Consider the following 47,450-nt stretch of genomic DNA (forward strand, 5'->3'; position numbering starts at 1 on the left):
GGCCAGTAACGCCAGTGACAGGCGCGCGCGACCGTTTTGTTTGTACGACACAATATCGCGCCAAGCGCCAAGGCGCCCGCGCGCAAATCCCCCAGAAATAACTGGCCCGAAACAAACGAGCGAGCGCAGCTCGCGATGCGCCGCGCGGGCGGCGCTCGATCTCGCCCGCACCCTCAAACCCCCGCCATACACCTACACACCACAAGGTTATCCCTCATTACAGACCAAGGGGTAAAAACCACCCCCGCGAATGCAGTACAATCGCCCCCTTTTTCTTGGCAACGAGTCGAAGCCAATGATCGAACCCAAGCGCGTCCTGCGCGCCCTAGCCGAACACTGGGCCCTGATCGAGCCGCTGTGCGAGCGTTTCGACCAGGGCACCCTGAGCCTGGTCGAACTGCGCCAGCATGTGGCTCGCCAGCAGCTCGAAAGCACCCCGCAGGACATCACCCAGCTACTCGACGTTTGGATCCGCCTGGATATCCTGGTCCCGGTGGCCAAAAGCCCGAACCGTTTCGAGCTCAACGCGCAGATCCACGACTTCCTCGCCTACCTGCGCCGCGAACACCGGCTGGGCCTGTGCCTGGAGATCGAAGCCTACTTGCGCCACCTGGAGCGCCTGGCCGGGCACATCCAGGATGCCTTCGACAACCGCGACAGCGACGACCTGGCACGCCAGCTGCGCCTGCTCGACATGCGCGTGCGCGATGTGCTGAAAAAGCTCGACAACGACGAGCAGGCGCTGGTGGCCGTGGCCGAACGGGCCAAGACCAGCAACCGCCAGATTCCGCTGCGCCAGCGTTATGCCGAAGTACTGGCCACCTGGGACGAATACGTCGAGCCGATGATCCAGCTGGTCAACGCCGACGGCGCCTTCGAGCAAGGTGTACGCAAGGTCGAGACCGTGCTGCTGAAACTGCTGGGCGAACAAGCGCGCCTGGGCCACTTGGTCGACGACGACATGCTGCTGCGCACCCACGCGCGCATCCTGGAAATGCAGACCAACGCCCAGTTGACCCTGCGCCACGCCCGCGAACTGCTGCTGCCGCTGCGCGAAGAAGCCCGCCGGCACAACGCCGTGACCCGCGGCGCCGCGCTGGCCCTGTCGGTGATCCGACGCAAGGGCATCGATGCCGTGCCGCAAGCGGCCATGCCGATGTTCACCCGCCCGCAAAGCACCTTCCTTGGCAGTGCCAGCCAGGTCGAGGCCTACGTTTACGCACTGGCCCGCTTCGAGCCCAAACCGGCGCGTTTCCCCAAAGCCCACAAGACCCAGTCCGACGCCCTGCCCCGTGCTCCGCGCACGGTCAAGGAAATGACCGAACGCTGCGAACAGGCCCTGCCACTGCCCGACCTGATGGTCTGGCTGCTGGAGCAGGAGCCCGAAGGCGCCACCGATGAGCTGCTGTACTGGTTCTCGCGTCTTTCGCGGGAAAAGCGCTTCAAGCGCGAACGCCTCGACCGCCGCGAATACACAACTCAGGAACACCTGGTCAGCCTGCGTTCGTTCGCCCTGACCTCCAGCCGCGAAGACGCCCCCAGCGCGCCTACCGAACCCAACGCGAGCCCAGCCCATGCATCTTGATCTTTCCGAACTGTCCCAGCTCGCGCCGATCTTCCGCGAGCTGTTCAAAGGCTTCCACATCAGCCGGCGCGACCCTGAGCTGTACGCCCAGCTGTCGAACTTCCAGGACCAGTACCGCACCCTGTTCAAGGCCCTGGGCTTCGAGCTGGTATGCGACACCCGTGGTTTCTACTACTTCGTGCCGGACATGACCGCCGCGCAGGTCAACAAGACCGCGCAGCGCCTGTCGCTGTTCACCTTCATTCTGGTCGAGCACCTTGCTGACCAGGGCCGCGACCCGATGGCCGTGCTCGACGGAGGTAGCATCGGCCGCGACGAACTGCCCTCGCTGCTGGACAAGTACCGCGACCTGTTCCTGCAGGCCGAAGTGCAGACCGTGGACGAGCTGGAAGAAAAAATCCTGCGGCGCATGACCCAGCTCGGCTTCGCCCATGAGGAAGGCGGCATCTACCGCTTCCTGCCGCCCATGCACCGCTTCCTCGATGTGTGCCTTTCAGTGCAGCAGGACCGCGACCTGGCCGCCACCCTGCACAGCGACCTGCCGCTGCCGACCCCGGTACTGGTCGAGGAAGAAAGCGCCGAAGAACTCAACCGCACCGACGACCCGCTCGACCTCACGCCTTTCCAGGGCGAGGAAAGCGAAGAGGACGCCCTGGCCCGGGCCATCCGCGAAGAGCAACAGGAGATTGACGCATGAGCCAGGAACGCTACGGCATCCGCCGCTTCGCATTGCTCAACACCGCCGGCTACAGCCTTGGCCTGTTCCCGCTGGAGCACCCGCTGTCGGTATACGGCGCCAACAACCTGGGTAAATCGGCGTCGATCAACGCCCTGCAGTTCCCGATCCTGGCACGCATGTCGGACATGAGTTTCGGCAAATACAGCCTTGAGCAGTCGCGCCGCTTCTACTTCGCCAGCGACACTTCGTACATTCTCTGCGAACTGAGCCTGCCCCACGGCCCGCACGTGATCGGTGTGGTCGGGCGCGGTCCGGGCGGCGGTTTCGGCCACCAGTTCTTCGCCTACAAGGGCGAACTGGACCTGGCCCACTACCAGAAGAACGACACCTGCCTGCGTCAGAAAGAGCTGTTCACCAACCTTGAACGCCTGGGTATCAAGGCTTACGAACTGAAGCCGGACGAACTGCGCCGACTACTGGTGGGCGGCCACACCTCGGTGCCGCTGGACCTGACCATGATCCCGCTGCGCTCCACCAGCGAGCAAAGCCTGAAAACCTTCCGCGCGCTGTTCATCAATCTGCTGCACATGCGTGAAATCACCGCCGCCAAACTCAAGCAACTGTTCCTCGACGCCTTCGAGCACAGCCTGCGTTCGGGCAGCGTCGACTACATCGCTGCGTGCGAGGAAGCCTTCCGCGACGTACGCCGCATGGAGCAGGACTACAACGCCCTGGTCGCTGCCGGCCCGCTGGTCGAGGCCCTGGCCGGCGGTGTGGCCCAGCGGGACATCCTGCGTGGCAAGCTGCACCGCATTTCGCCTGTGCTCGACACCCTGCTGGGCACCTGGCAGGAATACGCCATGGCGCGCAAGGAAGAGCTGGTCATCCAGTCCGAGCACTACCGTGGTGAGCAGGACCGCCTGCAAAACGACCAGCGCGGCGGCACCCAGGAGCTGATGCGCCTGGAGCGTGAAATCAGCGGTATCCAGCGCTGGCTAGGCGAGCTGTCGGTGCTCAAGCACCGCTTTGCGCTGGTCGACGACGTCAAGGTGCTGGAACAGCAACTGCTGGCGGCCAAAGACGCCCACGACGAACTGGCCGGTGCTCTGGCCCAGTCACGACAGTTCAGTGCCGAAGACCTCGACGAGCGCGTACGCGACCTGGAAAAACGCCTGAAGCAGGTCAAGCAGCAGCTGGATCACGCTGACAACAACAGCTACGCCCGCCTGCGCGAAGAGTTCTCGCAACAGGACGTGGACCGCCTGATGCGCCTGTTCAACGGCGCATTGTTCAGCCTGCCGCTGGGCGACCGCGGCATCGAGCTGGACGATAGCGACCTGTGGGTGAAGTCGCTGGAAGCGGTGCTCGACGGCTTCAAGGGCGAGCGCTTCGAGGCCCCCGGCCTGGCCATCGATCTGACCCACATCGACCCGCCGGCCCTGCAGGCCCTGGCCGACCGCGCCGCCCTGCGCGACCAGAAAGAGCGCCTGGAAAAAGAGCTCAAGCAGCTAAAAACCCAGCAGGCCGTGGCCGCCGACCGCTCCGCCTCCAAAGCGCAGACCGAAACCCTGTACCAGGAAGTGCTGGACGCGCAGAAGGCGCTGGAAGACTTCCGCCGCAGCCAGACCCTCGCCGCCGAAGAGCCCGAGAAACTGGAACAGCTCTCGCAACTGGAAGCGGCCCAGGACGAACTCAAGCGCTCCAGCGACGCCTTCACCGAGCGCGTCCAGCAGCTGTCAGCCAAGTTGCAACTGGTCGGCCGCCAGCTCGGCGACCTCGAGTCCAAGCAGCGCACCCTGGAAGACGCCCTGCGCCGTCGCCAACTGCTGCCGGCCGACCTGCCCTATGGCACGCCATACATGGAAGCCATCGACGACTCGATGGACAACCTACTGCCGCTGCTCAATGACTACCAGGACAGCTGGCAAGGCCTGCAGCGGGTGGACAATCAGATCGAGGCCCTGTACGCCCAGGTGCGCCTGAAGGGCGTGGCCAAGTTCGACAGCGAAGACGACATGGAACGCCGCCTGCAACTGCTGGTGAACGCCTACGCGCACCGTACCGATGAAGCCCTGACCTTGGCCAAGGCACGCCGCGCCGCGGTCACCGACATCGCCCGAACCCTGCGCAACATCCGCAGCGACTACGACAGCCTCGAGCACCAGCTGGCCCTGTTCAACCGCGAGATCAACAAGCGCCAGGTGTCCAACCTGGAAAGCTTCCGCGTGGTACTGGCGCCGAACAAGGAAGCGCTCAAGCACATCGACCAGATTATCCACAGTGCCGGTCAGTACGAAGAAGGCGAAACCCTGTCGGTCTTCGACCTGACCCAGAGTGCCGATCAGGACAACAAGAACGAGGAGGCCAAGGAGTACCTGGCACGGCTGGTAGCGGCCAACCACAACCAGCTGGGCCTGAAGGACCTGTTCGAGCTGGCGTTCGAGATCACCAAGGTCAATGGCCAGCCGGTCATCCACGCCGACATCGACGGTGCGGCGTCCAACGGCACCACCATGACCATCAAGGCGCTGACCAACATGTACCTGTTGCTGCACCTGATGGACCGTGACCTGGCCGGGCGCATTCGCCTGCCATACTACCTGGACGAAGCGGCAGACATCGACGAACGCAACCAGGCGGCACTGCTGGAGACCAGCCAGCAACTGGGCTTCGTGCCGATTCTGGCGAGCGTGAAACCACAGGTATCGGCACACGTTGCGATCGACCTGGAAGGTGGCAGCGGGCCGAACGGCATCTACATCGACGAGGCGGACTGGAAGTTCATCAGCCGGCTGGATGAAGTGAAGGCGGTTGTGCGTGAGGATCAGGCCGAGGAACTGGCCTGAGATAGCTGGGGCCGCTTTGCGGCCCTATCCTGCATGCGCTGATCCCTGTGGGAGCGGGCTTGCCAGCGAACACGGGCGAAGCCCGTGCCATCCACGGCGGTGCCTTCTTCGCGGGTAAACCGCTTGTGTCGCGACAGGAGGCCGACGGCCTCCCGGCAACCTACCAGGCTATCAATGAGCCCAAGGCAGGATCGGAATGGCAGTCACCGCATTCTGCGGACTGCCTTCGATCATGCGGTCGCTGTACACCAGGTACACCAGCGTATTGCGCTTCTTGTCGAGAAAGCGCACCACCTGCATGGTCTTGAACACCAGCGAGGTACGTTCCTTGAACACTTCCTCGCCATCTTTGAGCTCACCCTTGAAGTTGATCGGCCCGACCTGACGACAGGCAATCGATGCCTCCGCCCGGTCCTCGGCCAGCCCCAAGCCCCCCTTCACCCCGCCAGTCTTGGCCCGCGACAGGTAGCACGTCACGCCCTCTACCTTAGGGTCGTCGAACGCCTCGACCACAATGCGGTCGTTCGGCCCGAGGAACTTGAACACGGTGGACACCCGGCCGACCTCTTCAGCGCCGGCCAGCATCGGCAGCACGAACGCTGCCACAGCGATTACCTTCTTCAGCGGGCTCATACCAGCACCAGGTTGTCGCGGTGTACAAGTTCCGGCTCGGCGCTGTAACCAAGGATCGACTCGATGGCGTCGGACGACTGACCAATGATCTTCTGCGCCTCCAGGGCGCTGTAGTTGGCCAGGCCGCGAGCCACTTCAAGGCCGTCCGGGCCGACGCACACCACCATCTCGCCACGACGGAAGCTGCCCTGCACAGTCTTCACGCCAACCGGCAGCAAACTCTTGTTGGCCTGACGCAGCGCTTGCACGGCACCGGCATCCAGCACCAGGGTGCCACGGGTTTGCAGGTGACCGGCCAGCCATTGCTTGCGCGCCGCGAGCATGCCGCGCTCGGGCGACAGCAAGGTGCCCAGGCGCTCGCCCGCCTTCAGGCGGTCCAGCACGCGCTCGATGCGACCACCGATGATGATGGTGTGGGCACCGGAACGGGCAGCCAGGCGCGCCGCACGCAGCTTGGTCTGCATGCCGCCACGGCCCAGGGCACCACCGGTACTACCGGCCACGGCATCCAGTGAGGGGTCGTCGGCACGGGCTTCGTAGATCAACTGCGCTTCGGGGTTGTTGCGCGGGTCGGCATCGAACATACCATCGCGGTCGGTGAGGATCACCAGCAGGTCGGCCTCGACCAGGTTGGCCACCAGCGCCGCCAGGGTGTCGTTGTCGCCAAAGCGGATCTCGTCGGTGACCACGGTGTCGTTTTCGTTGATCACCGGCACTACACCCAGATCAACCAAGGTGCGCAGGGTGCTGCGGGCATTCAGGTAACGCTTGCGGTCGGACAGGTCGTCATGGGTCAGCAGGATCTGCGCGGTGTGCTTCCCGTGCTCCCCGAAGCTCGACTCCCAGGCCTGCACCAGGCGCATCTGGCCGAGCGAGGCAGCCGCCTGCAGCTCGTTCATCGCACTCGGTCGCTTGGTCCAGCCCAGCTGGCTCATGCCGGCAGCCACGGCCCCGGAGGAGACCAGTACCAACTCCACGCCTGCCTCACGCAGCGCGACCATCTGCTCGACCCAAACGGCCATTGCACCGCGGTCGAGGCCCTTGCCATCGGCGGTCAGCAGAGCACTGCCAATCTTAACGACCCAGCGCTTGGCGCCCGTCACCTTGCTTCGCATCTTCTTCCAACCTATGTCGAATCTGTAGATACCGTGGATACAAAAACGCCGCTCCAGAGAGCGGCGTTTAGTGTACTGCAACCGATCAGTCGCGCACGTAAATGATTTCCGGACCGTCTTCGTCGTCCTCGAAATCATCGTCCCAACCGTCATCGTCGCCGATGTCGTGCACGCTCTTGACGCCGGTACGACGCAGGGTGCGGGCGTCGTCCAGGGCCTGCAGCTGGGCACGGGCTTCGTCTTCGATGCGCTGGTCGAGGTCGGCCAGCTCTTCGGCGTAGGCCGGGTCGTTGGCCAGGCGGTCGGCGCGGTCTTCGAGGTAGCGCATCAGGTCGTGGCTGAGCTTGTCGGTGCCCTGCTTGGAAATGGCCGAGATCACGTAAACCGGGCCTTCCCACTCCAGACGGTCGATCACTTCCTGCACACGCTCGTCACGCTCGTCGTCCATGACCATATCGGCTTTGTTCAGCACCAGCCAGCGCTCACGCTCGGCCAGCGACGGGCTGAAGCGGGTCAGCTCGTTGACGATGACTTCGGCGGCATCGGCCGGGCTGCTTTCGTCCAGTGGCGCGATGTCCACCAGGTGCAGCAGCACGCGCGTACGCGCCAGGTGCTTGAGGAAGCGGATACCCAGACCGGCACCTTCAGAAGCGCCTTCGATCAGGCCGGGGATGTCGGCGATGACGAAGCTCTTCCAGCGGTCGACGCTGACCACGCCCAGGTTTGGCACCAGGGTGGTGAACGGGTAGTCGGCGACTTTCGGCTTGGCGGCCGAGACCGAACGGATGAAGGTACTCTTGCCGGCGTTGGGCAAGCCCAGCAGGCCGACGTCGGCCAACACCTTCATTTCCATCTTCAGGTCACGCTGCTCACCCGGTTTGCCTGGGGTGGTCTGGCGCGGCGCACGGTTGGTGCTCGACTTGAAACGGGTGTTGCCCAGCCCGTGCCAGCCACCTTGCGCGACCATCAGCTTCTGGCCGGGGGTGACCAGGTCACCGATCACTTCCTGGGTGGAAGCATCGATCACGGTGGTGCCGACCGGCACGCGCAGGAACAGGTCTTCACCCTTCTTGCCGGTGCAGTCGGTGCTACCGCCGTTGGAGCCACGCTGGGCTTCATGGTGACGGGTGTAGCGGTAGTCGACCAGGGTGTTCAGGTTTTCGTCGGCAATCATGTACACCGAGCCACCGTCACCGCCGTCACCGCCGTTAGGGCCGCCGTTCTCGATGAACTTCTCGCGACGGAAGCTCATGCAACCGTTGCCACCGTCACCGGCCTTGACCCGAATGGATACTTCGTCAACAAACTTCATTAAAACCGCCTCTCGTCGGTAGACGAGCTGAATGACTCAAAAACATGAGGCTCTTGCAAAAATGAGCGCGGCGGCCCCGTACGACCGTAGAAACCAACGCCGGCAACCCAGACAAACAGCTTTGCAAGAGGCTCACCACAAACGAAAAAGCCCCGTCGCATGACGGGGCTTCTGGAGCGACGTCGCGATTAAGCGGCGACGATGCTCACGTAACGGCGCATGAACTCGCCTTTCTTCTCGAACTTGATCACGCCTTCGATCTTGGCGAACAAGGTGTGGTCCTTGCCCATGCCAACGCCGTAGCCAGCGTGGAATTCGGTACCGCGCTGACGGACGATGATGTTGCCTGGCTTGATAACCTGGCCGCCATACATCTTCACGCCAAGGCGTTTCGATTCTGAGTCGCGACCGTTACGAGTACTACCACCAGCCTTCTTGTGAGCCATGGTTCAATTCTCCAAATAAATTCAGGGGATCTAGGGGATTAAGCCTGGATGCCGGTGATTTTGATCTCGGTGAACCACTGGCGGTGGCCCATACGCTTCATGTGGTGCTTACGACGACGGAACTTGATGATGCGAACCTTGTCGTGGCGGCCTTGCGAAACGACTTCGGCCACTACTTTAGCGCCAGCAACAACTGGAGCACCGATGGTGACTTCTTCACCGTTGGCGACCAGCAGAACGCGATCGAAGGTCACGGATTCGCCAGTGGCGACTTCCAGTTTTTCGATCTTGAGGAATTCACCTTCAGCGACTTTGTACTGCTTGCCGCCGGTAACGATTACTGCGTAAGACATGGTATTTCTCCGATAATCCTGCTCACCCAGCGCTTTATATGATGAGTATTGGCTGGCATGGCTGCACAGGGCTGGAACGGCCCGGCGCAATTGCGTAAGGCAGGTGCTGCCCAGGAAGTTAGGGTGCGCGATTGTACGCAACCGCGGTTTTGCTTGCAAGTGCCGCCCCCGGCCAGCTGGCACCGCGCCTTGACACACCGGGACCCGCGACCTAGCATGCCGCGCAACCTCACTGGAGCAGCCGATGCAACCCCAAACCTTCTACCGCGCGGTGGCTGATGATTTCAGCGCCGTCGACGAGATCATCAAGAAGCAGCTGACCTCGCGCGTGCCGCTGGTATCGAAGATCGGCGACTATATCACGTCAGCCGGTGGCAAGCGCCTGCGTCCCCTGCTGGTACTGCTGTGTGGCAAGGCCCTGGGCCGCGAAGGCGACGACCTGCGCCTGCTGGCCGCCACCATCGAGTTCCTGCACACCGCCACCCTGCTGCACGACGATGTGGTCGACATGTCCGGCATGCGTCGCGGCCGCTCTACCGCCAATGCCCTGTGGGGCAACGCACCAAGCGTACTGGTGGGCGACTTCCTTTATTCGCGCTCGTTCGAAATGATGGTCGAACTGGGCTCGATGCCGGTCATGCAGATCCTGTCCAAGGCCACCCGCGTGATTGCCGAAGGTGAAGTGCTGCAACTGTCGCGTGTACGCGACGCCAGCACCACCGAGGAAGTCTACATGGAGGTCATTCGCGGCAAGACGGCGATGCTGTTCGAAGCGTCGACCCACAGCGCTGCGGCACTGGCCCAGGCCACCGACGAGCAGCGCGAAGCCCTGCGTACCTTCGGCGACCATCTGGGCGTGGCCTTCCAGCTGGTCGACGACCTGCTGGACTACAAGGGCGACTCGCAGACCTTGGGCAAGAACGTCGGTGACGACCTGGCCGAGGGCAAGCCTACCCTGCCGCTGATCTACACCATGCGCGAAGGCACTGCCGAGCAGGCTGCCCTGGTACGCCAGGCGATCCAGAAAGGTGGCCTGGAGGATCTGGAACAGATTCGCGTTGCGGTCGAGGAATCGGGTGCGCTGAAGTACACCGCCGAGCTGGCGCGCGATTACGTGAAGCGTGCCATCGCCTGCCTCGAAGTGCTGCCTGCCAGTGAATACCGGGATGCGCTGGTTGAACTGAGCGAGTTTGCGGTCGCGCGTACGCACTGACAGACCGAGTCGTCTTCATTCGCGGGCAAGCCCGCTCCTACACCATCTGTGGGGAGCAGGCTTGCCCGCGATGCTTTTGTCCGGACATAATCACTTCCGGGAAAATACCTTCTACAATGTGGGCTTTTAACCGCCCGTCTGTTTGTTTGAGGAACCGAAGTGAGCACTCTGCCACCCTGCCCAAAATGCAACTCCGAATACACCTATGAGGATGGCACTCAGCTGATCTGCCCTGAATGCGCCCACGAGTGGTCGGCCAGCGGCGATGCCGAGGCGACCAGCGACGAGGTGGTGAAAAAGGACTCGGTCGGCAACATCCTGCAGGACGGTGACACCGTCACCGTGATCAAGGACCTCAAGGTCAAAGGTTCGTCCCTGGTGGTCAAGGTCGGCACCAAGGTCAAGAACATCCGCCTGTGCGATGGCGACCACGACATCGACTGCAAGATCGACGGCATCGGCGCCATGAAACTGAAATCCGAGTTCGTCCGCAAAGTCTGATCACACAAAAATCTGGCAATCGGCGCTTGCCATTTAGGTAATAGGAATTATTCTCATTGGAACCGCTATCCAAGGAGAATCTCCATGACTTACCTGATCGACGCCTGGCTGGAACGCCCCCACCCCTACCTGCGCATTCTTCATCGGGAAACCGGCGAAGTGTGCGCGGTCCTTGAAGAAGAAGCCCTCGACGAACTGCGTGACCAGGGTGACCTGGACATGAGCGGGCTGAATTCGAGTGAACCGGGGGTACTCAAGGAACTGGTACGGAATCTGTTTCTGTTCTGCTATGCGCGGGCATTGCACCCTGGGGGGACAGACTGGAATTGAGGCCGGCAGGGCCGGCCTCTTCGCAGGTGAACCCCACCCCTACAGAAAAAGGTGGGCTTACTCGCGAATGGGCCGCAAAGCGGCCCCAACGACCTTACAGAACGTCGAGCAGTTCGACGTCGAACACCAGTACGCTGTGCGGTGGGATGCTGCCAACGCCTTGGGCGCCGTAAGCCAGCTCGCTTGGCACGTACAGGCGCCATTTGCTGCCAGCGTTCATCAGTTGCAGGGCTTCGGTCCAGCCAGCGATCACGCCGCCTACCGGGAACTCAGCCGGCTGGCCACGCTCGTAGGAGCTGTCGAACACGGTGCCGTCGATCAGGGTGCCGTGGTAGTGGGTACGCACGTTGTCTTCGCGGGTCGGCTTGGCGCCTTCACCAGCGGTCAGCACTTCGAACTGCAGGCCCGAAGCCAGTGTGGTGATGCCTTCACGCTTGGCGTTCTCGACCAGGAATTCCTTGCCAGCAGCAGCGGCGGCTTCGGCCTTGGCTGCAGCTTCGGCTTGCATCACCTCGCGGATGACCTTGAAGCTGGCCGACAGGTCGGCTTCGCTGACGCGGCTGTCGGCACCGTTGAAGGCATCGGTCAGGCCGGCCAGGATGGCTTCCAGGCTGACGCCCGGTGGCGGGTTGTCGCGCAGCTGGCCGCCCAGCTGACGGCCGATACCGTAGCTGACGCGAGTTTCATCGGTAGACAGGTTGAGTTCGGACATTGTCGTGCTCCACTGCAGGGCGCAGTGCAGCCGCGCCCTTGATAAAAAGGGCGAGCAGCCTAGCACACTGAGGCGTTGTGAGCAGCTACCAGGCCGAACGCTGGGAAATCGGCAACTTCAGGTCTTCTTCCGGGTGCGTACCCATACCGCACATTTCATCCTGCACCGACCAGTGCACCAGGTTCATCGAAACCATGGGGATGGTTTGCAGCAACTTGCGCGCATCTTCCACCGAGTGCACACGCAAGCGCTCACCGCGGGTATCGGACAGGGGGTGAGGATGGCCTTTGACCCGGGCCTCGAGCAGGTAGTCACCGCCTTCGATGGCGATCAGGTTCAGTTCGTCGACATGGCCAGCCCTGGCCTCGGTATTGAGCTGATGCAGGTTCATGAGAGCACCTCGCGATGGGAACCACGCATGAGAGCTCATTTTTTGTACAGGAAGGGAGAATGCGCAAGGCATGACTGACGCCACTCGTCAGTTGAGCCTAGATCTCTGTGGGAGCGGGCGTGCCCGCGAAGCAGGCCACGCGGTGGCTGCCACCGGCTTTGCCGGTGTTCGCGGGCATGCCCGCTACCACAGGAGTTGCAGTGAGGCCTGGCGGGACTCAGTGCTTGGTCAGCTTGTCCAGGTAGCCCATGCAAAACGCCGAGACCACGAAGGTCATGTGGATGATCACGTACCACATCAGGTAATCGGTGGAGATGTTCTGCGCATCCATGAACACCCGCAGCAGGTGAATGGACGAAATCGCCACGATCGACGCGGCAACCTTCATCTTCAGCGACGAGGAGTCCATCTTGCCCAACCAGTTGAGCTTTTCCTTGCTTTCATCGATGTCCAGTTGCGAAACGAAGTTCTCGTAGCCGGAAATCATCACCATCACCAGCAAGCCACCGACAAGCGACATGTCGATCAGTGAAAGGATCACCAGGATCAGGTCAGCTTCGCTCAACGCAAAGACATTGGGCAGGACGTGGACCACTTCCTGGAAAAATTTCAGCGCCAGGGCCAACAGGCCGAGGGACAAGCCGAAGTAGATCGGTGCGAGCAGCCAGCGCGAGGCATACATCGCGTTTTCGAGGATACGTTCCATGAAGTTCAGGACTCATCAGGTGACTAAAAAAGCGACGGCGAGTATAGCCAGCCACCTGTTACAGCAAAAGCCCGGGGGCTGCTCCGCAGCCCCGGCATTCTTCAGTTCTCAGGATGAAACTGGTAATCCCCCAGGTTGCGACACCGCTCACCATTGATCCGCCGCAACTGCGCCTGCAAATGCAGACACCAGATCTGCGGGTCTTCCGCCACCTGATAACCATGCAGGGTCAGGCTGTCGACAATGGCATTGAGCACCGACTCAGCCACCAGCGGCCCATGAAACGGCCCCTGTGCCTTGATCGCGGAGGGTTGTTCACCGGCCATGCCGGCGGCGAACAGCAGGGTCCACATGCCGTTATCCCCGGCCAGTGGACGAATGCTGCATTCGATACGAGTCACCAGGCCCAGGCACTGGCGTGTGAGGCTGAGGTTGCGCATGGCCGCGTCCCCTCCAATGAGCCTTGTTCAGCCCGAAACCCTCAGGCTGTTTCCATCCTGAACGCTGTACCGTCCTTAAGTTCCAGCATAGAAGAACAGTTCAGAAAGATGGAAAACTGGCGCTGAACGGTAGCACATCGCCGCCAGCGCCAGTTTGTTGACTCAGGCCGGTTTGGCTTGGGCAATCACGTCTTCAAGGCGTTCCTTTTCTGCCTTCTCGATGTCTTCCTCGCTGATCATCTCGGCAATTTCCCGCAGGCGCTCCACCACACGGGCATTGACGCTGCCCTCGGTGAACAGCCCCTTGTCGTCGAGTACCCCGGCCTCCTCGCCCACCAGCAGGCTCAGCGCCTCATCCGCCTGACTGACCGCGTAGACGTGGAACATGCCGTTCTCCACCGCCTGCAACACGCGCTCGTCAAGCATCAAGGTGGCAACGTTGGCACGCGGAATGATCACCCCCTGCTCGCCGGTCAGGCCACGCGCCTCGCAGAGGCGGAAGAAGCCCTCGATCTTCTCGTTGACCCCTCCCACCGCCTGTACTTCACCGAACTGGTTGATGGAACCTGTGATTGCGAAGCACTGCTTGAGCGGCGTGCGCGACAAGGCCGAGATCAGCGTGCAGGCTTCGCCCAGCGAGGCGCTGTCGCCGTCCACGTAGCCGTAGGACTGCTCCAGGGCGATGCTCGCGGAGATCGCCAACGGGAATTCCTGGGCATAGCGGCTGCCCAGGTAACCGGTGAGGATCATCACCCCTTTGGAGTGGATCGGCTGGCCAAGGTTGACCTCACGCTCGATATCGACAATACCGCTGCCGCCCGGGTACACGGTGGCCGAAATACGCGCTGGCATGCCGAACGCCGAGTCGCCCACTTCCAGCACGGTCAGCCCGTTGCACTTGCCGATGGCCGCGCCTTCTGTGTCGATCAGGATGATGCCGGCAAGCATGTCGTCCAGCACCCGTTGCGACACACGCCCGGTACGGGTGGCCTTGGCCTTGAGCGCCCGCTCGATGTGGCCCGCATCGGTCATTTCGTCACTGGCCAGCTGGCGAATGAAATCAGCCTCGCTGACCAGCTGGAACAGGTCACCGATACGCGCCGACAGGCGCGACTGGTTCTCGGCCAGACGAGCACTGTAGGTGGCCAGACGCGCCACCGCGTCGCTAGTCAGCGGCGCCATGCCCTCTTCGTTGGTGCGGGTGCGCAACAGTTGGGCGAACTGCTCCAGGTTCTCGTCGACCATCGGCATGTCTTCATCGAAGTCCACCAGCACGCGGAACATCTCCTGGAAGTCCGGGTCGTGGTCCTGCAGTGCGTAGTACAGCTGGCGCGAGCCGATGATCACCAACTTGACGTTCAGCGGAATCACCTGCGGCTGCAGGCTGACGGAGGCAACACGGCCCAGCTCACCGATTGGCGACTCCATCTTCAGCTTGCGCGACTGCAACGCTCGCTTGAGCGCATCCCATACGAACGGCTCGCCCAGCATCTTCTCGGCTTCCAGAATCAGGAAGCCGCCGTTGGCGCGGTGCAGCGCGCCTGGGCGCAGTTGGCGATAGGAGGTATACAGCGCACCTTGGTCGGTGCTGTATTCGATACGGCCAAACAAATTGTCGTAGGTCGGGTGCGGCTCGAACACCACCGGCGCGCCACCGTCAGCGTGGTGGCCCACCACCAGGCTAGGCGCGTACTGCTCTTCGAGCAGCTTGCGGGCCACGGCGTCGGACTTGCTGTCATCGACCAGTTGCTCGACCAAGGTACGCAACAGGTTCAACTGCACCGATTGCAGGTAGGCGCAAACCGCCGCGTTTTCGGCGTACTTTTCCGAAAGCGGCGCCAGCAACGGCTGCAGCGCCAGGGTGATGGTTTCTTCGTTGAGCTGACGCAGCTGGTTGTTCGATTCGCGCTTCCATTGCGGCAGGCTGGCCAGTTCTTCGTTAAGGCGCTCCTCAAGCAGGGCAATGTCCTCGTGGAACTGCTCGCGCACCTCTTCCGGCAATTGGGCAAATTCCGCTTCATCCAGCGCCTTGCCATCGGCCATCGGCGTGAAGGCCACGTTGCTGGCATCGCGGTACAAGGCCACGTCCTTTTCCAGCGACGCGCGCTCGATCACATCCAGCGCGCGGTCATAGCGCTGGTTGAAAGCGCGGTCGATGGCGCCCTTCTTCTGCTGGTAGGACGGGTGTTCGAACACCGCCGGGAACGTCGACAGCAGGTTGTCGATCAATCCGCCCATGTCGCTGATGAACTCGGCGGCGCTTCCGGACGGCAGCTCCAGTGCACGTGGTTCACGGGTGTCGTCGAAGTGGTTGACGTAAACCCAGTCGGCCGGGGTTTGCTGGCGCTTGCCCTCGGCCTTGAGGTAGCGCTTGACGAACGAGAAGCGCCCGGTGCCGGGCTCGCCCATTACGTACACATTGTAACCGGGGCGCGGCATGGCCACGCCAAACTGCAGGGCCTCGACAGCACGTTCCTGGCCCAGGACTCCGCGAAACGGCTCCAGATCGTCGGTATGGGTAAAGGCAAACTGCTCGGGTGAGAAACGCCGGGTCAGGGCTTCAGGCGCAAGACGCAGGCGCGCAGCGACAGGATCGGGCATTGGGTTTCCTTACTTCGGCGGGGCAGATACGCAGCATTCTGGCGCTGCCCGCGCGCGCCTTGCAAGGCTCCACGGGACTTTATGTCGCAGCCGGTGCAGTCATGTGACAGCAAATTTTTCGCAATCAACAACGCAACCTTTAGATCGTGCCTAAACTCCAAGCTGCGCGGGTGGGTGAAAAGCTTTCCCGACCTGGCAACCGAGTTGCCAGAAACCCTGACCCTTGGTTAAGACAAAGAGAACAAATGCTATGAAACGGATTCTTCTGGGTACTCTGTTCACCGTGGTCTCGCTGAACGCCATGGCCGAAGCGCCAGGCGGCCCGAACTGCGGCTGGGGCAACATGCTGTTCGAAGGCCAGCGCGGCACGCCGGCACACTTCCTGGCTTCTACCACCAACGGCACCTCCGGTAACGCCACCTTTGGCATGACCTCCGGCACCAACGGCTGCTCGACCAGGGCTTCGCTGACCTACGGCGGCAAGTCCTGGTTCGCCATGAACGGCATGATGAACGAGCTGTCCGAAGACATGGCCATGGGCCAGGGCGAAGCTCTGACCACCTATGCCGTCGTTCTCGGCGTAGCACCGGAAGACCGCAGCTACTTCAACTCGGTCACCCACCAGCACTTCAACCAGATCTTCAGCAGCGCCGACGTCACTGCCGAAACTGTCCACAGCAACACCCTGGCCGTTCTGAAGAGCGACCCACGCCTGGCCAAATACGCTACCGAGGCCTAAGCACAGCTGCTCCCGCCCCACCCGGGGCGGGTTTCGCCTTTTTCGGCATCGTCAAGAAGTAGTTGCCCGATATGCTCAAACGCTTTGCTTGCCTGGCGCTGTGTGCCTGCGCCCCTGTTCATGCCGCCCCTGTGCTGGATCCAGGCCGTCTTCAGCAATTGGCCAATACCCCTTACTGGCTCGCCATTGGTCATTATGAAACCGCCAAGCTAGGCGGCTGGCGCAGCTATGTGGATGATGATGCGTTCTTCCTCGCCGAAGATGGCGCGCACCATCCGGACCAGGAACTCAAGGCTACGGTCGATGCGCTGTATGCCCCGGCCAGTCTCGGTGACAAGCACGCCCAGTGCGTATTCCCCGCGCGCACCCGCTGGCTTCGTGAACAGCTAGACCTGCAAGACTTGCCACAACCGGACTGCCAGGAATTCAAGACCTGGTACCAGTCGATCGACCCGCACAGCGCCGCGTTGATCTTCCCGGCAGCCTACCTGAACAGCCCGTCGTCGATGTTCGGTCACACCCTGCTGCGCATCGACCAGTCCAACACCCGCAGCGACGACACCACGCTGCTGAGCTACGCCATCAACTTCGGTGCCTATATCGAAGGCAGCGACAACAGCATCCTGTACGCCTGGAAAGGCCTGATGGGTGGCTACCCGGGGCTGTTCGCGCTGATGCCCTACCAGGAAAAACTGTCCGAATACCGCAGCCTGGAAAACCGCGACCTGTGGGAATACCAGCTAGACCTGACCCCCGAAGAAACCGGACGTATGGTCGAGCATGTGTGGGAGCTGAAGCAGATCCAGTTCGATTACTTCTTCTTCGACGAGAATTGCTCCTATCGCCTGCTGGAGCTGCTGCAAGTGGCCCGGCCGAGCCTGGACCTGACGTCTCAGTTCCCGCTGACCGCCATTCCCACCGACACGGTAAAAGCCGTGAAGCAGTCCGGCCTGGTCGCCAGCGAAACTTACCGCCCCTCTCGTGAGCGTGAATTGCTGGCCAGGGCCGAGCCACTCGACCACAACGAAAAGCGCCAGGTGCTGGCTGTAAGCGCCGACACTGCGCAATTGCAAAGCCCTGAATTCCAGGCCTTGCCTCGCGAACGCCAAGCGTTGGTGCAAGATGCCGCGTATCGTCTTGAGCGATATCGGGCCAATGGCCAGGAACGCGACCCAGGGCAGGCCAAACGCAGCTTCGAGTTGCTGCGGGCGATCAACAGCAACCCGCCGCGCCCCCTGCAAATCGAACGCCCCGGCCTGCCCGAAGATGGCCATGACTCGCGCACCTGGCAGTTGGGCGTGGGTACCCGCGAAGACCGCGCCTACGCCGAATATGGCTTGCGCATGGCCTACCACGACCTGAATGACAACGCCTATGGCTTCCCGCTGGGCGCACAGATCGAAATCCTGCAATTGAAGCTGCGCCAGTATGAAGGCAACGATTGGCAGGTGCAGCGCCTGGACCTGGCCACCATCCGTTCATTGACACCCCGTAACGAGCTGCTCAAGCCTTGGTCATGGCAAGTGGCTGGCGGGCTGGAGCGGGTGCCGGGCAAGCATGATGACGAAGTGCTGGTGAGCCATGTGAATGGTGGCGCTGGCGGCACCTGGCAGCTGGCCGACGGTTTGCTGGGGTTTGCCCTGGGCACGGTGCGGGTCGAGCATCACAACGACTTCGCACAATTCATTGCCCCGGCGGCTGGCTTCAATGGCGGCCTGCTGTGGCGCAATGGGTTGGGCAACATGACGCTGGAGGCCAAGGGCGATTACTTCACCAACGGCGAGGTGCGGCGCAGTTTAAGCCTGAACCAGCAGTGGGAAATCAGCCAGAACCTTGGGCTTCGGTTGAGTGCCTCGCGGGAGTTCAGCCACTTGGCTACGGCGCAAAACGAGGTGATGCTGGAGCTGAAGTGGTATCACTACTGAGGCCGCTCTGCGGCCTTTCGCGGGCACGCCCGCTCCCACAAGGGTCCCCACAAGATCCGTGGCCTGTGCAAGTACCTGTGGGAGAGAGCTTGCCCGCGAATCGGCCAGTCAGGCTAGTAAAGCAGTGTGACTGAACCAACTCTTTGACACTGTTTTGACACCTACCCGACAAACCGCCACCTAGACTTTCCACCATCAACTGGAGGGCTTTGTGGCTATGTCGCGGTACTGGTTCGGCGTGTGCATTGCGTTGTTGCTGTCAGGTTGCGAAACCACCCACGAGCAGATGGTCAACCACGGTTACCCTCCCGCCTATGCGGATGGCTTCCAGGACGGCTGCAGCAGTGGCCGCCAGGCGGCCGGGCTGATGGTGGGCAACTTCCGCAAAAACGTACCCCGCTACCTGCACGAGCGTCAGTACGAAACCGGCTGGGACGATGGCTTCCGCCAGTGTCATGCCATGCAGAACAGCGAAGAACAGCGCCAATACCACGAGCGTTTCTGGGACCAGCGCGACCGCGAGTGGGAACAGGAAAAAGACCGCGGCGCTGCCAAGGCCTATCGCCACAATTGAGTCGCAAACGGACATTCCTTTAAACCGGCGGCCTGCCATGATGGTCTCAAGCACAAGGAGGCCTTGCATGAGCCGAGCATTCGTCAACGAAGACCAAGCCGCCGCCCAGGCCGACCAACCGGTTGAGCGGCGCATCAGCGAACAACCCAACTACGTCACCGCCAGCGGCCTGCGCCAGTTGCAAGCCCACTTGGCCGAGCTGAATACCTTGCGCAGCGAACTGCAGGCTCAGGGTGAGCGTGGCGACAAGCAGCAGCTGGCCGATACCGAACGCGACCTGCGTTACTTCAACGCACGGGTGCAGAGCGCACAGGTGGTGCCGGCGGCCACTTCTCGCAGCAAGGCGCAGATTGGTAGCCGGGTGCGATTTGTCGATGCGCAGGACCAGGAGCATGTTGTACGGCTGGTGGGCGAGGATGAAGCAGATGCCGGGCGAGGCCTGATCAACTGGGGCTCGCCATTGGGGCGTGCCTTGCTGGGCGCGGGGCCTGGAGATGAGGTGGTATGGCGCCGGCCGATGGGCGAGCAAGTAATTGAAGTGCTCGAGATCGAGGGTGAGCCCTGAGGGGGCCGCACAGCGGCCCCAATAACTTCAGGTCAGACCACGCCTTGCGCCAGCATCGCATCGGCCACTTTCACGAAGCCCGCAATGTTCGCCCCTTTGACGTAGTTGATACGGCCATCAGCCTCTTCACCGTAGTGCACGCATGCATGGTGAATCGACTGCATGATGCTGTGCAGCTTGCTGTCCACTTCACCGGCAGTCCACAGCAGGCGCATGGCGTTCTGCGACATTTCCAGGCCCGACACGGCTACGCCGCCGGCATTGGAGGCCTTGCCTGGGGCATACAGAATGCCGGCGTCCAGAAAGATGTCCACAGCCTCGAGGGTAGTCGGCATGTTGGCGCCTTCGGCCACACAGATGCAGCCGTTACGCAGCAAGGTGCGGGCATCTTCGGCGCCCAGCTCGTTCTGCGTGGCGCATGGCAGGGCGATGTCGCACGGCAGGCTCCACGGGGTCTGGCCCTTGCGGAACTCCAGGCCGAACTGCCCGGCCAGCTCGCTGATACGGCCACGCTTGACGTTTTTCAGCTCCATCAAGGCGTCCCACTGGGCATCGGTCAGGCCGGCCTCGGCATACAAGGTTCCTTCAGAGTCAGACAGCGAGATCACCTTGCCGCCCAGGTCCATGACCTTGCGCGCAGCATATTGGGCGACGTTGCCCGAACCGGACACCGCCACGCGGCGGCCGTCGATACGCTTGTCCTGACGCTTGAGCATTTCTTCGGCGAAGTAAACGCAGCCATAGCCGGTGGCTTCCGGGCGGATCAGGCTGCCGCCATAGGTCATGCCCTTGCCGGTCAGCACCGAGGTGAACTGGTTGGCCAGGCGCTTGTACTGGCCGAACATGAAGCCGATTTCGCGGGCACCCACGCCGATGTCACCGGCCGGTACGTCGCAGTCGGCGCCGATGTGACGATACAGCTCGCTCATGAACGCCTGGCAGAAGCGCATCACTTCGGCGTCGCTCTTGCCTTTGGGGTCAAAGTCCGCGCCGCCCTTGCCGCCGCCCATGGGCAACGAAGTCAGCGAGTTCTTGAACACCTGCTCGAAGGCCAGGAACTTCAGCACGCTGAGGTTCACCGACGGGTGGAAGCGCAGGCCGCCCTTGTACGGGCCAATGGCACTGCTCATCTGAATGCGATAACCGCGGTTGACCTGCACCTTGCCCTGGTCATCGACCCAGGATACGCGGAACAGCAAGGCGCGCTCAGGCTCGACCATGCGCTCGAGGATACCGGACTGCAGGTAACGGGGGTTGGCTTCAAGGAATGGCCACAGGGTGCGAAGCACCTCTTCTACGGCCTGGTGGAATTCTGGTTGGCCAGGGTCACGCTGCTTTAGGCGTGCAAGAAAATTGTCGACAGATTCGATCATGGTAGACATCTCACCAAGAGGATTGGACTTATTGGTTTTTTCAGGAATGTACCAAGAAGCAATCGCACCGGAACAGGGCGAAATGTCGTTTTTATGAAATTATTTGGTGCGTTTTATGTAAGTGTATACAAAACAAGCTCCCGATTCCTTGTCTTCAGCCTTCCATCAAGCACAAAAATGGGGCTCCTTTGAGCCCCATTTTTGTGCATCAGAAAACCGGCTTACTGGGCCAGCTTCTTGTGCCGTACACGGTGCGGCTGGGCAGCAGCATCACCCAGACGCTTCTTGCGGTCGGCTTCGTACTCGGTGTAGTTACCCTCGAAGAAGACCACGTTCGAGTCGTCTTCGTACGCCAGGATGTGGGTAGCCACGCGGTCCAGGAACCAACGGTCGTGGGAAATCACGATCGCGGCGCCCGGGAAGTCCAGCAGGGCTTCTTCCAGCGAACGCAGGGTTTCGACGTCAAGGTCGTTGGACGGTTCGTCGAGCAGCAGAACGTTACCGCCTTCCTTCAGGGTCAGGGCCAGGTGCAGGCGGCCACGCTCACCACCGGACAGGTCCTTGACGAACTTCTGCTGATCGCCACCTTTGAAGTTGAAGCGGCCAACGTAGGTACGCGAAGGGATCTCGTAGTTGCCGATGCGGATCTGGTCGGAACCGTCGGAGATCTGCTGGAACACGGTCTTGGCGCCGTCCAGGTCCTCGCGGCTCTGGTCCACACAGGCCAACTGCACGGTTTCACCGATCTCGATGCTGCCCGAGTCCGGCTGCTCCTTGCCCATCAGCATGCGGAACAGGGTCGACTTACCGGCACCGTTACCACCGATCACACCAACGATGGCACCTTTGGGCATGGCGAACGACAGGTTGTCGATCAGCACACGGTCACCGTAGCCCTTGGTGACGTTCTTGAACTCGATAACCTTGTCACCCAGGCGCGGACCGGCCGGGATGTAGATTTCGTTGGTTTCGCTGCGCTTCTGGAATTCCTGCGACTGCATTTCTTCAAAGCGCTGCAGACGGGCCTTGGACTTGGACTGGCGGGCTTTGGCGCCTTTGCGCACCCACTCCAGTTCCTCTTTCATGGCCTTCTCGTGGGCGCTCTGCTGCTTGGACTCCTGCGCCAGACGCTCCGACTTGGCTTCCAGCCAGCCCGAGTAGTTGCCTTCGTACGGGATGCCGGCGCCGCGGTCCAGCTCCAGGATCCAGCCGGCGACGTTGTCGAGGAAGTAACGGTCGTGGGTAATGGCTACCACGGTGCCCGGGAAGTCGTGCAGGAAGCGCTCCAGCCAGGCCACCGAGTCGGCGTCCAGGTGGTTGGTCGGTTCGTCGAGCAGCAGCATGTCAGGGGCCGACAGCAGCAGGCGGCACAGGGCCACACGGCGCTTTTCACCACCGGACAGGTGTTCGATGCGCGCATCCCAGGCAGGCAGGCGCAGGGCGTCGGCAGCGACGTCCAGCTGGCGCTCCAGGTTGTGGCCATCAGCGGCCTGCAGGATGGCTTCCAGCTTGGCCTGCTCGGCGGCCAGCTTGTCGAAGTCGGCATCCGGCTCGGCGTAGGCCGCGTAGACCTCGTCCAGGCGGGCCTGGGCGTCCTTGATCACGCTGACCGCTTCCTCGACCACTTCACGTACGGTCTTGGTTGGGTCCAGTTGCGGTTCCTGTGGCAGGTAACCCACGTTGATGTCGGGCATCGGACGGGCTTCGCCGTCGAATTCCTTGTCGACGCCCGCCATGATCCGCAGCAGGGTCGATTTACCGGCGCCGTTCAGGCCAAGCACGCCAATTTTGGCGCCTGGGAAGAACGACAGGGAAATGTTCTTGAGAATTTCCCGCTTCGGCGGCACGACCTTGCTCAGCCGATGCATGGTGTAGACGTATTGAGCCAAAACCAAGCCCTCTAATCAGATAGGTAAAGACATCGCCGATCGCCCCGGCACGCGGTGGCCAGTGGGATGTGTTTACGGGGTGTCATTGAACAAAGTCGACCATTCTACGCCAACGCGCGGCGTTGCATAGGAGGGGCCGATGGTGGGGGTGAGATCGCCGTGATCCCTGGGGGAATCTATTGCCTGTAATGGCCTCTTCGCGGCTAAAGCCGCTCCCACTGGGATATCACTGCCTTCAAGGGCAATGCAGTACCTGTGGGAGCGGCTTTAGCCGCGAAAGGGCCAGCACGGCAGCCGAAGAGGCTCAGACGTGACGCTGCTTGACCTTGCCCCGCGGCAACCGGCAACGGTCGCCCTGCTCGGCCAGGCGCGCGGCCCAGGCGGACTTCACGCTGAAGCCGCCGCTGCGGGCAGGTTGCTGCTCGGCCGCCTTGGCCGTGTTGCCAGGTGCAGGCGCAGTGCTGACCACCTTGGCTGCCGGCTTGGCCGCCGCCACTGCAACAGCCGGCTCTGCTGCCACCTTGGCGGTCTTGCGCAGTTCAGCCAGCGATGGGGCCTTGCTTTTGGCGGCAGCGGCCGCCTCGGGTTTGCCCAGCGAACGCTGGCAAGACTTGCAGGATACGTCCTCGGTCACGGCAGTGCTGACAAGGGTCTGACTGCTGCGCCCGCAGGCGGAATCGAGGCCATTGGAGGAAAAGTGAGTAACCAAAACCGAACATCTCCGATGCGTTGTCATGTGAAGCGGGCGCTATTCTCGCACAGGTTGCAGGGGCTTGCCGAACCACCGGGCAGCCACCACCGGTCAACACGGCTGGCACTTTGCCATAATCCGAGGCATGCTAGCCGGTTTCGGGTATCCGGCCTTATAGTGCGCCTCCGCGGTGCGCAAGCCCGGTGCCGGCACGCGCCGTGCAAGATCATTCCCTGCCATCGCCAGCCCAATCGCAGGATCAACGCTTGACCAACCTTACTCATTCGTCGTCATTGCGTTCCGCACCACAAGCACCCGCCACCATACTGCGCGGGTCGATCAAGGGTGCGCTGGCGCTGCTGGCCCTGATCCTGCTGGGCCTGCTGGTGTGGCAGCTATTCGCCCAGTTCAAACATACTCAGGCCGACTTGCGCAAACAGAGCCTGGACGCCTCTGCGGAACTGGCCGACCACCTGAGCCTGAACATGGCGCTCAAGGCGCAGCAGGCCGTGAACGTGGTGCAACCCTACCCAGATGCCCCCACCCCTGCCGCCCTGCCCAGCCTGCTAGGCACCCTGCGCCAGCGCCTCCCCGCCCTGCAGAGCGCGGCCTGGCTGGACAACACCGGGCAGCTGCGCGCCGACAGCCTGGCAGGCAGCCCCGACCGCAAGCTGTTTGATGAGTTGCTTGCACTTAGCCAGGGACGCCCGTACTTCTTCACCAATTCGGCCGACAACCACATCCTGTACCTGCTGCTGCGCCAGGATGCCGCACAGGGTCACGGCTACTGGCTACTGCGCCTGTCACCGGACTATTACCGCGAGCTCACCCTCCACCTGGAGGGTAGTCGCCACCCGCAGTGGCTGCTGGAGAACAGCCGCAGCGGCGAAGTGCTGCTGCGCAATGTCGCAACCGATACCAGCAACGAGCCGCTGCAAAGCGTGATGCTGGCCTTCATCGAAAACAGCACCTGGCAGCTACACGGCCTGTTCGACGCCAAACTGGCCCGGCAAACGTTGTTGCCGGCGCTGATCGGCAAATGCCTGCTGGTACTGTTCTGCGCCCTGCTGCCGGTACTGGCGCTGATCAACATGCGGCGCCGCCAGCGGGCGCTGCAGGAAGACCGCAGGCGCTATCAGGAAATTTTTGAAGGCACCGGCGTTGCCCTGTGCGTGCTCGACCTGTCCAGCCTGCCCGGTCAGCTCGATCGCTACCACCTGCGCAACCGGACCGCACTCAAGCACAGCCTGGCGCTGGACCCGAACCTGCGCCGCTCGCTGCTGCTGGAGCTGAAGATCACCGAGGTCAACCAAGTGGCGCGCCAGCTGCTGAACATCGACTGCCACGAAGGTGCCTGGCAGCGGTTGATCGATGGCACTGGCGACAGCCGGGACAGCGTTGGCATGCAACTGATCGATGCACTGATCGAACAACGCCCGTTGCTGGAGCTGGAAGTGCGTCTGCCGACACCCCAGGGAGACGAGCTGCACCTGTGGCTGATGGCTCGCCTGCCGCTGCAGCGTCGTGATTACCAGGCGGTGATCCTCAGCATCAGCGATATCACCAGCCGCAAACAGGTGGAGCTGTCGCTACTGGAACGCGAAAGCTTCTGGTCGGACGTAGTACGCACCGTACCCGACCAGTTGTATGTGCAGGATGTGCCCAGCCAACGGATGATCTTCAGCAACCGCCACCTCGGCCAGACCCTGGGCTACGACCGCACCGAGCTGGCACAGATGGGCGACCGCTTCTGGGAGCTGCTGTTGCACCCCGAGGACGCCGAACACTACCAGGCACTGCGCCGGCAACAACGCGACAGCGGTCATGACCAACCGCTGCACTGCCAGCTGCGCTTCCGCCACCGCGACGGAGGCTGGCGCTGCTACGACATCCGCGAGCAGGTGCTGACCCGCAACGCCGAAGGCCTGGTTACGCGCATCATCGGTGTGGGCAAGGATGTGACCGTTCAGATCGAGGCCAGCCAGTCGCTACGTGACAGCGAGCAACGCTACCGCATGCTCGCCGAAAGCATCAGCGACGTGATCTTTTCCACCGACAACCAGCTCAAGCTCAACTATGTCAGCCCCTCGGTACAGAGCGTGCTGGGCTACCAGGCCGACTGGATCTTCGCCAACGGCTGGCAGTCCATCGTCGCCAACCCGGCCCAGCTCACCGGTATCTACAGCCTGATGGAGCGTGTCAGCAAGGCCATGGGCGATCCGGCGCAAATGGCGCAATTGTGCAGCCAGTTACCCACCCAACTGTTCCTGTTCGACTGCCTGCGTGCCGATGGCCGCAAGATCCCGATCGAGCTGCGCCTGGTACTGGTGTGGGACGATGAGCAGCGCTTCGAAGGCGTACTCGGGGTGGGCCGCGACATCAGCCAGCAACGCCGTGCCGAAAAAGACCTGCGCATGGCCGCGACGGTATTTGAACACTCAACCTCGGCGATCCTCATCACCGACCCGGCCGGCTATATCGTCCAGGCCAACGAAGCGTTCAGCCGCGTCAGCGGTTACGCCGTCAGTGAAGTGCTCGACCAATTGCCGGGCATGCTCACTGTCGACGAACAGCAGGAAGGCCACCTGCGCTATGTGGTCAAGCAACTGCACCAGCGCGGCAGCTGGGAAGGTGAGGTGTGGCTCAAGCGCCGTGACGGCGACCATTACCCAGCCTGGGTCGGCATCACGGCGGTACTGGACGACGAGGGCGACCTGGCCAGCTACGTGTGCTTCTTCACCGACATCAGCGAACGCAAGGCCAGCGAACAGCGCATCCACCGCCTGGCCTACTACGACGCCCTTACCCACCTGCCCAACCGCACACTGTTCCAGGACCGTTTGTACAACGCCCTGCAGCAGGCCGAGCGGCAGAAGGCCTGGGTGGTGCTGATGTTCCTCGACCTCGACCGCTTCAAACCGATCAACGACTCCCTCGGCCATGCGGCCGGCGACCGCATGCTCAAGGACATGGCCCTGCGCCTGCTGGCCTGCGTGGATGACGACGACACGGTGGCACGCATGGGCGGCGACGAGTTCACCCTACTGCTGCAGCCGCGCCCCACCCGCGAAATGGCCCTGAACCGCGCCATCCACGTGGCCGAGAACATCCTCGGCAGCCTGGTGCGGCCGTTCGTGCTGGAAAACCGCGAGTTCTTCGTCACCGCCAGCATCGGCATCGCCCTCAGCCCACAGGATGGCAGTGAGCTGAGCCAGCTGATGAAGAACGCCGACACCGCCATGTACCACGCCAAGGAGCGCGGCAAGAACAACTTCCAGTTCTACCAGGCCGAAATGAACGCCAGCGCCCTGGAGCGCCTGGAGCTGGAAAGCGACCTGCGCCATGCCATGGAGCAGAACGAGTTCATCCTCTATTACCAGCCGCAGTTCAGCGGCGACGGCAAGCGCCTGACCGGCGCCGAAGCGCTGCTGCGCTGGCGTCACCCGACCCGCGGTCTGGTGCCGCCGGGCGACTTCATCCCGGTGATCGAGGAACTGGGCCTGGTGGTGGACGTGGGCGATTGGGTGCTGCGCGAGGCCAGCCGCCAGCTCAAGGCCTGGCACAAGGCCAAGGTGCGAGTGCCGAAAGTGTCGGTGAATATTTCGGCGCGGCAGTTCTCCGACGGCCAGCTGGGCACGCGGATTGCCAACATCCTGGATGAAAGCGGCCTGCCGCCGGCATGCCTGGAGCTGGAGTTGACCGAAAGTATCCTGATGCGCGAGGTAAACGAGGCGCTGCAGATTCTTGCCAGCCTGAAGAACCTCGGCCTGAGCATTGCGGTAGACGACTTCGGCACCGGCTACTCGTCGCTCAACTACCTCAAGCAGTTCCCCATCGACGTACTGAAGATCGACCGTACCTTCGTCGACGGACTGCCCGAAGGCGAGCAGGACGCGCAGATTGCCCGGGCGATCATCGCCATGGCCCACAGCCTCAACCTGGCAGTCATCGCCGAGGGCGTGGAAACCCACGAACAACTGGAGTTTCTGCGCGAGCATGGTTGCGACGAGGTGCAGGGCTATCTGTTCGGGCGGCCGATGCCGGCGCATCAGTTCGAGGCGCAATTCTCCAACGAGACCTTGTTCATGTTCCACTGACCCGAACGCTGCCTGTTCACAAGGTCCCCGTAGGAGCGGGTTTACCCGCGAACACCGGCGAAGCCGGTGCCATCCACCGCGCCGGCTTCTTCGCGGGTAAACCCGCTCCTACAAGTACGGTGCCGCGACTGAATTGTGCATAAAAAAGCGGACCTGCGAGTCAACTCCTGCCCCCACCCAGCCCAGAAACGGCGCGGGATGCAAGATGAAGCCCATTGGTCCGCGACTTGATGCCACTTCATATGCCAGCCGCGAATCAATCGGTTAGAATGCACACCCAAATTACCCCGATCCTTGAGGACCGCCATGTTCAGCCGTGATTTGACCATTGCCAAGTACGACGCCGAGCTCTTCGAAGCCATGCAGCAAGAAGCTCTGCGCCAGGAAGAGCATATCGAGCTGATCGCTTCGGAAAACTACACCAGCCCGGCAGTCATGGAAGCTCAGGGCTCGGTCCTGACCAACAAGTACGCCGAAGGCTACCCAGGCAAGCGCTACTACGGCGGTTGCGAGTACGTCGACGTCGTCGAGCAACTGGCCATCGACCGTGCCAAGGAGCTGTTCGGCGCCGACTACGCCAACGTACAGCCGCACGCTGGCTCCCAGGCCAACGCTGCCGTCTACCTGGCCCTGCTGTCGGCCGGTGACACCATCCTGGGCATGAGCCTGGCACACGGTGGCCACCTGACCCACGGTGCTTCGGTAAGCTCCTCGGGCAAGCTGTACAACGCCATCCAGTACGGCATCGACGGCAATGGCCTGATCGACTACGACGAAGTCGAGCGCCTGGCTGTCGAGCACAAGCCGAAGATGATCGTTGCCGGCTTCTCGGCCTACTCGCAGGTTCTGGACTTCGCCCGCTTCCGCGCCATCGCCGACAAGGTCGGTGCCTACCTGTTCGTCGACATGGCCCACGTTGCCGGCCTGGTTGCCGCTGGCGTGTACCCGAACCCTGTTCCGTTCGCCGACGTGGTCACCACCACCACCCACAAGACCCTGCGCGGCCCGCGCGGCGGCCTGATCCTGGCCCGTGCCAACGCCGACATCGAGAAGAAGCTGAACTCCGCCGTCTTCCCGGGCGCACAGGGCGGCCCGCTGGAGCACGTCATCGCGGCCAAGGCCATCTGCTTCAAGGAAGCCCTGCAGCCAGAGTTCAAGGCTTACCAGCAGCAGGTCGTGAAGAACGCCCAGGCCATGGCCAGCGTGTTCATCGAGCGCGGTTTCGACGTGGTTTCCGGTGGCACCCAGAACCACCTGTTCCTGCTGTCGCTGATCAAGCAGGAAATCTCCGGTAAGGATGCTGACGCCGCCCTGGGCAAAGCTTTCATCACCGTCAACAAGAACTCGGTACCGAACGACCCGCGTTCGCCGTTCGTCACCTCGGGCCTGCGTTTCGGCACCCCAGCCGTTACCACCCGCGGTTTCAAGGAAGCCGAGTGCAAGGAACTGGCGAGCTGGATCTGCGACATCCTGGCCGACCTGAACAACGAAGCGGTGATCGACGCCGTTCGTGAGAAGGTCAAGGCCATCTGCAAGAAGCTGCCGGTTTACGGCAACTGATTGGCGCTTGCCTGAAGTGAAAGAGCCCGGCCCAGTGCCGGGCTTTTTCGTGAACGGACCATGAAACCCGTTCGCAGGCCTGATACACATCCTGTGGGAGCGGGCGTGCCCGCGAAGAAGGCTACGCGGTGGATGGCACCGGCTGCGCCGGTGTTCGCGGGCACGCCCGCTCCCACAGGGAATGATTTCGAGCAGCCACGTGCCATCACGTATTACCCTGTTTGACACCACCAACCACAGGCCACACCTTGACCAGAGAGCAACTCGAAACCCGGCAGATCCCCATCTACTTCGCCGCCGTACTGGTCGCTATCGTCTTCGGCCTGCTGGCCAGCGACACTGCGCGCCAGCTTGAAGCCCTGATCACCCCCGCCATCGCCGTGCTGATGTACGCGATGTTCCTGCAAATACCCTTCCTCGACCTGCGCCAGGGCCTGGGTAACCGCCGCTTCATCACGGCCCTGCTACTGGCCAATTTCATTCTCGTTCCGCTGCTTGTCTGGGCCATCACCCGTGGGCTGGTGGAACACCCGGCGATCCTCGTCGGTGCCTTGCTGGTGCTGCTTACGCCCTGCATCGACTACGTGGTGGTGTTCACCCACATTGGCAAAGGCGACTCACGCCTGACCCTGGCCGCAACCCCCCTGTTATTGCTGGCGCAACTGGTGCTGCTGCCGGTGTATCTGGCCCTGATGCTGGGTGGCAGCAGCCAGGTGGCAATCTCCATCACCCCGTTCTTGGAAGCCTTCGTGCTGTTGATCGTTTTGCCGATGGCCCTCGCGGTACTCACCAGCGCCGGTGGCCGGCGCTCGCGCGCCGTCGCGGCCTGGAACGACGCCTGGGCGTGGTTGCCGGTGCCGGCCATGGCCTTGGTGCTGATGGTGGTGATCGCTTCGCAGATTGTCGTGGTACTGCGTGATTTCGACCGTCTGCTGCCGGTGGTTCCGGTATACATCGGCTTCATGCTGCTGGCGCCGGTGCTCGGCTTCATCTGTGCGCGCCTGCTGCGCCTGCCGGCCAGCGAGGCACGCTCGGTGACGTTCAGCGCAGCCACGCGCAACTCGCTGGTGGTGCTGCCGCTGGCGCTGGCGCTGCCAGAAGAGATGCGCGGGTTGGCAGCGGCAGCCGTGATCACGCAAACCCTGGTAGAGCTGGTCAGCGAACTGATCTATATACGAGCGGTACCACGGTTTGTGCGCTGACCCGTGCCACTCGTCATAGAGAAAAGACTATTCGGGGCACACAGCGAACACCCGCACCTCTTCCAGATAGCCGACCTCGATACGCCGGGCCAGGCTCAACGTCAGCGACTGTTCGCCTCTAGCAAAGCCGCCCGGCCACGTGGGCGCTTAGGCCAGGTTGCGCTTCAGCTCGGCGATATGCTCCGGGCCGATGCCACAGCAACCGCCGACCATGCTGGCACCGCGCGCACGCCAGTCCTTGGCCCATGCCAGGTAACCCGGCGGATCGAGGTCTTCGCGCAGTTCGTCCAGTCCATCGTTGGCAGTGGCTTCTTTGGGCTGCGGCGGGAAGGCGTTGGCATAGGCACCGATGGCAATCTCGGCGTTGTGTCGCTCGATGACCGAGCGCGCGACATCAATGGCGGCGCCGATCACCTCAGGCTGGCTGCAGTTGAACAACACCGCAGCCACCCCCAGGCTGACTGCGGCCTCGATGGCTTCGGCCACTGGTTCACCGGAACGCAGGCGCGGTACGTCGTCGACGTCCTCGTCCTGCAGGGTGAAGGACACCCAGAACGGCCTGCCGTCTGCCGGCAAATGGCTGTGAATGGCCCGCACTTCGGCCACGGAACTCTGGGTTTCGGCCAGCCACAGGTCAACATGCGGGGCCAGGCCCTGGAGCAACGGGGTCAGCACCTCTGCCACACGCTCGGGCTGGAACAGGTCGGGCCGGTAGGACCCGAACAGCGGCGGCAGCGAACCTGCCACCCTGACCGGGTGCGCACCGGTATCTGCCGCGTGCCGCGCGAGCTGGCCTGCGATATGGGCCAACTGTCGCCCTTCGGCGGCAAAGCGTTCTTCACCGATGTGGAACGGCACTACTGCATAGCTGTTGCTGGTGATGACCTGCGCACCCGCCTCGATGAAGGCTGCATGCACGCCCACGACCGCCTCCGGCGCCTCGCTCAGCGCCAGCGCCGACCACTCGGGCTGGCGAAACGGTGCACCGCTGCGCTGCAGCTCTCGGCCCATGCCACCGTCCAGAATTACCATCGTTCGCTCTGCCATATAACTTCTCTGAAGGTTCTTATGAATAAAATTCACTATGGGGATTGGGGTTATAACTATTAAATACCCTATCACCCATTTGCCCAACATATCAGGTATGTACATGCGATTTTCTTCTCTGCTGGGTGCGGGGCTTGTACTGCTCGCAACTGCCACCCAAGCCTTTGCTGGCGCCACGTTGGAGCGGGTTGAATCGCGCAAGGAAATGGTCAACGTGCTGATGGAAAGCTACCCGCCGTTTTCCTTCCTCAATGACCACAACCAGCTCGACGGTTACGACGTGGACGTGGCCAAGGCAGTGGCCGACAAGCTCGGCGTCAAACTGCGCATGGAAACACCGTCCTGGGACGTGATTGCCGCTGGCCGCTGGAGTGGGCGCTACGACATCTGCATTTGCTCGATGACCCCGAGCAAGGCGCGCGCCGAGGTGTTCGACTTCCCCGTGGAGTACTACGCATCGCCCGCCGTGATCGTGGTCAATGCCTCGGATGAGCGCATCCATGGCGCCAAAGACCTGGAAGGCCGCAAGGTAGGTTCGATCAGTGCATCGAGCTATGAAAGCTACCTGAACAAGAACCTGGTCATTGAAGGCAAGGAAGACCAGAAGATCGATTACCCGTTCGACTTCGTGCAGGCTGCGCCCTACGACACTGAAAACGTCGCCTTCCAGGACCTGGGGCTGGGCACTGGCGTGCGCCTGGACGCCATCATTACCAACCTGGTGACCGCGCAGCCGCGCCTGCAGCAAGACAAGCGCTTCAAGCTGGCCGGCGCGCCGCTGTATGAAGAGCCCAACGCGGTAGCCATCGAAAAAGGCGACCCTGAGTGGGATGCCAAGGTACGCCAGGTGTTCGCCGAGCTGAAGGCTGATGGCACCCTGGCCAAGCTGTCGCAGAAATGGATTGGCGCCGACATCAGCAAATGAGCACCTTCCCCCCCTCCCCCAAGCCCGTGGCAAAGCCTGCGGGCACCGGCCTGTTCGGCTTTCGCACCCGGTTACTGCTGACCTGGCTGGCGCTGTTCGGGCTGTTTGTCGCCTTCTTCCTCAGCTTTGACCTGAAGTTCGCCATCATTCTGGAGAAGTTTCCCAACCTGGCCGGTTTCAAGCTGGGGCCCAATGGTTTTCTGCAAGGCGCCGCACTGACCCTGTTCCTGTGCCTGTGCTCGATGGTGGTATCCGTGCTGCTCGGCTTTGCCGCCGCGCTGGCACGGTTATCCAACAGCGCGGTGTTGGTGGGTGTGGCCAGCTTCTACACCTCGTTCTTCCGTGGCACGCCGCTGCTGATCCAGATTCTGCTGATCTACCTGGGGCTGCCGCAGGTGGGCCTGGTACCCGGCGCCATCAGCGCCGGCATCATTGCCTTGTCGCTGAACTACGGGGCCTACCTGAGCGAGATCTTCCGCGCCGGCATCCTCGGCGTGGCCCGTGGGCAACGTGAAGCAGCATTGGCGCTGGGCATGCGCACGCCGCAGATCTTCTGCCACATCATCCTGCCCCAGGCCATGCGGGTGATCATTCCGCCCACCGCCAACCAGTTCATCTCGATGCTCAAGGACTCGTCGCTGATTTCCGTGATGGGGGTTTGGGAGGTGATGTTTCTGGCGCAGTCGTATGGGCGTTCGAGCTATCGCTACCTGGAAATGCTGACCACCGCCGCCGTGATCTACTGGGTGCTGTCGATACTGCTGGAGCTGCTGCAGGCGCGCCTGGAACGGCATTTTGGCAAGGCTTATCAGCGCTGAGGGCTGCACGGCTCGTGCAAAACCGACAGGCCTGACCGCGCCCCATGCAGGAGCGGCCAGGCTACGCGTAAGTGAAAATAATAAGCGCGGTTGCCAGCAGGATGTGAATGACCAACAGGCTCACCAGCAGTCGTCTCATGCTTGAGGGGAAACGTTTGACTTCATCGAAGTCAATCAACCCCCTGCGCACGAAGAGGCTCGGTATAGCCAGCACCATGGAGATCAAACCCGTACGCATAACCTTGCCCAGAAGGCCTGCATGTTGAAACGTGATTTTGTTGCCGGTCACGAAGCTACAGCGCGTTAGCAACGACTCGTAGTACTCAGTGTATTTATGTGCGATGAAACACTGTACGACCATCGCCAGCATCATGGGTGCAAGAATCAAAATCGCAATTAGCCCAGGCTCAACTTCATTCACTCCGATACTTCCTTGAGATGCTGGCCCGAGCAGCTGGCTTCCAGCAGCTTGCAACTCGCTCTGTCGAGAAACTTGGTGAACGTGAAGTTGGTCAAGGTGGTACGTCCCGATGTTGCACCGCCCATGCCTACCTCTCCTTGGTAATGATGGGTCTGAACCCCAATGAACGGGTGTGACAGGTACGGAGGCAAAGGGTTCCCCCACTGCCCGAGCCGCCACACCCGATGCATGACGCTTCAAGCTCTACAACGCCTTCATCTCTGCAATATCCCGCGCCACCTGATCTGCAGAGTGGTCGAACATCGCCTGTTCCTGCGCATCCAGCGGCAACTCGATCACCCGCGCAAGCCCCTTCTCTGCCAGTACGCAGGGCACGCCCATGGCGATATCCGTTCGCCCATACTCGCCCTCAAGAATCGCCACCGCCGGCAAAATACGGTTCCGCCCATTGGCGATCGCATCGACCATCTGCGCAATGGCCACGCCCGGTGCATCGCAGGCGCTCCCCGTCTTCTTCAACCCCAGAATCTCGCCGCCGCCCTTACGGGTGCGCTCGACAATCTGTTCGATCTGCTCGCTGGACAGGAAGTGCGACAATGGCACCGAGCCAATCTGGCAGTAGCGCATCAGCGGCACCATGCTGTCGCCATGCCCGCCCAGCACCAACGCCGTGATATCCCGTGCAGAAAACCCGGTTTGCTCGGCGATGAAGCACTTCATGCGCGCGGTATCCAGCACCCCCGCCTGCCCGAACACCTTGTCGCGCCCCTGACCGCTCACGCTCCAGGCGCGGTAGGTGAGCACATCGACCGGGTTGGACACCACCAGCACCGTCGCTGTCGGCGCGTGGTGCTTGATATCCGCCATGATGCTGTCGAGGATTGGCAGGTTGGTACTCAATACATCCTGGCGCGACTGGCCGGGCTTGCGCGGCACGCCCGCCGTGATCACCACCAGCTCGGACCCCTCCAGCATCTCGGCTTTGGCCCCGCCGTGAACATGGGTATCGGACCCTGAATCCACAGCCGCCTGCCAAACGTCCAGCGCCTTGCCCTGCGCCAGTTCACCCTGCACGTCCATCAACACCAGCTCACGGCACAACTCATCCCGGGCGATGATCTGCGCCGCCGCCTCGCCGACCAGGCCGGCACCCACAATCGTTAATTTGTTCACCAGACACCTCCCAGCGGCGCGCGCCACCAGGAACACGCCTGCGTATAGAGAGAAGTATTGCCTGCCGGGGCTAAATGGCCACCCAAGATGATGCGACGACCTTCACTTGACAGTGTTCCACGGCAGCGCAAATACTTTGGCCAGATTCATATAGATGACCATACAACAAGGTGAATCAACCAATGACCATGCTGCCCAAGCGCCCCGTCGCCACACCGCCGCCCACCGGCCTCAGCGCCACGCCTCCCTGCTGCCCACCTTCCGTTACCAGGCGCCCGCCTGTGAGCGGCAGCTAGCGCAAAGCCGCGTCCCCTTCCTCGAAACCGTAGCAGCAGCCCAACGGCAGCCACCTGGGCATGCCCCGTGGAAACGCCCGTCACGCCTTCAAACCCTGAGTGCAGCCCGAGCGCCAGCCCAACCGAGACTCCTTGAATGACCCCCTTAGATATACAGCTATTACTGACGGCACTGGCCAGTGTTCTGGTGCTGGTGGCGCTCATCGTTTCGCGCCTGAAAATGCATCCGCTGCTGGCCTTGCTGGTGGTGTCCATTGGCGTGGGCTTCGCGACGCATATGGCGCCAGGCAGCATCGTCTCCCACCTGCTCACTGGCGCCGGCAAGACACTGGGCGCAGTGGGGGTGGTGATTGCGCTGGGTGCAATGCTCGGCAAGATCCTGGCTGACGCTGGCGTCACGGAACAGGTCGCGGATGTCATCCTCAAGCGCACCTCCGACCGCATGATCCCTTGGGCCATGATGCTGGTTGCCTTCGTCATTGGCATCCCCATGTTTTTCGAAGTCGGCCTGGTGATCATGCTGCCGCTGATATTCAGCGTGGCGCGCAAACTGGAAAGCAAGGCGCGCTTCAAAGGCTCGCCGTATGTGTATGTAGGTGTGCCGGTCATTTCGGCGCTTGCCGCCATGCACGGCATGGTACCGCCGCACCCAGGCCCACTGACCGCCATCGCCGTGCTCAAGACCTCGGTTGGGCCCACCATGCTGTATGGCTTCCTTACCGCCATTCCGGCAATGATCCTGGGCGGCCCGCTGTACGGCATGTTCATTTCACCGCGCATGAACACGCGGCCCGATCAGGCATTGCTGGACCAGTTCACACTGGCTGAAAAAGCCGATGGCCAACCCCGCCCCGGGGTAATGGTCGGCATGCTGGCCGCATTGCTGCCGGCCATCCTGATGCTGGTGCATGCCGTCGCCGAGATGCTGCTGCCCAAAGGCAATGCGCTGCTGGAACTGGCCAGTTTCCTGGGCAACCCGCTGATCGCCATGCTGCTGGGCGTGCTGTTCGCTGGCGCCAGCCTGGTGCTTGCGCGCGGCGGCGACGCCGAACAGCTGCGCGATGCACTGGGCAAAAGCCTCAAGCCAATTGCCTCGATCATCATGATCATTGCCGGTGGCGGTGCCTTCCAGGAGATGCTGACCAGCGCCAAGGTAGGCGATGCCATTGTGCACCTGACCCAGCAATCTGCCTTCCCTCCCCTGATCCTGGGGTGGCTGATCGCGATGTTGCTCTCGGTGTCTACCGGTTCCGCCACGGTCGGTATCGTAGGGGCTGCCGGCTTGCTGGCACCGCTGGCAGGTGCAGACCCCAGCCTCAACCTGCCTTTGCTGGCCTTGTCCATCGGCTGCGGTTCGCTGTTTTTCAACTATGCGAACCATGCAGGCTTCTGGATGGTGAAAGAATCCTTTGGCATGACCATGGGCGAAGCCACCAAGACCATTTCGGTGGTGCAGTCCATCGTGGCGGTGGTCGGGCTGATGGTGGTGTTGATGTTGAATGCGGCCATCACCATAGGTTGAACTCGAGTCAACGGGGGCTGCACAGCAGCCCCAATCTGGCCCCACCCTCGAGCAATGATCTGGCCTAACGCTGCAGATCCTGCTCGCTTCGTTCCATTACCTTCCCACACTGCTCGCTGGCCAACCGGCTGATGATCCGGATCGCCTGATGGATACCGGCCGTGTTGCGAAAACTCAGCCGCGGGTTGTGTTCGCACTCGAGCATTTCGTCGTGCTGGACCAGGGCCTCGCCTAGCAGTTCAAGGGTCCAGGCGTAGCTTTGGATGGTGGAGAGGCGTTCTTGGTCAGACATGGCGGGCCTCCGATTGGACGGAGGTGAAGAAAGGTTTGCCGACGGTGAGCTCACTCAGGGCGGCCGAAGAACAACGGCGGCGAACGGATACGCGGATCTGTAACGGGTTTACGGTGGTCATGCATGAGTTCCTTTCGTGATGGAACTGCCACCGCTCGCGGCCAAGCAAGTTAAGGTGGCAGCAGTACGCGGGTTGGCCGACCGGGACGAAAGGAGCCCGGCACACCCGAAGGTGTCCCGCGCACCACCGCCATAACGCAACATCGCGGGCACAAAAAAAGCGCCTGCGATGAAGATTGGGCGCTGATGCGCCTTTCGATTCCGACCGGCCAAGGTCGCATCGCCGATGCTTCGGCGACGTAGGGACTTTATTCCTGGGTGGCTGTTTTCGCAAGTTTCTCGGGGCACGAATAGCCAACGCGCGCCGTAGGAAAACGGCTTGCCACAGGTCATATGTACTTCCCAGGATAAATGCGGTCCGTGTAGGAGCTGGCTTGCCTGCGAAGGGCTGCGCAGCAGCCCCATACTCCGACATGACTGGAATAATCCTTCAGTGGCCTTCAGCAGACTAGGCCAGGCGCAACATGCGATACCTGGCCCAATCAACACCCTCGCCTACCCCTCCAACTCCTGGCCATCGCGTTCCAACACCTTCCCACACTGCTCACTGGCCAACCGGCTGATAATCCGAATCGCTTGATGAATCCCAGTTGTAGTTATTCCTGACTGCTTTTCCGTGCCCGTGGCGATGCCGGCCTCGACACTGCCTTCTTCGCTTTGACTGCCGCAGGGCTTTTCCCTCGTTTCGGGCCGCCCCCCACGTAGGAACTGGCCAGCGGCGCGGCCACAGCGATTGGCCCACCAGCCTTCAACTGGCCGACAGTGTTGCCGACGAGCGTTGCAGTGGGCTTATCTTTGGCAGTCATCACCATCCCCATCCGCACACCAAAGAGACGCAGTACGGCCTCCAAAGTGCTGAGCTTCGGATTCGACTTCCCGCTTTCCAGTTCGTACAGGCTTTTCGTGGACATCTTGCACATGGCCGCGAAGGTCTCTTGGTCAAGCCCGGTGACTTCGAGCCGTAGGCGGCGGATGGATGTCCCGATTGGATCGAGCCCCGCCGCGTTGCGCTTGACGATATCTTCTACGAGCTGGGCGCGCTCTTCAGGCTGTAGTTTTTTCATCGCAGTCCCCACTCCACGAGTCGCTTGTCCAGGTTATTCACGGGTAGAGAGGCTGCATTGCGCATCGATTCGGGCGCATCGGTCAGCAGATCGGGCAACGCCCTGAATGCCTCAGCCGCATGCATCAACCGTTGCAGCAGGACATCGGGATCAGTGTAAGCAACAAGCTCAGCGCAGTTGTCGCGCCAATTGGAAGACCCCTTGCGCTCTGCCGCCCACTTCGTCGTCCGTGTGATGCCCTCTTCATCGAGGATCATTGGCGCGAGGTCATAGATTGGCGCCAAACGAAACCTCCCACCCACACGCATGATGGAAGTGTTGCGGCCGTGATTATCGGTGTTCCCTAGAATGCGGTTCAGCAGATCGCGCCGCACGTACTCGAACACCAGGTCGTCCACCTCATCCTGCTGGCCGTTATCGATCCATAGACCTACCAGGCGGTGAACAACTTCGGCATGCGCCATCGGATGCGCGTAGCCGGTAATACCGCAGATCGAGTACACCGACTCCAGCGGTATCCGCTCCACCACGCCATCCACTACTCGGCGATCAAATCGTGGCATCCAGAGGCTTGGCTTCAATGCCTCTTCAAGCGCCAAGCCATCAGTGGCAACCGTATCAAGGCCGAGGGCAGCAACCGCCTTGTAGTAATGAAACTCTGTTCGCAGGATGTCTTGGTCGCGCTCGCCGCCTCGATTACGCGCGAACTTAATCAGCCAGTGACGGCACGCCTGGTCATCGGGGAGCATCGCATCAGCATACAGAGCACCGCCGTGGGCTTCGGTCATGACCAGCTTGGGGGCTTGCCCGTTGGCACCGGTAGCACCGCCCAACGCCGCGCCGGTTTCATAGGCGTACTCAAGAAATTCGTTCGTTCTGTCCACGACCTCAGCACGCGCGAAAGCCTCGTTCCGATCCGGCTGAAGGCCTTCCACCGATTCCTTGATGCGCAGATGTCCAATAGGCGCCGGCGTGAAACGTTCCAGAAGGTACAGCCCCATTTCCACACCTTCGGGCTTAAGACGCCCATAGCGGGATTCAAGAGAGTCCTTGGCAGCACCAGAGGGAATGATGTCGTAGAGGAATGCTGGATACCCTTTGACGTCATGGTGGTCCCAGTTCAACGGAAGGTTAACGCTTAGGGCGAGTTCGCAACGATCTTCCATGCGATCAACGTTCGCGATGATGTAGTCGCCGTCGTAGGCGACAAGGCACCTTCCATCAGCAACACGCTCGGGGTTCTCAACCGTGAGTGTCGCTGCATCGCGCCATGCACCATCGGAGAAAGCCTGGATCGTGAGTCTGAGCGGCATCGCGACACCATTAATCAGTACTTTAATGCTGATTATCATAGTGCGCATGGCAGGAATCGGCAATATTTTGCTGATTAAAAGCTTAATCGCTGGAAAACCGGCACAACACTACCGATTATGCATTCACAGCGCGCGGGAGGGGGCTAGAGGAGTTGCTGCACCTGGGAAGCAGGAACTGCCTGGGGTTCGGCCTATGAGTGATAGGACCATGTTTATTTGCGCTGGGTCAGGTGGTGGATGGCACGGGCTTCGATGCCGCACTTCGAGCAGAAGGCAACCTGGATACCCACGGGACAAAGGCCCAAATCTATGTCCTTTAGCCTGACACCATGAACGCCTCGTCCCCAACCCTACGCGAGATAACCCTGCAACAATCGCCGCACATTTTCTACCAGCTCAGATTCCCCCTTGCGCGGTGGAAGCAGCAAGAACCTGGCCTGCGCCAACGCCGGCAGTCCAGTCCTGTAGGGCTCCACGCCGTCCGGTATGGCACTCGCATTAAGGCACGCAATGCCAAGCCCTGCCCTCAATGCTGATTGCAACCCCGCCACACCTGAGGTCGAGTAAACGATCTCGTATTCGACATGGGCGCGTTCCAATATCTGGCAGCTGTAGTCCGACAATCCACATCCGCTGATCGCGAGCAGTGGCAGCGGCTGCCCAGGCTCTGGGACCCAGCCTGCAGCGGCAACCCACTGCAGGGGTTCCTGCCTCACCTCGAAGGTGTTGGCTGTGGGCAAGCGTTCGTTAAAACACATGGCCAAGCCGATATCCAGGTAGTCACTTGCCTGATCCATTTCCAGGCTCTTTTTCATCACCACATGAAGTCGAAGCCGTGGGTGCCATTCACGTAATTTTTTCAGCAGGCCAGCAATGTCGTCGGGGCGGAAGTAATCGGTGATCGCCAGGCGTATCTCCCCTTCGAACTGTTCGCCTCGGACATCGGACAGCGCCCGCTCGCCCAGGGTGAGGAGCTGCCTGGCGTGGCGTACAAGGCGTTCACCTGCCGGGGTTGGGCGAACGCCTTGCTTGCCTCGGATGAGCAAGTCGACGCCGATGGCGTCTTCCAGCTTACGCAGCTGTTCGCTGATGGCGGAGGTTGAGCGAAACAGGCCAGGCGCGGCAGCAGAGATGCTGCCAGCATCGCAGACCGCCAAGTAGACGTGGAGCTGGGCAAGGTCGAAGTGGTACATGCAAGTTCCGGATAAACAGGAAGATAAGGCCTGATATTCCCGCTTTTTGGGATCGTGTTCAAAGGCTAAGTTACAGGCAAATCACTTACGAGGATCACCCAAATGCCTGGTATCACCTTGACCTTATCCGGCGCGCCAGATGCTGCGCTGGCGTCGCGCCTCGGTCATGAGCTGACAGAACTGACTGCTCGTGTTCTGGACAAGCTGCCATCGCAAACGATGGTGATCGTTCGGTTCATCGATCCTGGGTTGTGGTTCATCGACAGTGAGTCACTTGAGTGCTTGGGGCGAAATAGCTTTCGCCTGGAGGTCACGATCACCGACGAGACGACGACAGTGGAGCAGAAACGGCGTTATCAGCGTGAGTCGTATGATTTGCTTTCGCAGCGCATCGGGAATGTGCACCCGCATTCGAATGTTCACCTCATCGAGGTGCGTGCTACGGCCTATGGTTATGGCGGGGTGCCGCAGGCTGCGAAGCTCTGGGGTTGAGAAAGGCAGCAGGGGATGGATGCTTGGGGCTGGAGTGGGTGTGGATGGCACGGGCTGCGCCCGTGTTCGCAGGACACAATCTCCCACAGAGGGAGGGCTGACTTTGAGAGGCTCACTTCACATTGGATCGGGCGGGTGTGGCGGTTCGAGATACAAAAAAGGCCTGCATCGCTGCAAGCCTTGATGTCTGGTGCGGAGACAGACGGACGGTTGTTGGGCGTCAGGGCCCGGTTTTCACGGGGCTGGAATTTGGTGGATTTATAGACGTACCTCATAGGGTATCTATAAAAAAATCAGCTATTTATGGCTTTCAGTGGAATCGAATCGGGACTTGCGAAGGATCCAGTGAGAGCTACGACCTCCGTGGCATCAACGTTCACGCCTTGATGAATCCATAGGTCACCCACATCCAAGCGAAGCCAAAGGCCGTCAGCCACGTGGATACCTGTAGAGCCAACTTAAGTTTTGCAGGGAAGTTTTCTAGTTCTTCGATGTCCAGATGCCCTCGGCGCATATGTACGCCAGGCCAAGTGAGTATTCCACAAAGAAACGTTATCAGCAGCCACCGAGCGCCAAAGCGCCGCGTGCCCAAAAAAAGTTTCATTTGCTCCAGGCCGGGATGACTTTGGATAGCTGAGGTTGCAACAGTGAAATTTCTTGTACTCGCGATGAATGCACTGACCGCACAACCGGCCAACGCGATCACGAACGGACACGCCAGCATTATCCACTTCAGCCACACGGGCCAACTCTCGAACTCAGTCATAATGTGATTCGTAGATCAGCTCGCCCATTTGCTCACCGCCCTCCGCACCGGCGATGCTCCCAGCAAAAGCCCCTCCCCCGACCAGCGCAATGCCACATACCGGCGCCCCGAAACCCGCGGTACCAGCAGAGAACACCCCACATACAGCGAGCGCAGTGATCCCAGCAATCTTGCCACCCACGATCCCTCCCGCCAGCCCCCCAGCGAAAGCACCTGCCTCAGACAAACGAATTTTTTTGCAGTCTTCGGTTTCCCCTGCACGGCAGGCCTCTTGGACTTTCAGATAGGAAGATGTACCACCTAAGCCAATTCCGACATGCCCACCATACCGAAGGTACTTACTAAGCTTCGCCACTTTGTCCAAGTATGTGGCGTACCCAGGAATCTGCCCTGGCCCACCGGCTTTTGACCAATGATGCACAAGGCTCTTGGTCGAGATATTCAAGCTTTTCTTCAGCCGCTCGTAGGCCCCTAGATTCAGATGTTTATTTAGAAAAGTCGCCTTCAGCTGACCATCTAGCTGCTCCAATAACAGCCGTCGTTCGGCGAAGAACGATGGACTATTCAGATGGCCATGGCGCAGAAATTCTTGCTGATGCAAACGCTCGATGTTGCCAAGTGTGCTGCGAAGCTGCCGGAGGCCGTGGTCCATCATGTCCTTACCCACACCCATGGAGAGACTGGCGTCACTAAGCAGTCCGGCAATTTCAGCCTGATACTCCATCATGAAATCTGACTCGGCAAAATCGAGTACAGCCAAGGAACGTCGCGCGCGCTCGGCGGCCGCCATGAGTTGGCCCTCCTCCTGGGTGCAGGCATAACCGTTATCCGGATCGCCGATGACGAAGATTTCCCCTGCCTTGAACCCCTGCTCGAAAGTCGGGTTCAGGCGTTGCAGGTACGAAATGGGCAAGGTCGAATCATGGCTAGCCAGTTCCAACAGAATCTGCGGGAACGACATGCTCCGGGGCACCACATAGAATCCCGGCTGCATCTGCCCTGGCAATCCGCCAACCATGGCGTGCGAAGCCCCTGCCAAAGCGCTAGAGCTCCCAGGGCCAGCGGGTTTGAGGCTAGTGCGTACGGCAACCGGCAGCCGCGGCGGGGGCATTTCCCCTAAAGGCGCCACCACCCGGTTGCTACCCTCTGGGCAACCGCAATCAACTAACGCGCCATCCATCGCGACTGGCTGGCCATCCGAGATGAAGTGCCACACCCCTTCGACGACCTTTCCTTCCAGCCCGCAAAGTGGACAAGGTGTGGTGGGATCCCCCATCCTCAGGACCATTCGTCCCTCGTCGAGGTAACCTTCCCCGGTGGCGATGCAAATCGCACCTGTGGTGGTCACATCACCGTCTACTGCTTGGCCAAGCCCATCCAGACTGACGCGCATTTCAGAGTCCCTTGCGAACTGTAGGAGCGAAAGAACCTAACAGCTAAGAAGGGGCAAATGAGGCCTCGAGCAGCTAACGAGACGATTCCTACGAGCAACGCGGATTTAGGACTAGGCACGACCTAGCGGTTTGAGAACGGGACAGCGGGAACAAAAAAGCCCGCACAAGGCGGGCTTCTATTGGTGCCAGGTAGCGAGAAATCGCCATAGGCCAACTGATTCTGGTGCGGAGACAGGAATCGAATCAATGCTCAACCGTATGAATCTAATCAGTATTGTTCCTCAGACTAGAAGTCTCTATCTCTAAAATTATCCTCAGCCGATTTCCTGGGTGAGAACCATCTTGAAAAAGCCCTGGCGAGATTATGGAAAGCGCTGAAGGGTTCTGCGACCCATTCCCCAACCTTAGCCTTAGTCGCTTCTCGCGGATGGCAGTTACCAACCATAGCCGCCGTTAGTGACGCACCGAAATCGACCAGAAGCAGTCCTTAGGCTCTGTACGAAACCCCGAGAAATCCAATCGCCGCGCCTTGAACGCCGAGATTTGAAGAGTCCCCCGCCATCGACGGAAAGGAATTCTGTGATGGCAAAGCGGTACAAACTCTCGGACGAGGCCTGGGGAGTAGTCTCCGATCTCTTTATGGAACCCCATGGCCGAAGGCGGCCGCGCCTGAGCGATCGCCTGATGCTTGATGGCGCGCTCTGGGTGCTCTGCTCGGGTGCTGCGTGGCGAGATATGCCGGAGCGTTTCGGCCCGTGGTCAACGGTGTATCAACGGTTTCGGGGCTGGCGAAATCAGGGGACGTTCGATCAGATGCTCAAACGCCTGCACCTGAGATTGAATGAGCAAGGCTTGATCGACCTGCAGACCTGGATGATCGACTCAACCGCAGTACGCGCAAACCGAGCCTCTTCTGGCGCCGGGAAAAAAGGGGCCTGACGAGCCTGCCGATCACGCTTTAGGCCGCAGTCGTAGCGGCCTGACAACCAAAATCCACATGCTCTGCGACGCCAATGGGAGACCGTTGCGCTTCCTTCTCTCTGGCGGTCAAGCCAGTGACATCAGCTACACCCAGCTACTGCTGGACGAAGTCAGCATTCCATCGAGCCAACGTGGCCGCCCGCGCAAACGCTGTAAATGGCTGCTTGCTGACAAGGGCTACGACGCCGAAGCGCTACGCCGTTACTGCGATCAATATCGAATGCAGACCGTCATCCCGTTGCGATCAATGAAGCGAAAACCCAAGCCTGGCTTATCCAGGCTGTTTGATCGACCTAAGTACCGACAGCGCAACATCATCGAGCGTACGTTTGGCTGGCTGAAAGAAAACCGCCGCATCGTAACGCGCTTCGACAAGCTCGCGAAAAGCTATGCCGCCATGGTCTCACTGGCCTGTTGGATGCGGTGTTTGCGACATCTCTTTTCGTACAGAACTTAAGGACAAGGGAGTGAAGAGGTTCACAGTGATACTCGAGCAGCGGAGCTCTGATGAGAAGGCAGCTAAGAGCAGTGTGAAGGCCACGGCCAAGCCCGATACCGGCACGAAGGCCAAGCGCTCATCTAGTCGGCAAGGCAGGACGTTGAGATTCGACAAGGAGTGACGGCCAAGCCCTTGGTTGTCGAGGGAGGTGTCGCCCATGGCTCGTGTTCGTCGCTGCTTCGGGCACGGAGTGGCCGCCTGGCTGTAAAAAGGTCAGGTGGACGCCCCTCTTGGTGGTGGTAGGGAGGGCCGTCGCAGTCAAGCGGGGTGATGTCGAAACAGATTGTCTGCGCTGATAGCATTCAGCTATGATCATGCGATTACTTATCAAATGCACTAGAGCGTCCCTTTAAGGGCGTTAAGTACTTTCATTGCCTGGGCCGCTGTAAATGAACAAGCCGATTAAAGCTCCAAAATTACGTTGGTCGCCCCTGTGGTCTGTCGAGATTCTTATCTGGATGGTTGTTCCAGTTTTGATGTTATTTCGTCAGACTTACTTATACGGGCATAACGCTATTGACTATTTTGTTCAAGAAAGTTTTGGACAAGTGATAGTGGCGACGCTATTTGTCCTGTTCCCAATATTTTTTAAGCAAATCTTTTCAAGCTTTCCTCTGGAGTTTTTGCTGAAAGGTAAGGCTTTCCAGCAGGCTCCTGTCGGCCTAGAACATACTGCCCCGCCCAGGGCTGGGGATGGTTCAGACGGTAGCCATGCAAAGCGTTCTCGGTTTTCGAGCGGAACAGATCTTTTATTTGATCAAGCTGAAAGCTCCCGAAATTTGGCCAGAAGCATTTATGGGCGTGCCGGCGTATATCTACTTCTTGGTATATTTGTGGCATTTTCCGGCCTTGCTTTTTTCTATATTCAGACGCCCATTCTAAATGAGCCGGGTCAGCTCATCGATAAGCTGCTGCTTTTGGCACCGAAGTTTGGGATATTGTTCTTTATTGAGTTTGTTGCTTTCTTTTTCTTGAGACAGTATCGATCGGCTATGGATGAGTTTAGGTATTACGAGTCGATCGCAAGAAGGCGCGAAGAAGTCAGCGCGCTGCTCATACTTTCAGCTGAATCCGAGCCGAAGATTAATCTGATGGAGCTTCTGAAAAGCGACTGCTACTTCTCAAAAGTTTCCGCACTTGAGAAAGATCAGTCTACAGAAATCCTTGAAGCCAGGAAGCTGGAGAAGGGCGAGCTTGAGCTACTAGGGAAAGTCGTTGAATCGGTTGTCAAGGCAAAAGGCTAGGGTCCGCTAACTTACGGACGCTAGTGGTAAGGCCGAGGGGGCCTAGCGAGACGAATGTGATGTGCTTCCTCTGCATGGCCGCTGGAGGGAGTTAGCACCTACCCAGCAGAGTAGGTGCGTATCCTATTGCAGAATCGTCGTTGCCGTCGAATGTCACAGAGCGGCTAAAGGAAAAACTTAAGCCACTGCCTTGTTTGTCAACCTTGCATCATAGATGGGCAGGGTGGCGCGTTTTAACAAGGCTTGCACAAAGAAGTTCAACGAGTTCTTGGAGCACTTTCCTTTTCGACGCTCGAGGTAAAAATCCCGCGAGGCTCTCCAGGCCAAGGCAGCCATGCCAAAGACTACGGCGCAGTAGATTGCAAGGATGATGCTGGTAACAGTGTAAGCTGTGAGATTGTGAAGGTATGGAGCTGCTTGCGCTTTCAAGCTTTCATTGTTGTCCAATATCCTGAATGTTGCGTTCATCGCGAGCCCGACGAAGCCAAGGGTGAAGAAGCCGCGAAACAGCTTTATGCTGAAAATGTGGTTAATGATGCTTTCACCTAATGTCAGCGCATTTTCTTTAAAGCTTTTGCTAAGAGCAATGACTTTTTCGAGGTTTTCTACAATTTCTAAGTAGGAAGCCTCGGAGGCATTAATGTGCCGCTTTAGCCAAGCACTCTTATAGTCCTCTAGCCTGCTGCGGGAGTAGGTTGTCTCGTTACCCAGGATGCCATGCTTTTTGAGCATAAACTGCCGGTATTCCGGCTCGTATCGGCGTGCGAGTAGGTAAAGAGCGATTAGCTCGAACATAGCGGCAATGAGACAAAGGGGCAGGGTTAGCTTGGAGTCTGCGACCTGAGCAGCAAAAGACCCAACCATGAAGATAACGGTTAACAGGATGAAACCGATGGCGAGCTTATAGGTCTTTGTCTTGGGACCCGACGCAATCGTGGATGGGCCGAAGGCAAGGTTGTACTTCATTGCAACTGTTTCGATTTTTTCTAACGTTAGAATTTCCATTGTTCTCTTGTATTACATCCATTGTTGCAACCATGATTCTAAATCAAAGCACTTAGTGACAGCCCTGATGAGTGACTGTTCACGGTACCTTACCGCACCTCGCCAGATCTGTCAGCGCTGTATCCCATGCCAGGTGTAGGTCTCTGCCTCGGGCCCTGGGTGGCCGCCTGGCTCTCAACTGAATGTGTTCTGGGGGCCAGAGGGCGTTGCGTAGGGAAGCGGCCCTTTTCAGCAAACTCAAAATGACCTTGAGCCTGTTCCCTAATTGCCATCTAAATTTTAATGAAGCGCTGACCGTTGAATCGCTCCTGGTTTTGTAGACGACGGATGACCGCTTGTGGCCGAGAGCTGAGGCCCGGTTGAAGGTGGGTTGCTTAAGATGCCTATGTCATACATCTGGCAGGTAA

General features: G+C 60.6%; 43 protein-coding genes and 1 pseudogene. 19 read left to right on the forward strand and 25 right to left on the reverse strand.

Annotated features, from left to right (window positions below; translation table 11 throughout):
- The first annotated feature begins 295 nt into the window (after positions 1-295).
- From mksB to mksF, 3 genes are read left to right on the forward strand one after another with little or no spacing between them, the layout of a single operon-like run.
- Positions 296-1,585, forward strand: a complete 1,290-nt coding sequence (mksB, locus tag ACF8EA_RS18055) for an Mks condensin complex protein MksB (protein WP_021784160.1) — start codon at positions 296-298, stop codon at positions 1,583-1,585.
- A complete protein-coding gene (gene mksE, locus ACF8EA_RS18060; RefSeq protein WP_103463282.1) occupies positions 1,575-2,282 on the forward strand; it encodes an Mks condensin complex protein MksE in 708 nt (235 codons plus the stop codon). The genes mksB and mksE overlap by 11 nt, the downstream gene beginning before the upstream one ends.
- Positions 2,279-5,110, forward strand: a complete 2,832-nt coding sequence (gene mksF, locus ACF8EA_RS18065; RefSeq protein ID WP_028698107.1) for an Mks condensin complex protein MksF — start codon at positions 2,279-2,281, stop codon at positions 5,108-5,110. The genes mksE and mksF overlap by 4 nt, the downstream gene beginning before the upstream one ends.
- A gap of 171 nt (positions 5,111-5,281) precedes the next feature.
- Here mksF and ACF8EA_RS18070 read toward each other — a convergent pair whose 3' ends face one another.
- The 5 genes from ACF8EA_RS18070 to rplU form a co-directional block, all read right to left on the reverse strand.
- Positions 5,282-5,743 (reverse strand): CreA family protein, encoded by a 462-nt coding sequence (locus ACF8EA_RS18070; protein ID WP_021784163.1) that lies wholly within the window; start codon positions 5,741-5,743, stop codon positions 5,282-5,284.
- Positions 5,740-6,858: a glutamate 5-kinase gene (gene proB / locus ACF8EA_RS18075; RefSeq protein WP_021784164.1), complete on the reverse strand. Its 1,119-nt coding sequence runs from the start codon at positions 6,856-6,858 to the stop codon at positions 5,740-5,742. Before proB ends, ACF8EA_RS18070 begins: the two co-directional genes overlap by 4 nt.
- Positions 6,859-6,943: 85 nt before the next feature.
- The gene (gene cgtA, locus ACF8EA_RS18080; protein ID WP_003247460.1) at positions 6,944-8,170 is read right to left on the reverse strand and encodes an Obg family GTPase CgtA; all 1,227 of its coding nucleotides are present in this window, start codon (positions 8,168-8,170) and stop codon (positions 6,944-6,946) included.
- Positions 8,171-8,358: 188 nt separating this feature from the next.
- Entirely contained in the window at positions 8,359-8,616 is a 258-nt protein-coding gene (gene rpmA, locus ACF8EA_RS18085; RefSeq protein WP_003247464.1) for a 50S ribosomal protein L27, read from the reverse strand.
- A gap of 38 nt (positions 8,617-8,654) precedes the next feature.
- The gene (rplU, locus tag ACF8EA_RS18090) at positions 8,655-8,969 is read right to left on the reverse strand and encodes a 50S ribosomal protein L21 (protein WP_003247466.1); all 315 of its coding nucleotides are present in this window, start codon (positions 8,967-8,969) and stop codon (positions 8,655-8,657) included.
- 244 nt (positions 8,970-9,213) lie between these two features.
- On the opposite strand from rplU, the gene ACF8EA_RS18095 reads away from it, so the two are divergent.
- The 3 genes from ACF8EA_RS18095 (at position 9,214) to ACF8EA_RS18105 (ending at position 11,013) form a co-directional block, all read left to right on the forward strand.
- Entirely contained in the window at positions 9,214-10,182 is a 969-nt protein-coding gene (locus tag ACF8EA_RS18095) for a polyprenyl synthetase family protein (RefSeq protein ID WP_010951940.1), read from the forward strand.
- A 159-nt stretch (positions 10,183-10,341) separates the two neighbouring features.
- Entirely contained in the window at positions 10,342-10,683 is a 342-nt protein-coding gene (locus tag ACF8EA_RS18100; RefSeq protein ID WP_021784165.1) for a zinc ribbon domain-containing protein YjdM, read from the forward strand.
- Positions 10,684-10,767: 84 nt separating this feature from the next.
- On the forward strand, positions 10,768-11,013 hold the full coding sequence (locus ACF8EA_RS18105) for a hypothetical protein (protein ID WP_021784166.1): 246 nt from the start codon (positions 10,768-10,770) through the stop codon (positions 11,011-11,013).
- 94 nt (positions 11,014-11,107) lie between these two features.
- On the opposite strand, the gene ACF8EA_RS18110 is transcribed toward ACF8EA_RS18105, so the two are convergent.
- The 5 genes from ACF8EA_RS18110 to ACF8EA_RS18130 form a co-directional block, all read right to left on the reverse strand.
- The gene (locus tag ACF8EA_RS18110; protein ID WP_003247482.1) at positions 11,108-11,725 is read right to left on the reverse strand and encodes an FKBP-type peptidyl-prolyl cis-trans isomerase; all 618 of its coding nucleotides are present in this window, start codon (positions 11,723-11,725) and stop codon (positions 11,108-11,110) included.
- Positions 11,726-11,810: 85 nt separating this feature from the next.
- Positions 11,811-12,116: a DUF6482 family protein gene (locus tag ACF8EA_RS18115; RefSeq protein WP_021784167.1), complete on the reverse strand. Its 306-nt coding sequence runs from the start codon at positions 12,114-12,116 to the stop codon at positions 11,811-11,813.
- A 217-nt stretch (positions 12,117-12,333) separates the two neighbouring features.
- Entirely contained in the window at positions 12,334-12,822 is a 489-nt protein-coding gene (locus ACF8EA_RS18120) for a TIGR00645 family protein (protein WP_003247486.1), read from the reverse strand.
- 101 nt (positions 12,823-12,923) lie between these two features.
- Positions 12,924-13,262, reverse strand: a complete 339-nt coding sequence (locus ACF8EA_RS18125; RefSeq protein WP_021784168.1) for a hypothetical protein — start codon at positions 13,260-13,262, stop codon at positions 12,924-12,926.
- Between the two features lie 162 nt (positions 13,263-13,424).
- Positions 13,425-15,863 (reverse strand): Lon protease family protein, encoded by a 2,439-nt coding sequence (locus ACF8EA_RS18130; RefSeq protein WP_021784169.1) that lies wholly within the window; start codon positions 15,861-15,863, stop codon positions 13,425-13,427.
- Between the two features lie 250 nt (positions 15,864-16,113).
- On the opposite strand from ACF8EA_RS18130, the gene ACF8EA_RS18135 reads away from it, so the two are divergent.
- The 4 genes from ACF8EA_RS18135 (at position 16,114) to ACF8EA_RS18150 (ending at position 19,666) form a co-directional block, all read left to right on the forward strand.
- Positions 16,114-16,602 (forward strand): DUF3015 domain-containing protein, encoded by a 489-nt coding sequence (locus tag ACF8EA_RS18135; protein WP_021784170.1) that lies wholly within the window; start codon positions 16,114-16,116, stop codon positions 16,600-16,602.
- Between the two features lie 71 nt (positions 16,603-16,673).
- On the forward strand, positions 16,674-18,527 hold the full coding sequence (locus tag ACF8EA_RS18140) for a DUF4105 domain-containing protein (RefSeq protein WP_021784171.1): 1,854 nt from the start codon (positions 16,674-16,676) through the stop codon (positions 18,525-18,527).
- 217 nt (positions 18,528-18,744) lie between these two features.
- Positions 18,745-19,101 (forward strand): lipoprotein, encoded by a 357-nt coding sequence (locus ACF8EA_RS18145; RefSeq protein WP_003247495.1) that lies wholly within the window; start codon positions 18,745-18,747, stop codon positions 19,099-19,101.
- Between the two features lie 67 nt (positions 19,102-19,168).
- On the forward strand, positions 19,169-19,666 hold the full coding sequence (locus tag ACF8EA_RS18150) for a GreA/GreB family elongation factor (RefSeq protein ID WP_021784173.1): 498 nt from the start codon (positions 19,169-19,171) through the stop codon (positions 19,664-19,666).
- Between the two features lie 32 nt (positions 19,667-19,698).
- Here ACF8EA_RS18150 and gdhA read toward each other — a convergent pair whose 3' ends face one another.
- From gdhA to ACF8EA_RS18165, 3 genes are all read right to left on the reverse strand, one after another.
- Positions 19,699-21,039 carry an NADP-specific glutamate dehydrogenase gene (gene gdhA, locus ACF8EA_RS18155; RefSeq protein ID WP_021784174.1) on the reverse strand — a complete coding sequence of 447 codons (1,341 nt, stop codon included), beginning with the start codon at positions 21,037-21,039 and terminating at the stop codon, positions 19,699-19,701.
- Positions 21,040-21,260: 221 nt separating this feature from the next.
- Entirely contained in the window at positions 21,261-22,928 is a 1,668-nt protein-coding gene (gene ettA, locus ACF8EA_RS18160) for an energy-dependent translational throttle protein EttA (protein WP_003247499.1), read from the reverse strand.
- Positions 22,929-23,232: 304 nt separating this feature from the next.
- Positions 23,233-23,637 (reverse strand): hypothetical protein, encoded by a 405-nt coding sequence (locus tag ACF8EA_RS18165; RefSeq protein WP_103463283.1) that lies wholly within the window; start codon positions 23,635-23,637, stop codon positions 23,233-23,235.
- Positions 23,638-23,885: 248 nt separating this feature from the next.
- Here ACF8EA_RS18165 and ACF8EA_RS18170 point away from each other — a divergent pair, with 248 nt between their 5' ends.
- The 3 genes from ACF8EA_RS18170 to ACF8EA_RS18180 all read left to right on the forward strand — a co-directional run bounded on the left by ACF8EA_RS18170 (position 23,886) and on the right by ACF8EA_RS18180 (position 30,478).
- Positions 23,886-27,716, forward strand: coding sequence for an EAL domain-containing protein (locus ACF8EA_RS18170; protein ID WP_392522831.1), 3,831 nt, complete (start codon positions 23,886-23,888; stop codon positions 27,714-27,716).
- A gap of 306 nt (positions 27,717-28,022) precedes the next feature.
- Positions 28,023-29,276 (forward strand): serine hydroxymethyltransferase, encoded by a 1,254-nt coding sequence (gene glyA, locus ACF8EA_RS18175; protein ID WP_014589625.1) that lies wholly within the window; start codon positions 28,023-28,025, stop codon positions 29,274-29,276.
- 248 nt (positions 29,277-29,524) lie between these two features.
- Positions 29,525-30,478: an arsenic resistance protein gene (locus ACF8EA_RS18180; protein WP_392522833.1), complete on the forward strand. Its 954-nt coding sequence runs from the start codon at positions 29,525-29,527 to the stop codon at positions 30,476-30,478.
- 147 nt (positions 30,479-30,625) lie between these two features.
- On the opposite strand, the gene ACF8EA_RS18185 is transcribed toward ACF8EA_RS18180, so the two are convergent.
- Positions 30,626-31,510, reverse strand: a complete 885-nt coding sequence (locus ACF8EA_RS18185) for a homocysteine S-methyltransferase family protein (protein WP_181005150.1) — start codon at positions 31,508-31,510, stop codon at positions 30,626-30,628.
- Between the two features lie 118 nt (positions 31,511-31,628).
- Between ACF8EA_RS18185 and ACF8EA_RS18190 the strand changes: the two genes are divergently transcribed.
- The gene (locus tag ACF8EA_RS18190) at positions 31,629-32,450 is read left to right on the forward strand and encodes an ABC transporter substrate-binding protein (protein ID WP_279935462.1); all 822 of its coding nucleotides are present in this window, start codon (positions 31,629-31,631) and stop codon (positions 32,448-32,450) included.
- Positions 32,447-33,268 carry an amino acid ABC transporter permease gene (locus ACF8EA_RS18195; RefSeq protein WP_019437930.1) on the forward strand — a complete coding sequence of 274 codons (822 nt, stop codon included), beginning with the start codon at positions 32,447-32,449 and terminating at the stop codon, positions 33,266-33,268. The genes ACF8EA_RS18190 and ACF8EA_RS18195 overlap by 4 nt, the downstream gene beginning before the upstream one ends.
- 61 nt (positions 33,269-33,329) lie before the next feature.
- Here ACF8EA_RS18195 and ACF8EA_RS18200 read toward each other — a convergent pair whose 3' ends face one another.
- The 3 genes and pseudogenes from ACF8EA_RS18200 to ACF8EA_RS18210 all read right to left on the reverse strand — a co-directional run bounded on the left by ACF8EA_RS18200 (position 33,330) and on the right by ACF8EA_RS18210 (position 34,862).
- On the reverse strand, positions 33,330-33,689 hold the full coding sequence (locus tag ACF8EA_RS18200) for a hypothetical protein (RefSeq protein WP_020191670.1): 360 nt from the start codon (positions 33,687-33,689) through the stop codon (positions 33,330-33,332).
- A gap of 5 nt (positions 33,690-33,694) precedes the next feature.
- Positions 33,695-33,811: pseudogene (locus tag ACF8EA_RS18205) on the reverse strand (type VI secretion system tube protein Hcp); the annotation flags it as partial.
- A 121-nt stretch (positions 33,812-33,932) separates the two neighbouring features.
- A complete protein-coding gene (locus tag ACF8EA_RS18210; RefSeq protein WP_014589614.1) occupies positions 33,933-34,862 on the reverse strand; it encodes a malate dehydrogenase in 930 nt (309 codons plus the stop codon).
- Between the two features lie 432 nt (positions 34,863-35,294).
- Between ACF8EA_RS18210 and ACF8EA_RS18215 the strand changes: the two genes are divergently transcribed.
- Positions 35,295-36,680, forward strand: a complete 1,386-nt coding sequence (locus ACF8EA_RS18215; RefSeq protein WP_392522835.1) for a GntP family permease — start codon at positions 35,295-35,297, stop codon at positions 36,678-36,680.
- Positions 36,681-36,744: 64 nt separating this feature from the next.
- Here ACF8EA_RS18215 and ACF8EA_RS18220 read toward each other — a convergent pair whose 3' ends face one another.
- The 5 genes from ACF8EA_RS18220 to ACF8EA_RS18240 form a co-directional block, all read right to left on the reverse strand.
- Complete coding sequence (locus ACF8EA_RS18220; RefSeq protein ID WP_014755271.1) at positions 36,745-36,972, reverse strand: hypothetical protein; 228 nt, start codon at positions 36,970-36,972, stop codon at positions 36,745-36,747.
- A complete protein-coding gene (locus tag ACF8EA_RS18225) occupies positions 36,965-37,093 on the reverse strand; it encodes a hypothetical protein (protein WP_256559744.1) in 129 nt (42 codons plus the stop codon). The genes ACF8EA_RS18220 and ACF8EA_RS18225 overlap by 8 nt, the downstream gene beginning before the upstream one ends.
- Positions 37,094-37,688: 595 nt before the next feature.
- The gene (locus ACF8EA_RS18230; protein ID WP_392522837.1) at positions 37,689-38,156 is read right to left on the reverse strand and encodes a helix-turn-helix domain-containing protein; all 468 of its coding nucleotides are present in this window, start codon (positions 38,154-38,156) and stop codon (positions 37,689-37,691) included.
- Complete coding sequence (locus ACF8EA_RS18235) at positions 38,153-39,508, reverse strand: type II toxin-antitoxin system HipA family toxin (RefSeq protein WP_392522847.1); 1,356 nt, start codon at positions 39,506-39,508, stop codon at positions 38,153-38,155. Before ACF8EA_RS18235 ends, ACF8EA_RS18230 begins: the two co-directional genes overlap by 4 nt.
- A 311-nt stretch (positions 39,509-39,819) precedes the next feature.
- Positions 39,820-40,662: a LysR family transcriptional regulator gene (locus ACF8EA_RS18240; protein WP_176685559.1), complete on the reverse strand. Its 843-nt coding sequence runs from the start codon at positions 40,660-40,662 to the stop codon at positions 39,820-39,822.
- Between the two features lie 102 nt (positions 40,663-40,764).
- Here ACF8EA_RS18240 and ACF8EA_RS18245 point away from each other — a divergent pair, with 102 nt between their 5' ends.
- Positions 40,765-41,154, forward strand: coding sequence for a 4-oxalocrotonate tautomerase family protein (locus tag ACF8EA_RS18245; RefSeq protein WP_392520459.1), 390 nt, complete (start codon positions 40,765-40,767; stop codon positions 41,152-41,154).
- A gap of 376 nt (positions 41,155-41,530) precedes the next feature.
- Here ACF8EA_RS18245 and ACF8EA_RS18250 read toward each other — a convergent pair whose 3' ends face one another.
- Together ACF8EA_RS18250 and ACF8EA_RS18255 are read right to left on the reverse strand one after the other, a co-directional pair.
- Positions 41,531-41,920 carry a hypothetical protein gene (locus tag ACF8EA_RS18250; RefSeq protein ID WP_392522839.1) on the reverse strand — a complete coding sequence of 130 codons (390 nt, stop codon included), beginning with the start codon at positions 41,918-41,920 and terminating at the stop codon, positions 41,531-41,533.
- Positions 41,913-43,313: a PAAR domain-containing protein gene (locus tag ACF8EA_RS18255; protein ID WP_392522840.1), complete on the reverse strand. Its 1,401-nt coding sequence runs from the start codon at positions 43,311-43,313 to the stop codon at positions 41,913-41,915. Before ACF8EA_RS18255 ends, ACF8EA_RS18250 begins: the two co-directional genes overlap by 8 nt.
- Positions 43,314-43,896: 583 nt before the next feature.
- Here ACF8EA_RS18255 and ACF8EA_RS18260 point away from each other — a divergent pair.
- Together ACF8EA_RS18260 and ACF8EA_RS18265 are read left to right on the forward strand one after the other, a co-directional pair.
- Positions 43,897-44,752, forward strand: a protein-coding gene (locus ACF8EA_RS18260) for an IS5 family transposase (RefSeq protein ID WP_392522841.1) whose coding sequence is annotated in 2 segments (ribosomal slippage) — positions 43,897-44,246 and positions 44,245-44,752 — 858 coding nt in all. Because the reading frame shifts where the segments join, the coding sequence is not laid out codon by codon here.
- A gap of 431 nt (positions 44,753-45,183) precedes the next feature.
- Positions 45,184-46,038, forward strand: coding sequence for a hypothetical protein (locus tag ACF8EA_RS18265; RefSeq protein WP_392522843.1), 855 nt, complete (start codon positions 45,184-45,186; stop codon positions 46,036-46,038).
- A 177-nt stretch (positions 46,039-46,215) separates the two neighbouring features.
- Here the strand turns inward: ACF8EA_RS18265 and ACF8EA_RS18270 are convergent, their stop codons facing one another.
- Positions 46,216-47,043: a hypothetical protein gene (locus ACF8EA_RS18270; RefSeq protein ID WP_392522845.1), complete on the reverse strand. Its 828-nt coding sequence runs from the start codon at positions 47,041-47,043 to the stop codon at positions 46,216-46,218.
- Between the last annotated feature and the right edge of the window lie 407 nt (positions 47,044-47,450).

Origin of the sequence: Pseudomonas sp. YQ_5, assembly GCF_043103305.1 — a bacterium.
In the GTDB taxonomy this organism is placed as follows: domain Bacteria; phylum Pseudomonadota; class Gammaproteobacteria; order Pseudomonadales; family Pseudomonadaceae; genus Aquipseudomonas; species Aquipseudomonas putida_Y.

Coding starts and splice junctions, on each gene's coding strand:
- mksB (WP_021784160.1), top strand. CDS start 296: ATGATCGAACCCAAGCGCGTCCTGCGCGCCCTAGCCGAACACTGGGCC.
- mksE (WP_103463282.1), top strand. CDS start 1,575: ATGCATCTTGATCTTTCCGAACTGTCCCAGCTCGCGCCGATCTTCCGC.
- mksF (WP_028698107.1), top strand. CDS start 2,279: ATGAGCCAGGAACGCTACGGCATCCGCCGCTTCGCATTGCTCAACACC.
- ACF8EA_RS18070 (WP_021784163.1), bottom strand. CDS start 5,743: ATGAGCCCGCTGAAGAAGGTAATCGCTGTGGCAGCGTTCGTGCTGCCG.
- proB (WP_021784164.1), bottom strand. CDS start 6,858: ATGCGAAGCAAGGTGACGGGCGCCAAGCGCTGGGTCGTTAAGATTGGC.
- cgtA (WP_003247460.1), bottom strand. CDS start 8,170: ATGAAGTTTGTTGACGAAGTATCCATTCGGGTCAAGGCCGGTGACGGT.
- rpmA (WP_003247464.1), bottom strand. CDS start 8,616: ATGGCTCACAAGAAGGCTGGTGGTAGTACTCGTAACGGTCGCGACTCA.
- rplU (WP_003247466.1), bottom strand. CDS start 8,969: ATGTCTTACGCAGTAATCGTTACCGGCGGCAAGCAGTACAAAGTCGCT.
- ACF8EA_RS18095 (WP_010951940.1), top strand. CDS start 9,214: ATGCAACCCCAAACCTTCTACCGCGCGGTGGCTGATGATTTCAGCGCC.
- ACF8EA_RS18105 (WP_021784166.1), top strand. CDS start 10,768: ATGACTTACCTGATCGACGCCTGGCTGGAACGCCCCCACCCCTACCTG.
- ACF8EA_RS18110 (WP_003247482.1), bottom strand. CDS start 11,725: ATGTCCGAACTCAACCTGTCTACCGATGAAACTCGCGTCAGCTACGGT.
- ACF8EA_RS18115 (WP_021784167.1), bottom strand. CDS start 12,116: ATGAACCTGCATCAGCTCAATACCGAGGCCAGGGCTGGCCATGTCGAC.
- ACF8EA_RS18120 (WP_003247486.1), bottom strand. CDS start 12,822: ATGGAACGTATCCTCGAAAACGCGATGTATGCCTCGCGCTGGCTGCTC.
- ACF8EA_RS18125 (WP_021784168.1), bottom strand. CDS start 13,262: ATGCGCAACCTCAGCCTCACACGCCAGTGCCTGGGCCTGGTGACTCGT.
- ACF8EA_RS18130 (WP_021784169.1), bottom strand. CDS start 15,863: ATGCCCGATCCTGTCGCTGCGCGCCTGCGTCTTGCGCCTGAAGCCCTG.
- ACF8EA_RS18135 (WP_021784170.1), top strand. CDS start 16,114: ATGAAACGGATTCTTCTGGGTACTCTGTTCACCGTGGTCTCGCTGAAC.
- ACF8EA_RS18140 (WP_021784171.1), top strand. CDS start 16,674: ATGCTCAAACGCTTTGCTTGCCTGGCGCTGTGTGCCTGCGCCCCTGTT.
- ACF8EA_RS18145 (WP_003247495.1), top strand. CDS start 18,745: ATGTCGCGGTACTGGTTCGGCGTGTGCATTGCGTTGTTGCTGTCAGGT.
- ACF8EA_RS18150 (WP_021784173.1), top strand. CDS start 19,169: ATGAGCCGAGCATTCGTCAACGAAGACCAAGCCGCCGCCCAGGCCGAC.
- gdhA (WP_021784174.1), bottom strand. CDS start 21,039: ATGATCGAATCTGTCGACAATTTTCTTGCACGCCTAAAGCAGCGTGAC.
- glyA (WP_014589625.1), top strand. CDS start 28,023: ATGTTCAGCCGTGATTTGACCATTGCCAAGTACGACGCCGAGCTCTTC.
- ACF8EA_RS18185 (WP_181005150.1), bottom strand. CDS start 31,510: ATGGTAATTCTGGACGGTGGCATGGGCCGAGAGCTGCAGCGCAGCGGT.
- ACF8EA_RS18190 (WP_279935462.1), top strand. CDS start 31,629: ATGCGATTTTCTTCTCTGCTGGGTGCGGGGCTTGTACTGCTCGCAACT.
- ACF8EA_RS18195 (WP_019437930.1), top strand. CDS start 32,447: ATGAGCACCTTCCCCCCCTCCCCCAAGCCCGTGGCAAAGCCTGCGGGC.
- ACF8EA_RS18215 (WP_392522835.1), top strand. CDS start 35,295: ATGACCCCCTTAGATATACAGCTATTACTGACGGCACTGGCCAGTGTT.
- ACF8EA_RS18220 (WP_014755271.1), bottom strand. CDS start 36,972: ATGTCTGACCAAGAACGCCTCTCCACCATCCAAAGCTACGCCTGGACC.
- ACF8EA_RS18225 (WP_256559744.1), bottom strand. CDS start 37,093: ATGACCACCGTAAACCCGTTACAGATCCGCGTATCCGTTCGCCGCCGT.
- ACF8EA_RS18230 (WP_392522837.1), bottom strand. CDS start 38,156: ATGAAAAAACTACAGCCTGAAGAGCGCGCCCAGCTCGTAGAAGATATC.
- ACF8EA_RS18235 (WP_392522847.1), bottom strand. CDS start 39,508: ATGATAATCAGCATTAAAGTACTGATTAATGGTGTCGCGATGCCGCTC.
- ACF8EA_RS18240 (WP_176685559.1), bottom strand. CDS start 40,662: ATGTACCACTTCGACCTTGCCCAGCTCCACGTCTACTTGGCGGTCTGC.
- ACF8EA_RS18245 (WP_392520459.1), top strand. CDS start 40,765: ATGCCTGGTATCACCTTGACCTTATCCGGCGCGCCAGATGCTGCGCTG.
- ACF8EA_RS18250 (WP_392522839.1), bottom strand. CDS start 41,920: ATGACTGAGTTCGAGAGTTGGCCCGTGTGGCTGAAGTGGATAATGCTG.
- ACF8EA_RS18255 (WP_392522840.1), bottom strand. CDS start 43,313: ATGCGCGTCAGTCTGGATGGGCTTGGCCAAGCAGTAGACGGTGATGTG.
- ACF8EA_RS18265 (WP_392522843.1), top strand. CDS start 45,184: ATGAACAAGCCGATTAAAGCTCCAAAATTACGTTGGTCGCCCCTGTGG.
- ACF8EA_RS18270 (WP_392522845.1), bottom strand. CDS start 47,043: ATGGAAATTCTAACGTTAGAAAAAATCGAAACAGTTGCAATGAAGTAC.